The organism is Bacillus sp. RB3, from assembly GCF_030164735.1.
Taxonomy (GTDB): Bacteria; Bacillota; Bacilli; order Bacillales; family Bacillaceae_G; genus Bacillus_A; species Bacillus_A cereus.
In genome coordinates, this window is sequence record NZ_JASNGE010000001.1 from 288,358 (window position 1) to 346,028 (window position 57,671).

The following is a 57,671-nucleotide window of genomic DNA, read 5'->3' on the forward strand; positions in this document are numbered from 1 at the left end:
TAATTAAAGAGAATATGGAGAAAGAGCTTGATATTTGTCAGGGCGCGCCGTTTTACACACTTGGGCCGCTAACGACAGATATTGCACCAGGTTATGACCATATTACATCTGCAATTGGAGCTGCTATGATTGGCTGGTTTGGAACAGCGATGCTTTGTTATGTAACGCCGAAAGAACATTTAGGTTTGCCAAACAAAGATGATGTACGCACGGGTGTTATTACGTACAAAATTGCAGCGCATGCGGCTGATCTTGCGAAAGGACATAAAACGGCTCATCAGCGTGATGATGCACTTTCAAAAGCACGCTTCGAATTCCGTTGGCGCGATCAATTTAATTTATCTTTAGATCCTGAACGTGCGATGGAATATCATGATGAAACGTTGCCTGCAGAAGGGGCAAAGACAGCTCACTTCTGTTCAATGTGTGGACCGAAGTTTTGTAGTATGAGAATTTCACATGATATTCGTGAGTATGCAAAAGAAAATGATTTAGAAACGACAGAAGCAATTGAAAAAGGAATGAAAGAGAAAGCAGAAGAATTTAAAGAAGCTGGTAGTCATTTATATCAATAACATGTTACACCTCTTTACTTGATTGATCACACTGTAGTACCTAACTTTATTATAGAAGAAGCCCCATTTGCTAAGACGGTAGCAAATGGGGCTTCTGTTGTTTATAAGGCGAAGAAGAGATGTACCCAGTAGAATAAGAGGAATAGTGTGACGACTGTTGTGAGCGGGATAACGATAAGGGATACACTTAAATAGTCTTTCCATTTTACTTTAATTTTGTTTTGTTTCAGAATATACATCCAAATGAGTGAAGCTAGCGTACCAATTGGTAGTAATAGTGAACCGATGTCACTACCAATGATGTTTGCAAGATAGATAGTTTTTAATGTGACTGGATCTAGTCCCATTTCTGTTAATGTGATTGTACCAATCATAAGGGCAGGATGGTTATTGAAGACGTTAGAGAGGATGGATACAAGTCCGCCCATTGCAAAGCTAGCATAGAGTAGATGCTGATTCACAACTGGCTCGAGCCATTGTACAAGTGCAGCTGTTAATCCTGCGTTGTGTAGTCCGTAAATAATGACGTACATAGAGAAGGCGAAAATTAAAATGTGCCACGGTGTCTTTTTCAAAATGTCGACAGGATTTGTTCGTAAGTAGTACCATCTCCAAATGAGAAGAACGAGTGAACCAAGTACTGCAACGATTTCAATTGGGATGGATAAGAAGGATGCAACGAATAGAAGACAGCGCATCAGGAAGACGAAACCTAATACTTTTAACATGAATCTTGTCCGTTTTTGTTTCGTATCGACAGAATTATTTCCTTTTAGTGGATGGAAGTTTTTCGTGAAGAAAATTTCTTCAATATCATATGAAGAAACAGGTAATTTTTTCGGAAGTTTTTTCTTCAAAACTGTATACATGAGCCATGACATAAATAATAAGCCTAATGTTGCAGGTACAAACATCATAGCGGTATGCATATAAAGAGTCATATGGACGATGTTTAATGCGATTAAATTTACGATATTACTTACACCAATTGGTGCACTAGATGCCGTAGCGATTAAAGCACCACTTAATAAATAAGGAATTTGTTGATGTGGTTTTAATTGAAGGTTTTTTAGAAGAAGAATTAAAATGGGAGTTGTAATTAAAATACTACCGTCGTTATTAAATAAAAGAGTCATAAGAAAACATAATAATTGAATATACCAGTATAGACGGCGTCCAGAACCTTTCGCTAGATTTGCCAGTTTCGCTGCGGACCAATGGAAGAAGCCGAAGCTTTCTAATATAACTGCCATAACAATAGTTGCTAATATTGTTATGGAAGCACCGCCAATTTTACTTATAATATCCATGATGTCTGGTTTTGATACAAGTCCAGTAATTATGATGATACCAGCTCCGATTGCTGCTGGCCATGCCTCATTTAAGCCGCGAGGTCGCCAAAAGATAACGATCATCGTTAAGAAAAATACAATAATAGTAATCCATATTTCAATGCTCATATTTTGCCTACCTTTCTATTTTCCCTTGAACAGATGTAGCTTGTCTCAAGTTTATATTGGTAGTATATTCAGAAAAAAATAAGAAGAACTAGACGTATAACGAGATGAACCGAATATGTGTTTTTCATGCTAAAGGACAAGTGTCACGAATAGTGAAATAACTATTATGAGAGGAGTCTATAAATTATTGGGCAGTAAGATAGTAAATGAAATTTATATGGGCGATTATTGAGATGTATTGGCGCAAGTTAAAATATATCAGCGATTATTGAGATATATCGGCGCAAGTTAAAATATATCAGCGATTATTGAAATATATCGGCGCAAGTTAAAATATATCAGCGATTTTTAAAATATATCGACTTATCGACAAAACACGACAAAAGGAGTCTATCCCAAAATGCCTTTTGGAACAGACTCCAATGCTATATTATTTTTCCTTCAAAAAAGTACGATCCTTCAAGAATAAGTTCCAGAAGAAAATAAATCCTGGTAATAAAATTGCAATCCCAATTGCGTATAGAATGAGCAGTGCATAGAACGTTTCTTTCGTTGTAAAGCTTGTAAATACAGTTACGTCAGGATAAATAATATACGGTAAATGCGCGACCCCGTAAGCATAGCTTGCAAATGCATATTGAGCGACGACAGCTAAAACGGCAATGCGAGGGTATCCTAGTGTATTGTACTTTTTGTTTGTCCACCAAAGGGACGAGTATCCGATAACGAATAAAACAATAGAAACTGTAAACCACGGGAATTGCTTTATTAATCCTTGCATAACCCAATGTGTTTCTGGATCCATTACAACGAGGGCAATAATTGCCGTAACGAGCGTTGCAGGACCAAGGATGATAGCATTTCTTCTATAAATTCTATACGTATCTTCTGAACTTTGTTCTCTCGAAAAATCAGCAAGAAAGAGAGAGGAGAGAAATAGTTCAGAAGTTAGTCCGAAGAGCATATAACAGTAGATAACTGGGCTAGAAAGAAGTTTTCCATATAGGAGTACTTCCTTTCCTTCAGACATTGTAATATAGGCTCCCTCTGTAACGGGTAAAACGGTAATTAATAGTGCTGGAATTAATAGACCAGTAATACCTGAAATAACCCGAAGAAGGTATTGGTATTTTGGCAAGGAGTAAGCAAATACCATAAATGTACTACGTACTGCAATGAGCACTAAAATTAACATAACTGGTACGAACATTACTGTCGCAAGAGTAAAGGCCGCTTTCGGAAAGAAGCCGAGAAATGCGACAACGACGAAAACGAGAAACGTATTTGTTACTTCCCAAGTTGGTGATAAGTACCGATTCGCAAGTTTAGCAGCGAGCGTCGGATGTTTTGCGTATACCATGCCCCAAAAACCAGCGCCAAAATCAATGGACCCTAGTATACTGTATACGAAAATAAGGGCCCATAAGATGATGATTGCAATACTTTCCTCATACATGAGAATCGCCTCCTTGGTGTTGTAAATCATTCTTTAATGGATGTCTTCTAAAGAATGTCCGTAGAACAATGACTGTTAAAATAGCGAGTCCAATATACAAAATGATGAACAAAACAAATAAAGGACCGACGAAATCAGCGCGTGTAGATGCATCGACGGTACGTTGCATACCATAAATTGTCCATGGTTGACGACCGCTACAACTGAAAATCCATCCGAATTCAATACCGAGCATCATAATTGGTCCGCATGCGGCAGCCCCCCAAAGTAGCCACTTCGGTAGTTCTGTTCCCTTTTTTCGGTACACGAAATACCAATATAAGAGTGCAATTGTTGCAACAGCAAAGGTAAACGCAGCAGTTCCTACCATTAAGTTGAATAGTGTATGTGTATAAAATGGTGGCCATGTTTCTTGTGGGAATTCGTTTAGTCCTTTTACGACAGTGCTAGGGTCTAGTCCCACTAATAAGCTAAGCATGTTTGGAATTTCAAGTGCATAGTTTAGTTCAAGTGTATTAGGATCCACAACTCCGCCAATGGATAGCGGTGCGTGTGATGTCGTTTCAAATAAAGCTTCAGCAGATGCAAGTTTTTCAGGTGAGTGTTTATGTAAGGCAATCGCTGATTCATGTCCTGAAAGCCACATCGTAGCGCCTGTAATAAATGTAACGACAAGCCCTAATAGCAGCCCTTTTTTATGATAAGCAATTTCACGTGTACTTAAATTTTTCTTCAATAATTTAAATCCAGCAATAGAAGCAATGACAGCCGCACCGGTTGCATAAGCCGTAATAACGACATGAAATGCACTTGTGCCAAAACTTGGATTAAAGAAAGCTTTCCACGGATCAACGTTAAAAACAGATCCATCTGGATTCATTGAAAAGCCTGCTGGTGTATTCATCCATGTATTTGCTGATGTAATAAGCACGGCGGATGCCGTGGCACCAAGCATGACGAAAAATAGCGAGATTAATCTCATAAATGGAGGAAGTTTATCAGCTGCATATACGTAAATCGACATGAATAAAGCCTCCAAAAAGAAGGCGAAAATCTCAATTTGGAAGGGAACAGAAATAACTTGCCCAACAATTTTGGCGAAACCAGGCCAAAGAAGTGAGATTTGCACACCAACAATTGTTCCAGTTGGAATTGCTACACCGAGAAGAATAGCAAACGCCTTTGTCCATCTTTTCGCCATAATGGCATAGTCGGAGTCTTTCTTCCAGTGATAGAGTATTTCGCTTATAAAAATCATCAATGAAAGTCCGACGCCAAGTGTTGCAAAAATAATGTGGAATGCTAATGAAGAACCAAAAAATGCTCTTGCTAATGTTACCGTATCCATATGTAAACTCCTCTTCTTTTTTGCCATTATTTTCTGATTGAATTGGAAGATTTATTCAAAAAAACTACCAAAAATATATATGTATTTAAAAAGTGAATATGATAATATAATGTTGTAATATTTTGAATAGAAAGAAATAAATAGTTTCTCATGTTTTGTTTGTTTTTTTTACAGGAATCTTTTATAATCTTTTATGCGAACATAAGTTCTGTTTTTCGAAAAGAAGAAGTTTATGTGAAATGGAGAGGGTGTTTTATGTATCCTGAAGTCATTAAAAAGATGGCATTTTCAAAAGAGCATAGAGATTTATTATTGAAGCTATATAATAAAGAGATTACACGTCGTGAATATGATCGGCTTGTACAATCGCTATATAAACCTTCTAAAGAGGTTTACGAGGGATAGAAATGGGGGAGACAATCTAGTGGATTGTCTTTTTTAAATTTATGTATGTTCTGATAAAATTAAGGTTAGCCTTACTAGGGAGGTGAAAAGATTGCGGAAACGTTTATATATAGGGATTGGAATTATCTTCTTGATCGCTTTAGGTGGAATTGTATTTTGGTCAGCTTTACAAGGAAACCGTACAGAAAATTTTATTTTAAGACATATGGTGAATGACAATGGAACGCTTGCCACGTACCGTTTAGTAGATACTAAGGCAGGTACGGGTGAAGCAAAGGGACGTGAAGCTTTATCAGAATCAGCGGGATTATGGTTACAATATACACTTGATAAAGATGATCAGGCGTTATTTGATGAGCAAGTAAAGGTTATTCAAGATAATTTCGTATATAAGAATCATATCGTTTTATGGAAACTCTCTGAAAAGGGAGAGAGGCAGTCAGCTACAAATGCACTTATAGATGATCTTCGTATTATAGAACAATTATATCGTGCTTATGAAATGTATAAGGAAGAGCGTTATAAAAACCTTGCCGATCAATTAAGTGATGCTGTACTTCGTTATAATAAAAAAGATAATTATTATGTTGATTATTATGATGCAGATGCAGGGAAACAAAATAATTTTGTAACAACATCATACATAAATCCACGTGCATTCTCCTATATGAAGAAGTACGACAAAGTTTCTGCTCAGCAATATCAGGAAGTCGTTCAATTTTTAGCGGACTATCCAAGGCATGGCTGGGCATTCCCGAAAGAGTATAAAGAAGATGGTACATTTACGTACGATAAAGAAGTGAATCTTATTGACCAATCATACGTTGCATATCATCGAAGTTTAGGTGGTCTTTCATCAACTGCTTATTTGGAATTTATAAAGAAGAAATTCCAGGAGGATGGAAAGCTATACGGTCGTTACAATTTAGAAACGGGAAAACAAACTGTGAATTATGAATCGCCAGCCGCATACGGATTAACGATTTTGTACGTACTACAAACAGGTGATAAAAAGTTTGCGAAAGAATTGTATGATCATATGGCCACATTCCGAAATGATAACGTATTTAGTAGATATTATGGTGGATATGTAACAGGTGAAAATAATAATACGCATATTTTTGATAATGTACTACCACTTTTAGCTGAAATGGAATTAAAAAAGAGTGAACAATAAAAGTTGCCACCATATGAGGGTGGCAACTTTTATTTGTTGATATAATTTTACGTCCTAATGTTGGAGAAGTAATCAATCACGAATTCACGGAATTGCTGAGCTGTTTTTGATAAGTAGCGTTTTTTTGACCAACTTAATCCGATGGTTCGCTGACAATTGGGTTCAATAATACGCAACTTGCTTGATGCTAAAGTAGAGTTTTTTAATAAAGTTAAACTTGGAACAAAAGCGATGCCGAGACCTTGCTTAATGAGGTCGCTAATCACGGTCGGTTCATCTACTTCAAAAGCAATATGCGGAGTGAAACCAGCTTCTTTGCAAAATTCATCCGTTAAGTGTCGAAATCCATAGCCAGTGTTCATACTAATAAACGGTTCGTTTTTTACTTCATGCAGGTGGATATTTTTTCGGCCTGATAAACGATGGCCTGAAGGGACGACTAAGAAAATTTCTTCTGTAATAAGTGGTTCCCAAACAATCTCCTCACCTTCAATTGGCACAGAGGAGATACAAAAGTCAATTTCTATATTATCTAGTTGTCGTTTCATAGAAGGAGTGGATGCAAGAAATTGTTGGAATCGAACGTTAGGATGTTCTAGTAAAAAAGAGCCAAGTAGTTCTGGTAATATTCTTGGAATAGAAACGGCCAGTGTAATAGAGCTTTGTTGTAATTCGGCTAAATCTTTAATTTCTCGTTCTCCTTCACTTAATTCATGAAAAATACGTTCTACTCGTTTTAAAAATACTTTTCCGAAAGAATTTAAAGTAATCTGTCGGCCTTGGCGATCAAATAAAGGGACTCCTAAATCCTTTTCGAGTCTAGCAATTGTTTTGCTGAGTGAAGGTTGCGCGATATGCAATTCTTCAGCTGCCTTTGTCATGTGTTCTAGTCGTGCAACTGTCTGAAAGTATTTTAACTGGAGCAGTTCCATTTCGAGTCTCCTTTCTATAGACCAAAAGGAATGAATTAATAATTAAAGATGTATTATACAGTATGTAAAGTGACGTGTATAGTAAATCTGTTAAACCATTCGAAGGGTGTTAAATTAGAAGAGGAGTATGTTTCATGAAGGGAATTAAACTTATATTTAAAGATTGGAAAGCGATGTGGCACCATAAACATGGACGTATCGCTTTAATTTTTTTATTAATCGTTCCGTTAATTTATTCAGGATTCTTTTTAGCTGGATATTGGGATCCGTACGGAAAATTAGATAAATTACCTGTTGCGGTTGTGAATTTAGATAAGGGTGCTGCGATGGATGAAAAAACAATTCATGCAGGAGACGATTTTGTTAAAAATTTAAAAGAGAATAAGGAATTGGCTTTTCATTTCGTATCAGAAAAAAGTGCGGATGAAGGGTTAAAAGAAGATAAATATTATATGGTTGTTACGATTCCGGAAGATTTCTCTAAAAAGGTAAGTACACTTATGGATGAGAAACCAGAGCCAGCAAAGTTGCAGTACAAAGTAAATCCAGGTAAAAACTTTGTAGCGGCTCAAATTGGAACGACAGCTGTTGAAAATATGAAAACAAAAATCTCAAACAGTATTACGAAATCATATACAGAAGGTGTTTTTTCAAAGTTTCAAGATTTGGCACAAGGGTTGAGTGATGCAAGTAATGGTGCTGAGAAGTTACATGAAGGAACGACCGATGCAAAAAATGGAGCGAATCAGCTTGCGAATGGTATTGATCGTTTAAGTGACGGGACATCGAAATTGAAAGAAGGAAGTGACAAGCTTGCGTCTAGCCAATCTGCCTTAACGGGGGGAGCAAATGAGCTGAGTCAAGGAGCGACATCACTTCATAGTGGTATGGAGTTATTAGCACAAGGTGAAAAAACGTTACAATCAGGAGTTAGTGAATTAAGTGCTGGTACAAATGAATGGGTGAGCGGAAGTGAGAAGCTTGCTGAAGGGCAAGTAAAAGCGGATGGGGCGGCCAATAGTGTGAAACAACAATTAGAAGAGTACGTGAAAAATCATCCAGAAGTGCAGCAAGATCCCGCTTTTCAAAAAATTGTTGCTACGTCTAATGGACTAGCTAAAGCAACAAGTACTTTAAATAATAGCCAACAACAATTGACACAAGGTGCGAAGAAGCTAACTGATGGTCAACATAAGATTGAAGAAGGCATGAATACATTCGGATTTAAGTTAAATGAAGCTACTGCTGGAACGAAAAAGATAGCAGATGGTGCATCGAATTTGGCTGATGGATTTATGAAGTGGGGAAATGGATTTACATCCCTGCAAGAAGGTGTAAATCAGCTTGCGAGTGGTGGAACGGAGCTGAATAACGGTGCTAGTAAATTAACAAATGGACTTGTTAAACTTGATGATGGTGCGAAAGAACTTTCTACGAAATTAGGAGAGGGCGCAGAGAAGATAGCGGATGTTCGTAATGATGATGCACGCAATACGATGTTCTCAGAGCCAGTTCAGTTAGTGAAGTCAACAGTTTCTGACGTTCCTAACTACGGTTCAGGCATTGCACCATATTTCTTATCACTTGCATTTTATGTTGGCGGAATTATGGCATCGAATATTTTACCTCTTGGCCGCAGACAAAACATGAAGGTAAGCGGAACGGTACATTTTATTAATAAACTAGGATTGGTATATTTAATTGGACTCATTCAAGCGCTACTCGTAGATGTAGTTGTGCTAGGTGTTATGAAATTAGAAGTCGCAAGTGTGCCACTCTTTGTTTTATCAAGTATTGTTATTTCCTTTACGTTTATGACATTTATTCTTATGCTAGTAACAGTATTTGGTCTTGTTGGAAAGTTCTTAGCGGTAACGCTTCTTGTCCTGCAATTAGCGACGAGCGGAGGTACTTTCCCAGGAGAATTAAACATAGCTGTTCTTAGCAAAATTGGACAGTTTCTCCCAATGTCTCATTCTCTTAGAGGATTACAAGATGTTATTTCTTTAGGAGATTGGTCGCAATTACAAATGCAAATTTTAATATTGTTATGTTATCTCGTTGTTGCCGGTGGAATTGCTTGGATCACGAGTCATATACAGCATAGAGAAACGAATGTAGAACAAGTTTCTTAAAATGAAATAAGCTATCCGATTTTTTCGGATAGCTTATTTTTTATTTGCGTTCCATTACTGCAAAGTAATTATTTTCATTATCAGCAAAGTTGAATGCTCTACCAGTAGGTAAATCTACAACCTGTCCAACTGTGACATTTTTCTCAGAAAGATCTTTATATAGACGGTCTAAGTCATTTGAGAAGAACATAAGTGAAGGCGTATTTAGGTTTAGTTCAGGTTGCATCTTCGCGATTAACGCTTTATCGTGAAGGACGATGCTTGTTCCTGCTTCTTTCGCCGGTGCAATTTCAATCCAGCGGAATCCGTTTCCGTTATTTTCTTCCGCAATGATTTGGAACCCTACTTTTTCTGTCCAAAATTGTACTGTTTCGTCTTGGTTATTTACATATAGCATAATTTGTCCAACTTGATTAATCATAGGTGTCTCTCGCTTTCTTTTTATATGCGTATTATTATATCAAATATATGGCTTGAATAGTTTTTTATGATTTTTTCGTAATACAACCTTCGTCCATTTCATCTTTGTTGTAGGAGAAGGCCCTGTAATCCAAGTATGAAATGGTATTGTGCTACAAATGACCATTGTTGAAATAGAGATAATGGCCGTTAACACAAATAGTAATAGGGCATATAATATAGTATTTTCTTGCAGTGTGAATAAGGAAAGAAGTTTTGTGCATAGTTGCAAGAAGAATAAATGAGCTAAATAAGCACCATACGTGTAATTACCAATGAAACGTAACGTTTTATATAAGAAACCACGACGCTGTACTATCATAATAGATAACACATACAGTATGATAATTTCGCATACGATATATAAAAACATAGATGGTTTTAAATAGGTAGAAACAGTTAAATGAATAGAGTTTGCTCCGTAAAAACTAAACAACTCATAATTGATGAATAAAAATAAGATGAAAAATAATATTGTTATAAGCGGGATATGTTTCATGACGAATAGACGCCAAGTTTTTAGTGCTACAGCGGCAATGCCGCCCATAACGAAATAGAATGAGTAGAATAGAAATGATCGATCTGTATAATGTAAAATTGTTGAACTTGTTAATTTTTCTCCATTAAAAATATAGTGAGAAGAGAACCACATTAATAGAAAATATAGGCAAGCGAAAAAGGTCATATATTTATATATGTCTTTTTTATTTTCTGTTCGTTTTTGAAACCAATAAAAAAGTGTGCATAGTAAAGGGAACAATAAGTGAATTTGGAACATCATAATAACGTACCAAAGATGGGGAGCGGCTGTTCCGAGTAATAAACTTTTTATTCCACTTTGTAACGTAATAAGATTATTTGTTGTTAATAAGTAAAGAATAGACCAAAAGAAATAAGGAATGAGTAAGTGTATCGCTTTTTCGGAAATATATTCTTTATATACTAATTGCTTTGTATAGTGACGAATTAAGTGAAATCCAACGATAAATATGAATGCTGGTGCTGAGAATTTTGCAAGATTAAATAGCATGCCCATAATGAGGGATTGCTCAAGTAAGACATTTCCTTGATTCATTGTATATAATAAAGAACTTTGCAAAACGACAGCGAGAAATGCAATGCTTTGCAAAACTTTAAATTCTGGTGCGCTTTGTGTCATTGTGTCCATCTCCTTTTCCATACATGATTATAGTACGGAGAATGGATAAGAGGTGTGGAATATTTGTGAAGGTTTTAACAAATTTGTGGCGGAATGGATTAACAACAAAGAAAGAGGATGCTCAAAACGAGCATCCTCTTTCTATTTATTAAGCAAATTTGTTTTTGATCCAGTTCTTACCTTCTACAAGGCGAGCTGTCATTACGGCACAAGCGTTATCTGCTGTTACGTTTAACATCGTTGCAGGAGGATCAATGATTGTACTGATTGCTGCGATAATTGGCAATGCTTCTGGCGGGAAGCCATATAAAGAAACGATTAACATTTCACCAATCATACCGCCGCCTGGAATAGCGCCCATTACTGTTCCTACTAATAGAGAAACAACAAGTGCGATTGCTAATGTTTTCGGTCCTTCGAATTCCATGTTGAAAATACCGAATAAGAAAGCAATTTTTAATACGCCGCCTAAAACAGAGCCATCTTTATGAAGAGTAGAACCAAGAAGGACAACTGTTTCACGAACGTCTGAAGAAATACCCATTTTCTTTGTTGCTTCTAAGTTTGCTGGAATACTTGCGGCACTACTACAAGTTGCAAGTGATGTAACTGTAGGAGAGACCATGTTCTTCCAAAATACTTGTACACCTTGTTTGCGACCTGCAAGGTATGCATAGAATGTGAAGAATACAAAGAAATAAATGAGAGAAGCAGGATAGTATACCATTGCTGCTCGGAAGTAAGTTCCAAGAAGTTGTGGTCCGAATTCGCCAACTAATGCTGCGAAGTAAGCAGCAAGTCCGATTGGAGCGTAGTACATAATGAAAGATACAACCTTCATTGAAATCTCTGCACCAGCTTGTAGGAATGTAGCAAATGGCTTTCCTTTTTCGCCAACTGCTGAAGTTGCAATCCCCATTAAGATAGAGAAGAAAATAAGAGCTAACATATTTTCACGAGATAGTAACTTCGAGAAGTCAGATACTGTTAAAATACCGACGATTTGATCTGCAACACTAACAGCTTTGCCGGCTTTGTCAGGTTGTGTTAGTTCTAGTACAACACCTTGTGCTGGCGGGAATACTTTCACGACAATAATCATAAAAATAGCAGCTAAAATACTTGTAAATAAGAAAGTCCCAGCCATACTAGACATAATTTTACCGAAACGTTTTAATCCATCCATATTAGCAATAGACGATGCGATGCTAAAGAACACTAGAGGTACAACAATCGTAAACATTAAGTTTAAGAAAATGTCACCAAGCGGCTTTAAAGCAACTGCATCGGCACCCATGAAATAACCAATGAAACCACCAATTAGGATAGAAGATAACAAAATAAGTGGAAAGCGATATGCCTTCATAAATATATCCTCCTATCAATTAAAAAAATCATACTGAATTATTATAGCGAGTTAGCGTCCTCTTTACTAGGAGAATACGGATAAATGGAATAGCGTGAAAACGAAGAAATTTTTGTTTTTAAGCTCGGCATACAGCAGGAAATCTAGACATATATATTTGTAACCTAGTGGTGGCAAGGGATGCACCATAACTTAGGTAGAGAAAAAGGGGAGGGAAGCGGGATGAATATTTTACTTTGCTGTGCAGCGGGAATGTCTTCCAGTTTGATTGTTACAAAGATGGAGAAAGCAGCAGAGGCAAGAGGGATAGAAGTAACAATCTGGGCAGTATCAGGTTCTGAAGTGAATAGTCATATTGATAAAGCTGATGTCCTTTTACTTGGGCCGCAAGTACGTTATTTATTACCGAAAATGAAAGAACTATGTAAGGATAAAGGGATACCTGTTGATGTCATTCAATCTGTTCATTACGGACTTTGTAATGGAGAAGCTATCTTGCAAGCAGCTTTGTTAATGAAACCATGAGGAGAGTGGGATAGATGATACGGTTTTTAGAGAAGTATGTGATGCCGGTAGCAGGGAAGGTTGCAGAGCAGAGGCATTTACAAGCAATTCGAGATGGAATTATTTTAACGATGCCTTTCTTAATTATTGGATCGTTTTTCCTCATTATTAGTGCACTGCCGATACCGGGATATAACGATTTTATGGCAGGTTTGTTTGGGGAGAATTGGCAGCGAGCTTTAGGGTATCCAGTTAGTGCAACTTTTAATATAATGGCTTTAATAGCTGTTTTTGGAATCGCTTACAGACTTGGAGAGTATTATAAAGTAGATGCTTTAGCATCCGGGGCATTGTCGCTTGTGACGTTTTTACTTGCGACTCCATTTCAAGTTGCATATATTATACCAAGTACAAAAGAAAGTGTACTTGTAGAAGGCGCTATCCCAGCTGCATTAATGGGAAGCCAAGGGTTATTTGTAGCAATGATTATTGCACTTATATCTACTGAACTTTATCGGTTTATTGTACAAAAAAAGATAATTATAAAGATGCCAGAGACAGTTCCACCAGCTGTCACGCGTTCATTTGCAGCACTTGTTCCAGGATTTATTGTTGTAACAGTTATTTGGATTTTACGCTTAATTATAGAAAATACTTCTTTTGGCAGTATCCATAATATTGTAGGACAAATTTTACAGGAACCGCTTAGTGTACTTGGTGCTAGTCTTTGGGGCGCGATAATAGCAGTTATTCTCGTTCATGTTCTTTGGTCTTGTGGAATTCATGGTGCTACTATTGTTGGTGGTGTAATGAGCCCCGTTTGGTTGTCGTTAATGGATCAAAACCGAGTTGCTTTTCAAGCTGGGCAAGATGTACCAAATACGATTACGGCACAGTTTTTTGACTTATGGATTTATATGGGCGGTTCTGGTGCAACGCTTGCTCTAGTTGTCGGAATGTTACTATTTGCACGAAGTCAACAATTAAAAAGTTTAGGGAGATTGTCAATTGCACCTGGTATATTTAATATTAATGAGATGGTAACTTTTGGTATGCCGATTGTGATGAACCCACTTTTACTAATTCCATTTATATTAGTTCCAGTCGTGCTAACAATTGTTTCTTACTTTGCAATGGAATGGGGATGGGTTGCACGTCCGAGTGGGGCCGCTGTACCTTGGACGACACCTATTCTTTTTAGTGGATATTTAGGATCGGGCGGGAAAATTTCAGGTGTTATTTTGCAACTTGTTAACTTTGCGCTAGCATTCTTCATTTATTTACCGTTCTTAAAAATATGGGATAAACAAAAACTGGCGGAAGAAAAGGGGGAGTAAAGAACTACAATGGATACGATAGAGACGAAAGCTTTTCATTTAATCTTGCATGGGGGAAACGCGAGAAGTTGTTCAATGGAAGCAATTGATTGTGCGAAGCGTGGGGAGTTTACAGAAGCTGAAGCTAAATTACAAGAAGCACTAGAGGAATTAAAGGAGGCGCACCGCGTACAAACGGAGCTTATCCAGAAAGAGGCTGGTGGCGAAAAGACCGAAGTTACTCTTTTAATGGTACACGCGCAAGACCATTTAATGAATGCAATTACGGTGAAAGAATTAGCGAGTGAGTTTGTAGAGTTATATAGGAAGATGTCGGTGGATGAATGAACCTTGCTTATGCAAGGTTTTTTTATTTCACTAAATAGTGGGTTAAAATAATGAATTATTTTTCATTGAAAAAGTTTTTTTAGTGTTTTTTCATATTAAACACAACTAGACGACTAAACACTAATCTATTTTCATACAGTTATGTGTTAAAAGCGTGTTGTTTTATAACACACTGTGTATTTTTTGGACGACACACTAATTGAAAGCGTTAACACACAAAGAAAATGCTCGAAAAAGCACTGATTTTAGTGGTTTTAAAAAGTTGGCACGCTAATTGCATTAATAAATAGCGTAAAGAAAAATAAATAAACATAAATTTTTTATACTACACAAGGGGGATTTTCAAATGAATATTTTATTATGTTGTTCAGCAGGGATGTCTACAAGTTTACTAGTTACAAAAATGGAAGCGGCTGCAAAAGCTCGCGGTCTAGAAGGCAAGATTTGGGCTGTATCTGGGGATGCAGTAAAAACGAATATCGATCAAGCAGATGTGTTATTACTAGGACCACAAGTTCGTTACATGCTCTCTTCAATGAAAACGCTTGCTGACGAGAAAAATGTTGGAATCGACGTTATCAATCCAATGCACTACGGCATGATGAATGGAGAAGCAGTTTTAGATCACGCATTAACACTTAAAAAATAATTAGGGGGGAAGCGAAATGCAAAAGTTTATTGCATTTATGGAGAAATATTTAGTTCCAGTCGCAGGTAGAATTGGATCGCAGCGCCACTTAGTTGCAATCCGTGACGGATTTATCGCAGTTATGCCTCTTATTTTAGTTGGATCATTTGCAGTACTTATAAATAACTTACCAATTGATGCTTTCCAAAACTTTATGAAGGGCACATTTGGTGACGCTTGGAAAGATGTCGGTGGCGGTATGTGGACTGGTTCCTTTGCTATACTCGCCCTCATAGTCGCAGTTGGGATAAGTTACAATTTAGCGAAATCTTACGGCGTCGATGCGTTGTCAGCAGCAATCATTACATTCGGTGCATTAATTATTATTTCTCCGACAACGCCAAAAGAAGGCGGTATTGATTTAGCGTGGACAGGGGCACAAGGTCTATTCGTTTCCATTATAGTGGCTCTTCTTGTAACAGAAGTGTTTAGATTCTTTGTTCAAAGGGATATTACAATTAAAATGCCAGATGGTGTTCCACCGGCAGTAATGAAATCATTCGCAGCGTTAGTTCCAGCATTCGTTATTTTGATTGTAACAGCAGGTATTCAATTAGCTGTGAAACTTGCGGGAACAAGCATTCATAAAATGGTATTTGAAACAATTCAATTACCATTACAAGGTTTAGCGGGTACATTACCAAGTGCAATTATTATTGCTCTACTTATTCACGTATTATGGTTCTTCGGATTACATGGTCCAAATATTATTGGGGGGATTATTGACCCAATCTATTTACCAGCATTAGAGAAAAATATGAAATTATTTAATGATGGTATGTCTGCATATGACGTACCGCATATCTTCACAAAACCATTCTTTGATGTATACGTATATATCGGGGGATCGGGTGCAACGTTAGCATTCTTAGTGGCAGTAATGCTTGTAGCGAAAAGTGCGCAGCTTCGCGGTGTAGGCCGTGTATCTATCGGTCCTGGTTTCTTTAATATTAACGAACCAGTTATTTTCGGTACGCCAATTGTATTAAACCCAACGTTAATTATCCCGTTCGTACTTACACCAGTTGTATTAGTTATTACTTCTTATACAGCAATCACTTTAGGATGGGTACCAAAAACAGTTGCGTTAGTTCCATGGACAATGCCACCAATCTTTAGTGGTTATCTTGTATCGGGCGGAAGCATCGCTGGTGCAGCACTACAAGTGGTGAACTTTGCTATTGCGGTAGTAATTTACTATCCATTCGTATTAATGTGTGACCGTACTTATGTACAGGCTGCAAAAGCTGAAACAAAAGGAAGCGACAATTCAGTATCACTTTAAAAAATATTATTCTGGCGAGTTCCTATAGCTCGTCAGAATAATTACCTTTATATCATGTTCAAAAAGATGATACTCATCTACAAGAACACCAAACTATCATTCATAAAATAATAATTTAATAGACATGTTCAAACTGAAGGGGTATTTAAATCGGTTGAACCTTATAGAGAGGGCGGTAATTATGATGACTACAGCAGAACAAATTCCATTCCAATTGATTTTAAATAGTGGTAACGCACGAAGCTTTGCGATGGAGGCACTTCAATTTGCCAAACAGGGGAAAATGGTAGAAGCAGATGAAGCGATGGTAAAGGCGAAAGAAGCGATTAATGAAGCGCATCATTTCCAAACAGAGCTCATACAATCAGAAGCAAGAGGAGAAAAAACAGAGGTTAGTGTTCTTTTAATTCACGCACAAGATCATTTAATGAATTCGATTACAGTGAAAGAATTAGCAGCAGAGTTTATCGATCTTTATAAAAAGCTTGAAGCGAAAGGGGAATAAAGCATGACTGGAATTAAAATTGCTACAATCGGCGGTGGATCTAGTTATACACCAGAGTTAATTGAAGGATTTATTAAGCGTTATGATGAGCTTCCTGTTCGTGAAATTTGGTTAGTAGATATTGAGGCAGGAAAAGAAAAGTTGGAAATAGTTGGTAACTTAGCGAAACGTATGGTGAAAAAATCAGGTTTACCAATCGAGGTACATTTAACACTTGATCGCCGTGAGGCATTAAAAGATGCAGACTTCGTAACAACACAACTTCGCGTTGGTTTATTAGAAGCACGTGCAAAAGATGAAGCAATCCCATTAAAATATGATGTAATCGGTCAGGAAACAAATGGTCCTGGTGGTTTATTTAAAGCGTTGAGAACGATTCCTGTTATTTTAGATATTTGTAAAGATATGGAGGAGCTCTGTCCGAATGCATGGTTAATTAACTTTGCAAATCCAGCTGGTATGGTAACAGAGGCAGTTCTTCGTTATACAAATATTCAAAGAGTAGTTGGTCTATGTAACGTTCCAATCGGAATTCGTATGGGTCTTGCAAGATTACTTGAAGTAGATGCGAGTCGTGTTCACGTTGATTTCGCAGGTTTAAATCATATGGTATACGGACTAGATGTATACTTAGATGGCGTAAGTGTAATGGACCGTGTGTTAGAGCTTGTGACAGATCCAGAAAAACAAATTACGATGGAAAATATCGCAGCGCTTAACTGGGAGCCAGACTTTATTCGAGGACTTCGTGCGATTCCATGTCCATACCATCGTTACTACTACAAAACACGTGAAATGTTAGAAGAAGAAAAAGAAGCTTCTGTTGAAAAAGGTACACGTGCAGAAGTAGTAAAACAATTAGAAAATGATTTATTTGAGTTATATAAAGACCCGAATTTAGATATTAAACCACCACAATTAGAAAAACGTGGCGGAGCTTATTATAGTGATGCAGCATGTAGCTTAATTACGTCTATTTACAATAATAAAGGTGATATCCAGCCTGTTAATACACGAAACAACGGAACAATTGCAAGCTTACCACATGATTCAGCTGTTGAAGTGAACTGTATTATTACGAAAGAAGGCCCAAAACCAATTGCAGTTGGAGATCTTCCAGTACCAGTTCGCGGTTTAGTACAACAAATTAAATCATTCGAGCGCACAACAATTGAAGCTGCTGTTACAGGGGATTATCATAAGGCGCTGCTTGCTATGACAATCAATCCGCTTGTACCATCAGATAAAGTTGCAAAACAAATTTTAGATGAAATGTTGGAAGCACATAAAGAGTATCTTCCACAGTTCTTTAAAAAGGTAGAGAAGTAAAAGCGGCGCTATTTAGCCCGCTTTTTTTATTCTATTAGGAGGTATTATGATGATTAAGTTAATTGTAAATGCAGATGATTTCGGTCTTACAGAAGGTACAAATTACGGCATTATTGATGGTCATATAAATGGACTTGTAAATTCAACGACGATGATGATGAATATGCCAGGAACAGAGCATGCGGTACGCTTAGCGAAAGAGTATAACCTACTCGGAGTAGGCGTACATCTCGTATTAACAGCAGGGGAGCCACTTCTTGGAGACGTACCATCACTTGTAGGTAGCGACGGATCGTTTCATAAACAAAGTGTTGTAAGGGAAGGGAATATAAATCCAGAAGAAGTTGAGAGAGAGTGGACTGCTCAAATTGAGAAATTCCTATCTTACGGATTAACACCAACTCATTTAGATAGTCATCATCATGTACACGGATTACCGATCTTACACGATGTTCTTGAGAGATTAGCAGCTAAATATAATGTTCCAATTCGTCGTTGTGGGGAAGATAGAGCGGTGCATCCATTTTCTGATGTATTTTACAGTGACTTTTATGCGGATGGTGTGACGGAAGATTACTTTATGAAGTTAAAAGAAAGAGTACAAGGTGAACAAACGGTAGAAATTATGGTTCATCCAGCTTATATTGATCCAGAGCTTGTGAAGCGTTCTTCTTACGTAATGGATCGTGTGAAGGAATTGCGTATTTTAACAGAGAGTGAGTTGCCTGAAGGGATAGAACTTGTGAAGTTTTAATAGAAAAACGACGGCTACATCATGCCGTCGTTTTTTATTTACAAAATGGATAGAATATATCCGCCAAAAGCTCCAAGTATAACGATAACCCAAGGCGGTGCTTTCCAAAAAGCTAGTAAGCAAAAAAGAAGCGAAGCGAAAACGAAATCTGAAGCATTTATAATTGTACTCGTCCAAATGGGATCGTAAAAAGCGGCAATTAAAATACCAACAACTGCGGCGTTAACACCAAGTAGTGCGCCTTGTATGAATGATATTTTTCTCACATTGTTCCAAAATGGTAAAACACCAATAACGAGTAAGAAAGCAGGGAGGAAAATCGCAATTGTTGCGATTATTGCCCCAAGCGTCCCGTTTAACACTGCTCCTATATAAGAGGCGAATGTAAATAGTGGTCCTGGTACTGCTTGTGTTAATCCGTATCCAGCTAGGAACTGTTCTTTCGTCATCATTCCGTTTTGTACGAACTCACCTTCAAGAAGGGGCAGCACGACGTGTCCTCCTCCAAATACAAGTGCGCCAGAGCGATAGAAACTGTCAAATAAAGCGATGTAATAAGAGAACGGTCTTAATATTGGTAGCAGTAGTAATAGTCCAAAGAATAAGACGAGGCAAGAAACTGCTATCTTTTTTGAAATAGGTACTCTTATATTTTGAGATTGGCTAATTGGTTGGTTGCGATATAAAAACCAACCGATAAAGCCACATATTATAATAAGGATGACTTGTGTCCAACTACTTGGCCATAATAAGGCGATTGCGGCAGTTACAATCGCAATCGTTGCACGATTTCGATCTGGAGTTAACTTTCGCGCCATTCCCCATATGGCATGAGCGACAATAGCGACTGCTACAAGTTTTAGTCCATGAATCCAGCCAGCACTTCCAAGATCGAACTGATTAAGGAATGAGGCGAAGAAAACCAAAACAAGCACAGACGGTAAAGTGAATCCAATCCATGAAATAATAGCTCCTAATAGACCGCCCCGTAATAATCCAACCCCCATACCGACTTGACTGCTGGCAGGACCGGGAAGGAATTGACATAGTGCTACTAAATCTCCATAGCTTCGTTCATCCATCCATTTTCTTTTTTGCACGTATTCGTGGTGGAAATAGCCGAGATGAGCGACAGGACCGCCGAATGAAGTAAGTCCTAATTTAAATGAGACGAGAAAAATCTCTAATAATGTATGAAAAGTGTATTTGTTAGTTTTCAATGGAACCTCCTATAATGTTTTTCTATGTGCATTATACAAGAGACTTTCAATCTACAGGAACAATCACAATGTAAAGATTTTGTGAATCTTTTCTTTGTAATTAAAATTGAAAAAGTCATAAATGATTATGTCTAAACCATAAAGTAGTAGAAGTAGTGCTGGGAAATTTATATAAGGAGAATGCCTTATGACAACACATTTCTTTGCCAGGTTAACAGGTAAGAGGGAAGTGCCTCCTGTAAATACAGAAGCTTTTGGGGTAGCAGAGTTTATTTTTAGTGATGATTTAACGAAATTGCATTACAGAGTAATACTAAAAAATATAGAAAAGGTTACATCGTGTCAAATTCATTTAGGGAAGTCTACTCAAATTGGTCCTGTTGTTTTATATTTGTATGGTCCACTGGAGCAAGGGATTAGCTTGAACGAGGGAAGTATTACTGGTGTAGTGAATGTGGAGGATTTTGAGGGACCTTTACAAGGGAAATCATTTGTACATTTACTTCAAGAAATTATTCAGGCAAATGTATATGTTAATGTCCATACGAAATCACAAAAAAGAGGAGAAATAAGAGGGCGAGTTAGAAAAGTAAAGAAATAGAGGAAAAGGCTGTCCATATGTTGGAACAGCCTTTTCTCATTATATAAGGTGCTAGTTTTAGCGATTATTGTCGGTAAATCGATATATTTTGAAAATCGCTGATATAATCTGGGTTGCGCCGATATATTTTGAAAATCGCTGATATAATCTGAGTTGCGCCGATATATTTTGAAAATCGCTGATATAATCTGAGTTACGCCGATATATTTTGAAAATCGCTGATATAATCTGAGTTACGCCGATATATTTTGAAAATCGCTGATATAACTCACGTTACGGTCGATATTTTTAAAAACGGCCTCGATTAATTTTTCACAGGCTGATTTTTAATAAAGAAGTCCATAACATAAAATACTTCGTCATCAGGTATTTGTATTTCAAATGTATTTTCAATTGGTTGCAACGCTTTTTTTACTTTCATATACATCCAGTACTCATCTTGTCTTCTTTTCTCTTTATCAGGGTGAGGAAGAAGGCTTTCTCCTTTTTGAAGACGGTCAACCATACAGCTCATATGCAGAATAACACCCATTAAGCTATCAGGAGTTAGCTGTAAGGAAATTAATTCCTGAATTGTATTTAATGCGTAACGAATTGTTTTGATAAGTAATGCTCCATCGTTACGCTGCATTTGTTGTTCAAGAATATCCGCCATTTTTGCATATGTTTCTTCATACGTAATTAATTCTTGAATTGGCTGAATCGCTGTGTAGTTTACGATGTCTTGGAAATGATATGTTAAGCATGGTACTTGCACATCGAAATTCGTGACAATACAAATGATGTTACGCTCTTTTTTTATGTTCTCAATCATTTTCGTTAAATCTTTTTCATGGACGATACTAATTGGTATAATTTCAATTAAGTCTTTATCAAATCGTAAATAGTTCTCTAACATTTTTTGAATAGCTAAAGCACTTCCTTCACCAGTTAAGCAAGCTGTTAAAATAACAGATTTCATTGGAGAGAGAGGTTTTTTCTTTTCTTCTTGTACGTTTAAGTAAAATGGTGTTAAATTTTTTACTGTTTCATACAGCGCATCTAATGAATAACCGAGCTGAGCTTTTCGAGCTGCTTCTAGTGCGTGTGGTGTGCTCGTCATCGAGAGAACACGTACAGGGATTTTAAACTCCGTTTCTAATATGTCACCGATATAAGCAAGTGACCCCATATCGACAAGTAAGAGAAGCCCATTTACATTTTGTAGTGTTTTCATATACACTTTCACACGTTCCAAGAAATCTTTCGGTGATTCGTGTAACGGCATATCAATACCGGTTACTTCCTCAATGCCGAGAAGTTCGTTTGCGACGTTTGCCATTTCAGTTGCGATGCCATTACCGTGTGCTAATATTAATACTTTTACTTCTGTTTGTGAGGCAGGAATTGGATCAACAACGAAGAACATTGTTAAAAAGCCAGCTTCATCAATAGGCATTGTTATTTGTAATTCTTCCTCCAGTAGTTGAATGCATTGCATAGCTACGGAAAAAGCTTCTTTATATTTCGTACGAATTTGATTTAATTGTGGGTGATGTATTTGTTTTCCGCTTTGTAAACGTTGTAGAGTTGTCTGTACATGTAAACTTAAAGCGAGAAATACTTTTTCATCAAACGTCTTAGATAAATGCTTTTCAGCAAGTTCCGCTATTTTTTCACATACGGAAACGATATTACGATCCACAATTTTAAAAACATTTTCATGGCTTGTTTTTTTTGATATTTGGTTAAAATATTGTACGAAAAAGCTTTGAACATCATTTTCTATTAGTAATTCTAATTCTTCCTCTTCAATACCACGTGCTTGAAGTTCTTCGTATTTATAATCAATATAATCGTAAATAGAAGAGCGTTTTTCATCTTCTGTTTTATGATTACTCCAACCTTCCTCACCTGTAAATACAAATGTTTCATTTGGTATTTGGTATAAGTGACGGCTCTTCCTTTCAATGAACAACCCTTCTTTCATATACCAAGGTAAATCTGAACTTGAAACATAGACAGAATCACGTTTCTTTGTGACCAAATCAGAATAGGCTTTCGCACAGGCAATTTGAACATCTGTTTTTAATTGACCAATGTTATTGGGACAATTGTAAAAGACGAAAGCACGCATTGCATTTGGGCTAACGTGAATGTCTTTTCGCAGACGAATTGCTTCATTTGTGAAAAATCGCTGTAGTAAAGCAAAGCGCTCTTTATGTGTACGCTCACGAAGTGGTGGCAGCGTAACAGTCATTGGTATACGTCTTGTAAATGTTTTTAATAAAAATGAATTTGGTTCTTCTGTTGTTGCAGTAATGATTAATACTTGTGCTTTACGTTCGTTCTCTGTTTCTCCAAGGCGGCGGTATACTCCGCGGTCAATAAAGGTGAAAAGCATTTCTTGTCCCTCTGGAGGCAGGCGATGTACTTCATCTAAGAAAAGAATTCCTTCATGTGCTTTTTCAATTAACCCTTTTTGATCACTTGCTCCTGTATAAGCTCCTTTTTTAATCCCAAATAATTGCCCGAGTAGTAACTGTGGATTATTTGCATAATCAGCACAGTTAAATACGATAAATGGTGCATCTTTTGGAAGCTGTTCAACTTCAATTGCATATTCGTGCATTAAAGAAGCAAACATAGACTTTCCGACCCCTGTTTCTCCCAGTAGTAAAGTATGCATACCGTTTGGAGGATAGAGAATAGAAGCTTTCGCTTTTTCAATTGCAATTTTAAGGCTCGTATTTTCAATTGCAAATGTATCTAATGAAGTTATGTCTTTTGAATGCGTTTCCAACGACCTGTTCGTTTCTATGTAAAAACGAACAGGTCGCGTATTTGTTTTTAATAAACGTTTATCTTTTACAAGTTTGTTTAAATCGCTACTTACATTGGCGCGATCTAGTTGCAGAAATGTAGCGAGTTCTGATGCGGTTACACCTTCTGTATAATTGCCTTTTTGTATTGCGTTAAAAATGAGATCTATTCGTTTCATTTCTATTCACCTCGAAACTTCATCACTATTTAAAATTTTACACAAAAATGGGAAGGGTGGGAAGAGAAAAATAAAACAGCTTTAGCACATAGGCACTAAAGCTGTTACAATCTTGTGTCTTTCCAAAAATTTACCTTGAGATGAGAAGAAGGATTATAGGGAAGAAGTTTGTATCCTTGTGACTGTAAATAATCAATTACTTTTGGCAGTATTTGTACGGTTACACTCGAATCATGCATTAAAATGACTTCGACTTGTTCATCACTTTGGTTACGTACTCTTTCGAGTATGGCAGAAGGATTGTCATAGCTTTTCCAGTCGTATGTATCGATCGTCCAATCCCACATTTTATACTGGGCCGATACAAGTGCGTCACGGTAATTCTTTTTTAAGTAAGGCATACTACCATATGGAACGCGAACGAGATGTGTATTTAATTTCGTAACTTGCTGGACAATGCTTTGTGTTTGCTCCATTTCTGCAATTAAAGTGGAAGGGTCACCAGTGTAAAGGCGTTTTACATCATGTGACATGCTGTGGAGCCCGATATAATGTCCTTCTTTAATTAATCGTTGCATCGTTTTTGTGTAATGTGGCACTTTTCCGCCAATAACAAAGAAAGTTGCTTTTCCGTTCTTTTCTTTTAAGATGTTTAAAATTTGTGTAGTATATTTGTTTGGCCCGTCATCAAATGTTAAGTACGCAATTTTTTGTGTAGGAGAAGTTGTTTCAGTATTTGGATGATATTCAGCAGGAATAACAGTTGTTGCTTCAGTATTAGATGATACGTACATAGTAATCGTTAAAAATAAAATAATACATTGAAATACTCGCTTGATCATAACATTCACCCTCAGTTTGACAATCAAGATGTAAAAAAGAAAACTTGATACTTTTCTTATTATGTATATCTTTCTCCAATAGAGGAACTCTCAAACAATCTATATTTTGGAAATATAAAATGAGAATAAAAAATAGCATCCTCTTATAAGAAAGAGGATGCTATTTGAATATTTCATAATTGAAAAGGCTATACTACAATTAGTCTTCGCGTTTTTTCACTTTTTTATAAAAGGAAATGATTGGTTTGTAGCGTTCATGTACAAGCCCGATTATTTCAGCGATGATTTCTGTGAAGAAAATCAAAGCGAAAAGAAGAATAATGGATAACCATAACGTTGCACTAGTGAAAATAATGGCATTTACACTAAAGAAAATACCGAATGCGTATATAATTAGTACCGTTTTGCGATGAGAGAATCCCATTGCAAGTAAGCGGTGATGTAAATGCGATTTATCTGGTGCTGAAATAGGTTTTTTATTTACGATACGACGGATGATTGCAAATATCGTATCAAATATAGGTACACCTAAAATGATAATTGGAACGATAAAACTGAATAACGTTACACTTTTGTATAATCCAAGTAACGATATAACAGAAATACAGTATCCTAAAAATAGTGCTCCTGTATCTCCCATGAAAATTTTTGCTGGATGGAAGTTGTAGAATAAAAATCCAATTGTACTTGCTAATATAATTAATGCAAGTGGCAAGATAATAGCTGTTCCAGTACCCCATGGGCTAGTGAAGGCCATATATGCTAGCGTTGCAAGTACGATAGATGAAATCCCAGCAGATAATCCATCTAAGCCGTCAATTAAGTTGATTGCATTCGTAATACCTACAAGCCAAAATACTGTAATTGGATAAGCAAGCCATCCAAGTTCAGTATCCCCAAGGAATGGGATATATAATACTTGCACTAATAATCCACTTTTTACAATCATAATGGCAACTAACAGTTGTCCACCGAATTTTACTCTCGCAGATAACTCGTACATATCATCTAAAATTCCGATGATTACAATGATAATCGCACCTAGCGTTATCGATAACATTCTTTGTTCATATAAGCCGCCGACAACAAATCCTACAGCTACACCAATAAATATTGCCAACCCGCCAAGACGTGGCATAATCTTTTGGTGCACTTTACGTGCGTTTGGCTTATCTGTCGCTCCTATTTTAAAAGCTAATTTAATAACTAAAGGAGTAACGACGAGTACAGTGATGAAAGATGCCAAAATGGCATAAATCACTTGTGAGTCCATTAATACCCCACCCTTTATAGTCTAACGTAATTTTTTTTTGAAAATATATTTATCTGAAAATTATGATGTTTATTTACAGGCTCATAACATATGGTATCACAAAAAGATTAGAATTCAATCTTTTTTTCTTTTTACGGTTAATGGAAGCGGATAGAATATATGACAATTGTATATAGAATGTTGAATCATATAAGAAGGTTAATCGTACTGGGCTTTGGAATGTAACATTTCCTCTTTTTCTTCAATAGTGAATACTTTTATTTCAGTATTATAAGTGTTGCACGTAGAAATGAGTAAGTTTCGTGTTAAAATGTGGGAATTTATCACGCGTGACCTGGCAGCCTGATTCTCACTGATTAAGTTTTACTTTATAGTGCATTTAATTTTACAAAAACTTTAAAAAAAGTAAGGGAAGTAATTCATATAATGAAGAAGGAAAAGGGTTTTCTCATTTTTAATATGAGAGGGGGAAGCGCAGGGAGAGTTCTATATTTCATATCTTTTCTATTGTAAATTCCTGTGCGAAAAGGAAATGAAAATTACGATAGTAGGTACTGGATATGTTGGATTGATTACAGGAGTAGGATTGGCAAAATTAGGGCATTCAGTTACATGTTTTGATATAGATGATGAAAAAATTGAACGGATAAAACAAGGGGATTTACCTATTTATGAGGCCAGATTACATGAATTAATAAATTATGCATATGAGAATAATGCTTTAACTTTTACATCAAATAAAGAAGAGGCATTTGATGATGTAGAGTTTATATTTATTGCAGTTGGAACACCACCGTTATTAGATGGGACGGCAGATTTAACGTATATTCAGAGTGCTTGTAACGATATTGGATTATATGCGACGAACGATATTATTGTTGTTACGAAAAGTACAGTTCCAGTAGGCACAAATGATGTAATGAAGGGATGGATTGAGGAGAAGTTAAAAGGGAGGCATACAGTACATATCGTATCGAATCCAGAGTTTTTGCGTGAGGGTTCAGGTATTTATGATTTCTTTCATGGAGATCGTATTGTAATTGGAGCGGATAGTAAGGAAGTAGCAAGAAGAGTAGAGAGTTTGTATAGTCAATTATGCTTAGAAACGTATGTTACAGATATTAAAAGTGCGGAGATGATTAAATACGCGTCGAACGCCTTTTTAGCTACAAAGATTAGTTTCATTAATGAAATTTCAAATATATGTGAGAAGGTAGGCGCGAATGTATTGGATGTTGCCAAAGGGATGGGAATGGATAAGAGAATCGGTGCATCTTTTTTAAATGCGGGCATTGGCTACGGAGGGTCGTGTTTTCCGAAAGATACGAAAGCACTGGTACAAATTGCGGGAAATGTTGCTCATGATTTTCGTTTGTTAAAAGCAGTTATTGAAGTAAATAATAAGCAACAGCTGCTATTGATTGAAAAAGCGAAAAAAGTTATGAACATGAATAAAAAGCGGATTGCAGTTCTTGGCGCATCCTTTAAACCGAATACGGATGATATTAGAGAGGCATCATCTCTTATTATAATAGAAGCATTAATTAATATAGGTGCAGATATTGTTCTTTATGACCCAAAAGCAATTCAATATGTAAAGAATATATTTGGAGATGCTATACAATATAGTAGATGTATAGATGAATCGATTAGAGATGCGAGTGCGGTTTTTATCGTAACAGAATGGGGAGATATTCAAACTTATCCGTTAGAAAAGTACGTACAACTTATGAGGGAGCCTATTTTATTTGATGGGAGAAATTGTTATACTGATGAAGATGTTAAGAAACAAAAGATAGATTATTACTCGGTGGGAAGAAAAAGTATTTGTAATAGAAAAGTTTCTGTTATGCGTTAAAAAGGGATGTACTCATGCATATTTTTATATGTCATAATAGAAGCTGTAATTAGTGAAAGAAAAGAGGCAATCACATGACTGAACGTTTAAAAGTAATGACAATTTTCGGGACACGTCCAGAAGCAATTAAAATGGCACCTCTTGTATTAGAGTTGCAAAAACACCCAGAAAAAATTGAATCGATTGTGACTGTAACAGCACAACATCGCCAAATGTTAGATCAAGTATTAAGTATCTTTGGAATTACGCCAGATTTCGATTTAAATATTATGAAAGACCGCCAAACTTTAATTGATGTTACAACGCGTGGTTTAGAAGGTTTGGATAAAGTAATGAAAGAAGCGAAGCCGGATATTGTACTTGTACATGGTGATACAACAACAACATTTATTGCAAGTTTAGCTGCTTTTTATAATCAAATTCCAGTAGGTCATGTTGAGGCGGGCCTTCGTACGTGGGATAAGTATTCTCCATACCCAGAAGAGATGAATCGTCAATTAACAGGTGTAATGGCGGATCTTCATTTCTCACCGACAGCAAAATCAGCAACGAACTTACAGAAGGAAAATAAAGATGAGTCACGTATTTTCATCACAGGAAATACAGCGATTGACGCGCTACAAACGACTGTAAAAGAAACATATAGTCATCCTGTACTAGAGAAACTTGGAAATGATCGTCTTGTACTTATGACAGCTCACCGCCGTGAAAACTTAGGTGAACCGATGCGTAATATGTTCCGTGCAATTAAGCGTCTTGTTGACAAACATGAAGATGTACAAGTTGTGTACCCTGTTCATATGAACCCTGTTGTTCGTGAAATAGCAAATGAAATTTTAGGTGAACATAACCGTATTCATTTAATTGAGCCGCTAGATGTAATTGATTTCCACAATGTTGCAGCTCGTTCATACTTAATGTTAACGGATTCTGGTGGTGTACAAGAAGAAGCTCCATCACTTGGTGTACCAGTTCTTGTTCTTCGTGATACAACAGAGCGCCCTGAAGGTATTGAAGCAGGTACGCTGAAATTAGCAGGAACAGACGAAGAGACAATCTTTGGTCTTGCTGATGAGCTGTTATCAGATAAAGAAGCTCATGATAAGATGGCGAAAGCATCTAACCCTTACGGTGATGGTCGTGCATCAGAGCGTATTGTAGAAGCAATTTTACAGCACTTTAATAAGTAAATAAAAAAGGCCCAATCGCATAGATTGGGCCTTTTTGTTACGGCTGATTGCGCATAATCCACTCTGCATGAGCATTTGTAGAAGGTGGCGGATCAGTTGGTGTTTTATTTTGGTTTGTTGCTTTTTTTGTTTGTTCGTTAGAATTAGAATTTGAATCAGGACTTGAGTTGTTTTTTGTAGTTGGTTTTTTTGCTTTTTCTCCTAATTCTTTTTCAATTTCGTTACGCACCGTTTCTACACTGATTGGATCTGGAAGGAAGTAATAAATACCACCTATCTTTTTGTCTTCGCCTTCAAGCTTTAACGTTTGCATTGTAGAAGGATCAAATCCAGAAAGTTTATTGTAAAGAGCAAGTCCGTCTGAAATAGGAATGTCGGTTTTTATATATTTTCCAACGACAGCTGTTAAATCTTTAATTTTAAATACAGTAGAGGTGGAGTTTAGCTTTTGGGCAACAGCGGCCAGTAATTGTCTTTGTCTAGCAGCTCGACCATAATCGCCATTTGGATCTTGCTTTCGCATACGGACATAAGCAAGTGCTTCTTCACCGTTTAAGTTTTGCTGTCCTTGCTTAAATTGAATTTTTTTGTAGTAATCCACGTCAGAGCGCTCCCAGAAATCGAAGGGTACGTCAACGGTAACACCGCCAACAGCATCAACGATACCTTTAAAGCCTTGGAAATCAATTTTAATATAATGGTCTACAGGAACTTTTAGAAAACCTTCTACAGTTTTGATTGCCATTTCCTCTCCACCGTAAGCATGGGCGGCATTAATTTTGTCTTCTTTTCCCTTTCCGACAATCGGAACGCGGCTATCACGAGGAATGCTCATAAGCGAAATCTTTTTAGTTTTCGGATTGACTGTTGCAAACATTAATGAGTCTGTACGACCATTTTGACCATCTGTCGCATAATCTTCTATACCCATAATGAGAATTGTAAAAGGTTCCTTTGTAATTTCTACATCTTCGTTTCTTAAATCCGATTTTTCACGAGTAAAACCACTATACATCCCCATAAGAGAAGAGTAAGAATTTAACACATAAACTCCTATGCTGCCAAATAAAAATGCGAAAATAAGGAAGAAGAAAAGTTTCCTTCTTCGCTTCTTTTTTATTCTGCTATTTTGGAGATGATAATAACGTTCTTCCATATATAATCTCCTTAGTTCGTTAGTTCATTTGTAGGGAAGTAATTCACTACATTAATCTTTGAAGGTGATAAATGGGTTATTCTTAGATAACATCTTGTTCTAAGTACAACATATCTCCTTCTGTAATTGTACATTTCCCGTTTGTTAATTCAATCATCCAATCTGTAAATGCTTGTTTGCCGTCTTCTTCTACATACGTATCAAATGTGACATTTTCTAGATAATGAATATCTTTAATGGCATATTTTGAATTGCGTAATTCATTTTCCACTTTGCCAAGTAATGTGTAATCAATCTCGGTTTGCATCACACGCATTAGTTTTCGCTGGACAACACCGACATGATTAATGCCTTCGCTTGTACACTTTCCATATGCACGAATTAATCCACCTGCGCCAAGTTTAATGCCACCAAAATAGCGTGTTACGACGACGACGGTATCTTTTAGTCCGCGTTTTTTTAGTACCTCTAACATTGGTACGCCAGCTGTACCACTAGGCTCACCGTCATCATTTGCCTTTTGAATATGATCTTGTTCGCCAATTAAATAAGCGGAACAATTATGTGTTGCATTCCAATGTTGTTTTTTTATTTTTTGTATAAATTCTTGAGCCTCTTCCTCAGTTGTTGCTCGGCTAATATAACAAATAAATCTTGATTTTTGAATGACGATTTCGTGTTCGCCGTAGTCTTTGATTGTAAAATATTGTAATAGCACTTGTGTACGCCCCTATCTATCAAAATGACTAGTACTTTCCATTTTAAAAGCGAGCCTTTTTATATTCAAACATTTTTTCTAAATATGCTGAAGTTTTTGGTGAGTATTTTATCTTTTTGTTGTAATTTGTCGAGATGGTAGGTATAATTTCAACCGGCATTTTCATGTATGGATGCACCATTTGTAGTTTTCGTGTAAAATTAGGAAATAAAACTTTTTATAAGGCAGGTACGAAAATGAAAATAGCTATTGTTACTGATAGTACGGCATATATACCGAAGCAAATTCGTGATGAACTCAATATATATATGATTCCATTAAACGTTGTGTTTGGAACAGAATCTTATCAAGAAGAAGCTGAAATTTCAGCAGATGATTTTTATGTGAAAGTACGTGAACAAGAGGAACTTCCAAAAACTTCTCAACCAGCAATCGGAAAGTTTGTTGAGCTATATGAAGAACTAGCTAAAGATTATGATGCAGTTATTAGTATTCACCTATCAAGTGGAATTAGTGGTACATATCAAACATCAACGACAGCTGGACAGATGGTAGAGGGTATTGATGTATACACGTATGACTCTGAAATTAGTTGTGAAGTACAAGGATTTTATGTGCGTGAAGGTGCAAAGTTAGCAAGTGAAGGAAAGAACCCAAAAGAAATTATCGCTCGTTTTGATGAAATGAAGAAAACGATGGACGCCTATTTTGTAGTTGATGATTTACATCATTTACAACGTGGTGGTCGATTAAATAGCGCGCAAGCTTTCATCGGCAGTCTGTTACAAGTGAAGCCAGTTTTATATTTTAGAGATAAAATCATTATTCCGTTTGAAAAGATTCGTACACGTAAAAAAGCATTAAAACGTATCATTGAAATTTTTGATGAGCAAGCAAGTAAAGGTGTACCTATGGAAGCAGTTATCATTCATGCACAACGTGAAGAAGAAGCGAATGAATGGAAGAAAGAATTAGAAGCAAAATATCCTCACGTCACAATTCGTACAGGTTATTTTGGAGCTGTAATTGGTACGCACTTAGGTGAAGGTGCATTAGGTCTTGGATGGTATACGAAGTAATAAAGATATAAAAAGCTCTCTTTTTAAGAGGGTTTTTTTACGGGTATGTTACGTTTAGTTGACAAGTTAATATTTGGAAATGGTAAAATGTACGTAAAATAAAATAATGAGGAAAGTTTTATAACTTACTTTTTACAAGAAACTATATTATAATGGAAGAGAGGTGAAACATATGGAGCATAATTCTTGTTTATGTCCAAAGTTTGAGTCAGCTTTTACTCTGCTTAGTAAGAAGTGGACTGGCTTAATTATTAAATCTTTGCTTGAAGAGTCGAAACGTTTTAGAGAAATCGCAGATATTATCCCAAATATGAGCGATCGTATGTTGTCAGAGCGTTTAAAGGAATTGGAAAGCGAGGGCATTGTAGTTCGTAATGTCTATCCAGAAGTACCAGTTCGAATCGAGTATGGCTTAACTGACAAGGGAAAAGCGTTAGAAAGTGTTATGGATGAGGTTCAAAATTGGGCTGAGAAATGGATGAAGTAGTATTTCATTTGTATTCGTATATTTAATAAAACGTAAGGAATTCCTTACGTTTTTTCTTTGTTTATAGAAGTGAGAAAAGTATATAAATTTCTACACATACATACAAAAATATACGCATTTTGCGCTAGAGCTACATATAATATTACATTTGTTTTACAAAAACGTAACATTAGCAAAAAAAATCCCGAATTATGGTATAAATTTTATAGGTTATATACGGAAAAAGAAAAAAGAAAGCGGTGTAAAAAATAAAATGAAAAAGCTAAAAATGGCATCTTGTGCATTAGTTGCAGGATTAATGTTTTCTGGGCTAACACCAAATGTATTTGCAGAAGATAAAATTTCTGACGTGAAATCACAAATTAACACACAAAATGACACTTTACATAAACAACAACAAGAACGTGATGAATTACAAAAGCAAATGAATGACTTAAACAAAACAATTCAAGGTTTAGATAAATCTGTTCAAGAGAATGCTGCAAAGCTTGATGAAACAATGAAAAAAGTTGCTGATACTGAGCAATTAATTGAAAAGAAAAATAAAGATATTGCAGAATTACAAACAAAGATTGCAAAACGTGAAGAGTTATTAAGAAAGCGTTTAGTTGCACTTCAAGAACAACCAAATACGAACGTTGTAACAGAAGTTCTTGTAAACTCTAAAAACGTTGCAGATTTAGTTGATCGTTTAACTTCTGTTTCTAAAATTCTTGAGTCTGATGAAGATATCATGAAAACACAACAAGAAGACCAAGCTAGTGTGAAAAAAGATGTTGCAACGGTAAAAGAGAAACAAAAAGAATTAAAAGAAGCACAAGCTCAAATTGAAACTGCTAAGAAAGAACTTGACGCTGAAAAAGAGAAAAAAGCAACAGCGGTAAACGATTTAAGCGGTAAAATGGATACAGTTGTAACTTCAATGACAAGTACGGAAGGTCAATTGAAAGAGCTTGAGAAACAAGCATTACAATTACAACGCATTGCCGAAGAAGAAGCACAAGCAAAAGCTGCACAAGAAGCTGCTGCTCAAAAACAAGCAGAGCAAGCTGCTAAAGCTGCGCAAGCTCAGCCAGCACAAGCATCTGCAGAGCAAGCTGCACCAGCAAACAATGGTGGACAAGCTCAAAAAGAAGAGCCTAAAAAAGAAGAACCTAAAAAGGAAGAGCCTAAAAAAGAGGCACCTAAAGCAGAAAAGAAAACACCAGAGCAAAACCCAGCACCAACTCCACCGGATACTGGCGTAATTGGTAAAGCTAAGCAATATTTAGGTAAGCCATATGTTTGGGGAAGTGCATCTCCATCAAATGGTGGTTTTGACTGTAGTGGATTCATTTCTTACATCTTTGGTGTAGGTCGTCAAGACGTTGCAGGTTACTGGAACTCAGTTTCTAAAGTAGGTAGCCCACAACCAGGAGACTTAGTATTCTTCCAAGGTACTTATAAAGCAGGTCCATCTCACATCGGTATTTACGTTGGTAATGGCCAAATGATCCATGCTAGCGATAAAGGAATTGCGTACGGTGATATTAACAGTTCGTATAACCAAAAACATTTCTTAGGATACGGTCGATTCTAGGATTTATAAAAGAATAAAAAACGTGTATAAAGTCGATAGCTTACTATTTTATAAGTAGGTTATCGGCTTTTTTGAGTTTTTACGAGATGATGAGAAAGGTTTATAGTAGTGCTGGAGGTGATTGTTGATGCTAGCGGGGAAACAGTTGCTATTAGAAGAACTTTCTTCAGATTTACAGAGGGAATTAAACGATTTGAAAAAGAAGGGAGAGATCGTATGTGTACAAGGTGTAAAAAAAAAGAATTCTAAATATATGTGCCAACGCTGCGGAAATGTAGATCGGCGGCTATTTGCGTCGTTTTTATGTAAAAGGTGCAGTAAAGTGTGCGCATATTGCCGGAAGTGTATAACGATGGGGAGGGTAAGTGAATGTGCTGTACTTGTTCGCGGGATTGCTGAAAGAAAGAGAGAAAAGAATTTAAACTTGTTACAGTGGAACGGGACGTTGTCTACTGGCCAGAATTTGGCGGCGCAAGGAGTTATAGAGGCTATTAAGCAAAAAGAATCATTTTTTATTTGGGCTGTATGCGGGGCTGGGAAAACAGAGATGTTGTTTTACGGAATTAACGAAGCGCTTCAAAAGGGAGAAAGAGTTTGTATCGCAACGCCGAGAACGGATGTTGTTCTGGAATTAGCACCGAGATTGCAAGAAGTATTTCCATATATACAGATAGCGGCTTTATATGGAGGGAGTGTGGATAAAGAAAAAGATGCAGTACTAGTCGTTGCGACTACGCATCAATTATTACGTTATTATAGGGCGTTTCATGTCATGGTTGTAGATGAGATAGATGCTTTTCCATATTGTGCAGATCGAATGTTACAGTACGCGGTAAAACAAGCGATGAAAGAAAAAGCGGCGCGTATTTATTTAACTGCGACTCCAGATGAAACGTGGAAGCGAAAACTTAAACAAGGTAAACAAAAAGGTATTATTGTTTCTGGACGATATCATCGTCATCCTTTGCCAGTTCCTTTATTTTGTTGGTGCGGGAATTGGAAAAAAACCCTCATTCATAAAAGAATTCCTCGAGTTTTACTACAGTGGTTACAAACATACTTAAATAAAAAATTCCCTATTTTTTTATTCGTCCCCCATGTGCGATATATAGAAGAAATAAGCTTGTTGTTAAAACCATTAAACAATCGAATTGAAGGTGTACATGCAGAAGATCCAGGGAGAAAAGAAAAAGTAGCGGCTTTCAGAAAGGGAGAAATCCCATTATTAGTTACAACGACAATTTTAGAGCGAGGCGTAACGGTGAAAAATTTGCAAGTTGCAGTTTTAGGGGCGGAAGAAGAAATATTTTCAGAAAGTGCGCTCGTACAAATTGCGGGCCGAGCAGGGCGGAGCTTTGAAGCACCGTATGGAGAGGTCATTTATTTTCACTATGGCAAGACAGAGGCGATGGTGCGCGCGAAAAAACATATTCAAGGTATGAATAAAAATGCGAAAGAACAAGGATTGATCGATTAATGCATTGTTTACTTTGTGATGAGTGTTTTGTAGAAAAGATTAGTTGGTACACTTTTTTTGTAAAGTGTCATAGAAAATATATATGTGATAGATGTGAGCAGAAACTTTCCTATATTATAGAAGAAATTTGCATGGAGTGCGGGCGACCTTTAGAATTTGTTCCTGCCTCATTTCAAGAAGACGGTATTTGTATAGATTGTATAAGGTGGACGAAAGAGGAGAAGTATCGTTCTTTTAAAAACCGTTCGTTATATATGTATGATGATGAGATGAAAGAAATAGTAGCACAGTTTAAGTTTCGGGGGGATGCAGAGTTAGTGCACATTTTTTATCGTCCTTTTCGAAGTTTATTTCAAAAGTATTTTGCCAATGTTTCAACCGTTATCGCTGTTCCGCTTAGTAAGGAAAGGGAAATTGAACGTGGTTTTAATCAAGCTGAGTTATTAGCAACTTGTTTGCCTGTCAAAATTTTTTATCCATCATTAAGAAGAAGGGAAACAGAAAAGCAAAGTAAGAAGACACGTAAAGAAAGGGTGTCAGGAAGCAATCCTTTTTATTTTCAGGGAGAAGAGATGTTTTCTGGGCAACATATTTTACTCGTTGATGACGTGTATACGACAGGGATTACAGTTAGGCAAATCGGAAGTTTGTTATATGAAAGAGGGGCAAGAGAAGTATCTAGTTTGACACTTTGTAGAAGTTAATATGGCAGTGTCGAAAGGGATAATAAAAAGGCGATAAGTCTTCTTTGACTTCATATGTTGTCATTCGTTATAGTCAAAATATGGGGCGAATGCCCTGATTTTTAGAGTGAAGGGAATGGAATGAACATGCAAGGAAGAGTGAAATGGTTCAATGCAGAAAAGGGATTTGGGTTTATTGAGCGTGAAGATGGTGACGATGTATTTGTCCATTTTTCTGCTATTCAACAAGATGGATATAAGTCATTAGAAGAAGGGCAACAAGTAGAGTTTGACATTGTAGATGGAGCACGTGGACCACAAGCAGCTAATGTTGTGAAACTGTAGGGTATATTGTTTTTGGAAGAGAAAGCTGCGTTTGTGGCAACGTTATATATATGTAGTAGAACCTCTTGTTTTTCGCAAGGGGTTTTTGTTATAGGATAAGTTGTCAAAAAGTTGTTTCTTTTCTGTAACGAATTGTCCACAGTTATATTCGTTATTCACGATGTTAATAGGATAAAATAAAGATAGAAACGATGCATCTTTTCATTTCAACAAAAAACGATAAAAAAATCGCAATTCCACTAATTTTTTTAAAAAAGTTAGAAGGAGTTTTTAAGCCAATGTCGAAATTATAATACATAGGCTTGAAAGGAGGAATTCATCTATGAAATTCAACATTCGTGGTGAAAATATTGAAGTAACTCCAGCATTAAAGGAATATGTAGAGAAAAAACTAAGTAAGTTAGAGCGTTATTTTGATACATTCCCAGAGATTAAAGTTAATTTAAAAGTATACTCTGACAAGCAACGTGTCGAGGTAACAATACCATTTACTGATTTATTACTTCGTGCAGAAGAAACTAATAGCGATATGTACGCTGCTATCGATTTAGTAGTTGATAAAATTGAGCGACAAATTCGTAAACATAAAACAAAAGTAAATCGTAAGTTACGTGAGAAAGGTTCTATGAAAACGAACTTTATCCTTCCAGAAGCAGTAGCTGTTTTGGATGAGGTAGAAGAAGATGAATTAGAACTTGTACGTACAAAACGATTCGATTTAAAACCGATGGACGTTGAAGAGGCAATCCTACAAATGGATATGCTAGGACATAATTTCTTCGTCTTCACAAATGCTGATACAAACGAAACTAATGTTGTATATGGCCGTAAAGATGGGAAATACGGTTTAATCGAAACTAAATAATAATTCGAAAGCGCAGCCGAAATGGCTGCGCTTTTTTTGTATTTTTCGCAGCAAGGTTAAAAAAGTTTTATAAGTAGCCGATTTCATTAAGAAGTGATTTTTAGGCGGTATTTCCTCAAAACAGCAGGAGAAAATTCGAAACTTAGAGAGGTGAGTTACTCTTTATTATTTGGAACAGGCATAGGAATGTAGCTACCTTTACAAGTAATTCTTTGCTAGGGATATAGTATTGTTTTTAAAAATTTAACGAAATGTTCGCAAGTGTAAAAGTAATATTAAATATTCTGAAATCCATTGAAGGTGTGTTGAGGTGTTGTTACCATAATATTGTATTATATTGATTTTGTTCCTTCAGTGGAAAAATACAATCAATGTAATGCTACAAATTATCGGAGGTGCTTTTAGTGGGCATTAAGAAAAAAAGTCGTTTTATGTTTGGATCTGTTTTATCGTTAGGTATTTTAGCTAGTACTTTCGCTTTAACCGAATCGGCTAAGGCTAGTACAAGGGATGACCATGTGAATTTTACCTTTAGACTTTGGAGTCCATATGATTATACTAATGCACGTCCTAAAGAGACGCCTACCTCTATGTATATGCGTGTGAAGAGCAGTGAGAAGGGCGGAGGTTCTTTCAATGTTTGGACAGAAGCAGATAAAAATAAAAATGCAGAAGATAGAAAATGGGTAAATGTTTCAGGTAAGCATGAAGGAACAGTGATACCAGGTAGAACATATCTTTTTCAAAATTATGCATATGAAAACCATGGGAAAAATGTGCCTGTGAGATTTGGTGGTTATTCTAGAGAAAATAATGCTTATCCTACTGCTTGGAGTCCTGATAGTGTAAGACCTAGTGGACCTTACATTGAATATTGATTTAGAAATTATAAATTGAAATTATTTATTTTATAGTGCTAGAAAAAGTCGTATAGTTTCAAATCCGGATTATACGACTTTTCCTGCTATTTCATTTTTAAAATAGGAGGAGCTGTAATGAGGTTTATTTCAAAATATATTTTAGTTTGTTTTTTTATATTGAGTATTAGTTTCTTGTCAAAAGAAAGTAGATGAACCTATTGTACATATTGAAGATACTTTAACGGAAAAAGATAATTTGAAAAGTATTGAATTAAAAGGAATTAACAAAAATACTATTTTTGAACAAGTGTTTTTGGAAAGTGAAAATGGTGATGATTTCTTTCAAGGACAAATAGAAAAAAATGATAGTTTAATAGAGGATAAACTTTCAAATAAAAAATTGAAATTAGGAGTTATACCAGAAAATTATTATGTTTTTTTGACGGGTGTTACGAATAAGAAAAAACCAACGTATCTCTTGGGACGGATTGAACAAACTGATGGAGAAGTAATTCAGTGGAAACAAGAAGTTAAGAGTGTAAAAAGAAAAGGCGCAAATGATGTTTATCAGTATGAAGTTGAGTTTCCTAAATTTGAAGGAGAGAGAGCAAATGTTTCTTTTCGTTACATTTGGTTAAATAAAGAAAAGAAATGTTATGGTGTTGCGGATCAATTGTTCATATTAAAAAAGATTTAAATTTAATGGTTTATGGAGGAGCTATAGATGAGTTACTTTTTAGGAAGGATTTTAAAAGGTAGGATGTTTTGGTTGTCTTTATTTATTATGTTAGTAATTGTTATTGCTCAATATATTGCTATGTTTGTGACAACTAAAGGATTTAACGATGCTGGGATTATAAAGGTATCCCCATATTTATCTAATATTTTATATTTTAATAGATTATCGTTTTATAGTGAGTTTTATTTACTTATATTTCCTATGCTTTCCGCAATGGCTGTAGCAGGGATTTATAGAATTGATAAAAATTATGGATTTATTTATCCTGTTATTTCTAAGATGGGAACATGTTATTATTTTAAGCTGCTTTATTTTATTAATTTTATTGTATCTTTTTTTATTATAAGTGTCCCTTTACTATTTAATTTTTATTTATATGTGATGACTTATCCAACAGTTGCTCCGCATCCAATATTAAATTATATGGCTTCTACTGTTTCGCCAACAGCTCAATTTCATATAGTTTATTATAAGTACCCTACTTTATATTTTCTAATGTATGTATTTTTAAATGGTTTATACGGTGCGGTTTTTTCGAGTTTAGCTTTATCAGTTTCGTTTTTTATAAAACGAGTTTATTTTATTTATTTAGTTCCATTTATTTTACATATTTTTTGGCTTGGTATTGGAAAAGGGATTCTCAATCCTAAAGATTATTTAATTAAAGATTTTGGCTTTTTTGAATTACAAATTTTTCTTAGTGTACTGTTATGTATTTGGTTTTGTTCTGTAGTTCTTTATTTACGGGGGAGTAGGAAGCATGTTCTTTTATAATGTTATGAAAGAAACTATAAGGATGAAATATGTTTGGTTAAGTATTCTTTTTGTACTTAATGTTAGTATCATTGGTTGCTTGTTCAATTATTTTGAACCCGGAATTGTAAAAGAGAAAATGAACGAATTGGAAGCTTTGTATAAGGTTATGTCGTTGTATAATTTGTCGACTATATTTATTCCTTTAACAATTGTTTTTTCTGTATATTCTATGTCGAACTTTTTTAGTATTTATGTTGTTTACAGAGTGAATAATGCATTGAAATTAGTTTCTATATATTATTTAAAATTATTCGTTTTTGTTTACTTTTTTGCTGGGAGTATGATTTTACAGTTGTTTTTGATGTCAACTATGATGGCTGTAACTAGTGTTGATGTAAATTATCCATTATTATTTTGCATTCAATTATTTGCGAGTGTTTTTATATGTATGATAAGTGCTTTATTGCAATTATTTTTATCTAGTTTACTTGTAATAATATGTATGATTACTGCTGTTTTATTAGATAGATTTATATTACATGGATTTTTATTTACAAATGCTTTTTATATAAATGTCTTTGAAGATGCTACTGGTTTATTTATACGCTTATTTGGCTGTTTTTTTATCTTTTTTATAAGTGTATGGATTTTATCTAAAAAAAGTTATATTTCTATGAATGATGAGACAGAGGTGGTCTAGTTTACATTATGATCTTATATTATTTGTTAAAAAGAGATTTATATGTAAGGTTTCGAGATTCCATCAAGATAATGGTTTTTTTATTCTTAATTTACGCTATTATTGCAATTGCCTTTTTATACAATCAGCCTCTTAGTAATGGTAAAGAATCTGTATTAGTAGATGTTACCTTTTATCGATTTTTTCATGGAGTAGATTTTGTGGATTTATCTTATTTTTATAAGGAGGGGCGATTTTCTATCCCTTTTTATTGGATATTCTTTCAAATCACTCCTTTGTTGCTTGTATGGAATTTTGCTTTTTCAGATATTCAACAGAATGGTGTTTATTTATTTCCTCGTGTTAAGAAGAAGCATTTCCTGTGGTTAACAAAAATATTATCTTTGTTTTTTTATATAATTATTATTTGGATTGGTATGTATTTTATTTGGTTTAGCGCTTACTATTTGCTTTCTTTAGGCGAGTATAATTTTTTAAATTTATATAGTCAATTTCCTTATAAGATATTAGGTACTATGCTAATTCAAATAATTATAAGCTTTTTATTAGCTTTGATTTTTGAGTTTTTAACTTTTTATATACCGATAACTATTGTTTTTGTACTAATGTTGTTGTACCTATTTTTGTCTGTTTTCTTTCATAGTATTTATTTTTTAGGCTCTTTTGTTATGCCAAATCGTTGGTATTTTGTTGATCACAGTTCAATTCAATTGACTTTAGGTAATAATCAATCTATTCAATATAATGATTTACTTTTAATAGGAGTAGTAATTGTTGTTGTAATGATTTTATTAGGTAGTTTTTGTTTTAAAAAACTAGATGTGATAGGTGAATAATTTATGGACAATTATATTAAATGTGAATGTATGACGAAAAGATTAAAAGGAAATATTGTGTTAGATAATATTAGTTTGTCAGTAAAAAAAGGCGAATTTTTAGTTTTGAAGGGGCATAATGGCTCTGGTAAAACGATGATTTTACGCGCTATATCAGGGTTAATGCGCTTGAATTCTGAAGTTGTTTATATAGATAATGAAATAATTGGAAAACAAAAGCAATTTCCTGATTCTATGGGAATATTGATTGAATATCCAAGTTTTATTCCAGGGTATACTGGTTTTCAGAATTTGAAATTTTTATCATCGATTAACAATAAAATCTCCGATGAGGAGATTTATAATATTATTCAAAGGGTTGGACTTGATAAAACAGATAAGAGAAAGTATAAAAGATACTCTTTAGGTATGAAACAACGTTTAGGGATAGCGCAAGCTTTAATGGAACAACCAAAATTACTGTTATTAGACGAGCCAACTAATGCTTTAGATAGTGATGGGATAAAAGATGTTTTAGATATTTTGAAAGTAGAAAAAGCCAAGGGAATGACTATTGTTGTAGCCAGTCATGATGTGCATGTTCTAGATAATGAAATGGTAGATCGTATTGTACATGTTAATAATGGAAAGTTGGTAGATTAAGAGTGACGAGAAAACATATCTTAATAAGTATTGGATTGTGTCTGTTGCTATGTATATTTGCTAGTTTATTAAGATTTAAAACATTAAATCTTAATAATGAATCTTATAAAGTGGTAAAAGGTGAGTTTTTATCTAATAGAACTTTTGAAGATGGGCAAGGAGTTACGTTTCATGCACTCAATCCTCTTGATCCTACAAAAGTTTATGATCCCTATGAAGACCGTGAAGTAGTGACGTATGTTTTACCTTTAGATATTACAAATACAACAAATCGAGATATTAACTTGCTTAGTAATAAGTCTATTTCCGATACAATGTTTTATTCTAAAATAGGTGAGTTTTATAATTTAATCCCTTATTCAATGGAATTACCTAAAAAATATCAGTTTGATCCTGTAATACCTGCTGGTAAAACAGTACGAGGGTATATAGGGACAAATTATTTTATAGGAGATGACCCTTATAAAAATTATAAAAACTTTTCAAATGAATCAACTAAAGTGAAACTCATTTCTTGTATAAAGGATAAGAAAGGGAAATATCATGAATTAGAAATACCGATAAATTAATAAAATTTATGATTGATACAGCTATATTTTAATGGTGTTTGTAGATCTTGCAACATAACAATATCTTTTAAAGTCGGAGTTTTTTTGTAGGTGTAAGTATCTATGGATGCTGCACCTGCAAAGTTTCCGGCTTTTTGTAATTGTCGATTTAGATTTTATTAAGGAATTTCTGGTAGTCATATTCTTTAAAAGGAAACTGGAAAGAATATGACTTAGATTTAATACGAAATTTGTAACGTGAAATTGAAATAGCGAGACAGAGAAAAGGAACGTAACAAATGAAATAAAAACTTTTTCTGAATATAAGGCCCGACATCTTGCCGATTGTTGTCATAGTTATGAGACAAGTGTTACAATTATCATTAGGTATATACATTTTAGTTTTTTTAATTAGGAGAAAAATTGGCATAACATACATTTGATTTTTATAACGACTGATTGTAATAGAGAAAAAGAAAACAATCGGAAGTTTTATTTTAATAAAAAGAGGAGCGTATTTCCTATGATCGGTATTTTAAAAAAGGTGTTTGATGTAAATCAACGCCAAATTAAACGTATGCAAAAGACAGTTGAGCAAATTGATGCATTAGAGTCATCTATTAAGCCACTAACTGATGAACAATTAAAAGGAAAGACGCTTGAATTTAAAGAACGTCTAACAAAAGGTGAAACAGTAGATGATCTACTACCTGAAGCTTTTGCAGTTGTTCGCGAAGCGGCAACTCGTGTTCTTGGAATGCGTCCATATGGCGTACAGTTAATGGGTGGTATTGCCTTACATGAAGGGAATATTTCTGAGATGAAAACGGGTGAAGGTAAAACGTTAACATCTACATTACCTGTATATTTAAATGCTTTAACAGGAAAAGGTGTTCATGTTGTTACAGTCAATGAATATTTAGCACAACGTGATGCGAGCGAAATGGGACAACTTCATGAGTTCCTTGGCTTAACGGTAGGAATTAACTTAAATAGTATGTCACGCGAAGAGAAACAAGAGGCTTATGCTGCTGATATTACGTATAGCACAAATAATGAGCTTGGATTCGATTACTTACGTGATAACATGGTTTTATATAAAGAGCAGTGCGTTCAACGTCCACTTCACTTTGCTATTATCGATGAAGTCGATTCTATTTTAGTCGATGAAGCACGTACGCCGCTTATTATTTCAGGACAAGCTCAAAAATCAACAGAGCTATACATGTTTGCAAATGCATTTGTTCGTACGTTAGAAAATGAAAAAGATTATTCATTTGATGTGAAAACGAAAAATGTAATGCTAACAGAAGATGGTATTACGAAAGCGGAGAAAGCTTTCCATATTGAAAACTTATTCGATTTAAAACATGTAGCACTTCTTCACCATATTAATCAGGGACTTCGTGCACACGTTGTTATGCACCGTGATACAGATTATGTTGTACAAGAAGGCGAAATCGTAATTGTAGACCAATTCACTGGTCGTCTTATGAAAGGTCGTCGTTATAGCGAAGGATTACATCAAGCGATTGAAGCAAAAGAAGGTGTAGAAATTCAAAATGAAAGCATGACGCTTGCAACAATTACATTCCAGAACTACTTCCGTATGTATGAAAAATTATCTGGTATGACTGGTACAGCGAAAACAGAGGAAGAGGAATTCCGTAACATTTACAATATGAACGTTATTGTAATTCCGACAAACAAACCGATTATTCGTGATGATCGTGCCGATTTAATCTTTAAATCAATGGAAGGTAAGTTCAATGCTGTTGTTGAGGATATTGTAAATCGTCATAAACAAGGGCAACCTGTTCTTGTAGGTACAGTTGCAATTGAAACTTCAGAGCTTATTTCAAAAATGTTAACGCGTAAAGGTGTACGTCATAACATCTTAAATGCGAAAAACCATGCTCGTGAAGCAGATATCATTGCAGAGGCTGGTATGAAAGGTGCTGTAACAATCGCGACGAACATGGCAGGTCGTGGTACAGATATTAAGCTTGGAGACGATGTGAAAAACGTTGGTTTAGCAGTTATCGGTACAGAGCGTCACGAAAGTCGTCGTATTGATAATCAGTTACGTGGTCGTGCTGGTCGTCAAGGGGACCCTGGTGTTACGCAGTTCTACTTATCGATGGAAGATGAATTAATGCGCCGATTTGGTTCAGATAATATGAAAGCAATGATGGACCGCCTTGGTATGGATGATTCTCAGCCGATTGAAAGTAAAATGGTTTCTCGTGCGGTAGAATCTGCACAAAAACGTGTTGAAGGAAATAACTATGATGCACGTAAGCAGTTACTGCAATATGATGATGTACTTCGTCAACAACGTGAAGTTATTTACAAACAGCGTCAAGAGGTAATGGAGTCTGACAACTTACGCGGCATTATTGAAGGTATGATGAAATCTACAGTAGAACGTGCTGTTGCCCTTCATACACAAGAGGAAATTGAAGAAGATTGGAACATTAAAGGTCTTGTTGACTACTTAAATACAAACCTTCTTCAAGACGGAGATGTAAAAGAAGAAGAATTACGTCGCCTTGCTCCTGAGGAAATGAGCGAACCGATTATCGCGAAATTAATAGAGCGATACAATGAAAAGGAAAAGCTTATGCCAGAAGAGCAAATGCGTGAGTTTGAGAAGGTTGTTGTATTCCGCGTTGTAGATACGAAATGGACAGAGCATATTGATGCGATGGATCACCTTCGTGAAGGTATTCATTTACGTGCTTACGGTCAAATCGATCCACTTCGTGAGTACCAAATGGAAGGGTTCGCGATGTTCGAGTCAATGGTTGCTTCTATTGAAGAGGAAATTTCTCGTTACATTATGAAAGCTGAAATTGAACAAAACTTAGAACGTCAAGAAGTTGTTCAAGGTGAAGCTGTTCATCCTTCTAGCGATGGCGAAGAAGCAAAGAAAAAGCCAGTTGTAAAAGGTGACCAAGTGGGCCGCAACGATTTATGTAAATGTGGTAGCGGTAAAAAATATAAAAACTGCTGTGGTATCGTTCAGTAATATAGGACGGTAGCTTTGGCTGTTTTGCAAACTTTTATATCAAAAATGTATAATTAAGAAGGATTAAACTCTCTCCGTAATAAGTGGAGAGAGTTTCCCTTGTTTTCATACGAAAGTAACAGCAATTACATAGAGGTGAAGGAAATGGAATTAGTAGAAATTAGACAGGAATTAGAGAAAATGGCTAAGCGATTAGCGGCTTTTAGGGGGTCTCTTTGACCTCCCTACTAAGGAGAAACAAATTGCAGAATTAGAAGAAAAAATGATGGGCGCAGGATTTTGGGATGACCAACAAGGCGCACAAGCTGTAATTAATGAAGCGAATGCGTTAAAAGATATGGTTGGAAAGTTCCGTCAGTTAGATGAGACGTTTGAAAATTTAGAAATCACGCATGAGCTTTTAAAAGAAGAGTATGATGAAGATTTACATGAGGAATTAGAATCAGAAGTAAAAGGCTTAATTCAAGAAATGAATGAGTATGAGCTTCAGTTACTATTAAGTGATCCTTATGATAAAAATAATGCGATTTTAGAATTACATCCAGGTGCAGGTGGAACTGAGTCACAAGACTGGGGTTCTATGTTATTACGTATGTACACACGCTGGGCTGAAAAACGCGGATTCAAAGTAGAAACGGTTGATTATTTACCAGGTGATGAAGCTGGTATTAAGAGTGTAACTTTATTAATTAAAGGTCATAACGCTTACGGTTACTTAAAAGCAGAGAAAGGTGTACATCGTCTTGTACGTATTTCACCATTCGATTCTTCAGGGCGCCGTCATACATCGTTCGTATCTTGTGAAGTTGTACCAGAGTTCAATGATGAAGTTGAAATCGAAGTACGTACAGAAGATTTAAAAATTGATACGTACCGAGCAAGTGGAGCTGGTGGGCAGCACGTAAATACGACAGATTCAGCAGTTCGTATTACACATACACCGACAAATACGGTTGTAACATGTCAGTCGGAGCGTTCTCAAATTAAAAACCGTGAGCATGCGATGAAAATGTTAAAAGCGAAATTATATCAAAAGAAACTAGAAGAGCAACAAGCAGAATTAGATGAAATTCGCGGAGAGCAAAAAGAAATCGGATGGGGTAGCCAAATCCGTTCTTATGTATTCCACCCGTATTCTCTTGTAAAAGATCATCGTACAAATACGGAGGTTGGTAACGTACAAGCTGTTATGGATGGAGAGATTGATCCATTTATTGATGCTTACTTACGTTCTCGCATCTAATAAGCGAAAAAAAGCCAACGAAATTGTTGGCGCATGCTGAGGACAATAGAGGATATAAAGAATTTGATTTTATTTTTATAGATGAAGTAAAGAGGAAGAGAAGTTGGAAACGACAACTTCTCTTTTTGATGGGATTATATGTAGATTACAATGCTGTATATTGTTTTGTAAAAAGTAGAGAATAGTAAAATAGAGCGGTAATAGGGTAAAGATTTATATAGAACTTTTCTAATTTTCCTTTTAAAAAGGATACTTTATAGAAGTTTTTTAAGTTGTTCACAGAATTGAAACAACTTATGAAAGCTTTATTTTATCAAGGTTCTCACTGTATTTTTGAGGAATATAAAATACACCTTAGTTTTTCTATATAAAGATAATGCTTATAATGAAAATGAGTGTGTTAGGAATAAAAAGAATATCAACAATAGGGAGCGATAGAAGTGAAAAAGAAATTGTTGGCTATTGCGCTAGGGACATCGGTTGTTTTTGCTTTAGGAGCATGCGGAAATAAAGAAGAGAGTAAGTCTTCGAAACAGTCTGCAAGCACAGACAGCGCTGAACAAATTTTCCAAAGAAGTTGTGCGGGATGTCACGCAACAGATTTATCAGGGGCAACTGGACCTGATTTAAGAAAAGTAGGCGGTAAGTACGACGCTGCAGATATCGAAGAGATTATTAAAAAAGGCCGTGGTTCAATGTCACCAGGACTTATTCAAGGTGAAGATGCGAAAAAAGTATCTGAATGGTTAGCTGAACATAAATAAAAAGGTGAAATGGGCGAGTTGATAATATAGTCAGCTCGTTTTCCTTTTTTCTGGTATGTAACATAACTGTAACAAAAATGTATCCAAATTGGAAACCGTTTGATGTTACAATGGGGTTTGTAGAATTTTGCTGAAATATATTACATAGAGTGGTATTGCTTATGAGAAAGCATAAGTAAACTACCTTCAACAAGGATGACTAAATGAAAATGAAGGATGTCTTTTATTTTCAGATGTACAGAAAAGTATTTCGAAAAAAATCATTAAGTATTGGGTGATAAATAATGATAAAAATGACGAATGTTTATAAGGAGTACCCGAATGGTATGAAAGCCATTGCTGGTCTTACAGTTAACATTAAACAAGGTGAATTCGTATACGTAGTTGGACCGAGTGGAGCCGGGAAATCTACATTTATTAAAATGATGTATCGTGAAGAGAAACCATCTACAGGATCTATTAATGTAAATGGACTTACTATCGAAACATTGGCAGAAAGAGACGTTCCGTATTTTCGTCGTCAATTAGGCGTAATTTTCCAAGATTTTAAATTGCTACCTAAATTAACGGTATATGAGAATGTTTCGTTTGCTTTAGAAGTAATTGAAGAAGAACCGGATGCAATTCGTGAGCGTGTAACAGAAGTGTTAGGTCTTGTAGGCCTTGAAGATCGTGCAGACGCACTTCCAAGTGAGCTTTCGGGCGGGGAGCAACAACGTGTGGCTATTGCAAGAGCAATTGTAAATAGACCAAAGGTTGTAATTGCCGATGAGCCAACAGGTAACTTAGATATTGAAACAGCTCTTGATATTATGAATATTTTTACTCGCATTAATGAGCGCGGCACAACAATCGTTATGGCGACGCATAATGCAGATATCGTAAATACAATCCGTCATCGTGTAATCGCGATTGAAGGCGGAAAAATTGTTCGAGATGAGATTGAGGGAGGATACGGATATGAAGGCTAAGACCCTTAGTCGACATTTGCGAGAAGGTGTAAAGAATCTATCACGTAACGGATGGATGACATTTGCTTCTGTTAGTGCAGTAACAGTTACATTATTACTTGTAGGTGTCTTTTTAACAGCGATTATGAATATGAACCATTTTGCGACGAAAGTAGAGCAAGATGTAGAGATTCGTGTACACATTGATCCAGCTGCAAAAGAAGCGGATCAAAAGAAATTAGAAGAAGATATGAGTAAGATTGCAAAAGTAGATTCTATTAAATATTCTTCTAAAGAAGAAGAGTTAAAACGTTTAATTAAAAGCTTAGGTGATAGTGGAAAAACGTTTGAGTTATTTGAACAAGATAACCCACTTAAAAACGTATTCGTTGTAAAAGCAAAAGAACCAACCGATACAGCGACAATCGCGAAGAAGGTTGAAAAAATGCAGTTTGTTAGTAATGTTCAGTACGGAAAAGGACAAGTTGAACGATTATTTGATACTGTAAAAACTGGTCGTAACATTGGGATTGCGTTAATTGCTGGTCTTTTATTCACAGCGATGTTCTTAATCTCTAATACAATTAAAATTACAATTTATGCTCGTAGTACAGAAATTGAAATTATGAAACTTGTTGGTGCAACAAACTGGTTTATTCGTTGGCCATTCTTGCTAGAGGGATTATTCTTAGGAGTATTAGGATCAATTATTCCAATTGGCCTAATTCTAATTACGTATAATTCGTTGCAAGGTGTGTTTAATGAAAAACTTGGCGGAACAATTTTCGAGCTTCTACCATACAGTCCGTTCGTATTCCAATTAGCTGGTTTACTAGTGTTAATCGGTGCTTTAATCGGTATGTGGGGAAGTGTAATGTCAATTCGTCGCTTCTTAAAAGTATAAAAAGTTGCAAACATAATTCGTACAAGCTTATCATATAGTAGAAATAGGTAAAGGCATCACACACTGTGTGATGCCTTTTGCTACACCACCTGTGTGTTTTGGAAAGGGGAATTCCGCATTGAAACGTAGAGTTGCAATTATTGGAATGGTTGTTGCATTTTTAATTGGTGCTGGCGGAATGTTTGCAGGCATGTCTGTATTTGGGGTTAACCCATCAGAAGTAACGCAAACAATTTCGAGTGGGAATGCTAGCACTGCGCAAGGGAATTTGGCAAAAATTAATGAGGCGTATGCACTAATTGATTCACGTTATGTGGAAGACGTGAAAGATGAAAAGTTAGTTGAAGGTGCAATACAAGGTATGTTGTCTACGCTGAAGGACCCTTATTCCACGTATATGGATAAAGAAACAGCCAAACAGTTTAGTGAATCGCTTGATCCCGAATTAGAGGGGATTGGGGCTGAGGTGAACAAGACGGACGGTAAGCTTATTATCGTATCGCCAATTAAAGGTTCACCAGCAGAAAAGATAGGAATTAAACCGAATGACCAAATTTTATCTGTAGATGGAAACAGTGTGAAAGACTTATCACGTGAAGAAGCAGTATTAAAAATTCGTGGTAAAAAGGGAACGACTGTCGCAATTGAAATTAAACGTGCGGGAGTAACTGATCCGATCGTATTTAAAATTAAGCGTGAAAAGATTCCAATCTTTACAGTATTTAGTTCTGTGAAGCAAGAGAGTGGAAAAGATATCGGTTATATGCAAATCACTTCTTTTGCTGAAAATACAGCGAAAGAATTTAAGGATCAGTTAAAAGAGTTAGAGAAGAAAAATATAAAAGGCTTAGTTATTGACGTACGTGGTAATCCTGGTGGCTATTTAAATAGTGTAGAAGATATACTAGGGGAAATTATGACGAATAAAAAGCCGATGCTACAAGTAGAGCAGCGAAATGGTGAGAAGAAGAAATTCTCTACGGAACTGAAAGAGAGAAAACCATATCCAATTTCAGTATTAATTGATAATGGAAGTGCTTCTGCTTCAGAGATTTTAGCGGGTGCGCTAAAAGAAGGAGAAGGATACGATTTAATTGGTGAAAAGACATTTGGTAAAGGTACTGTCCAGCAAGCTGTTCCATTTAAAGACGGCAGCAACATTAAATTAACGATGTTTAAATGGTTAACACCGGATGGGAACTGGATTCATAAAAAAGGAATCGCGCCAACAGTAGAAGTGAAGCAACCAAATTATTATCATGCGACACCAATTCAAATTGAAAAAACACTTTCATACAATTCAAATGATGTACAAGTAAAACATGCTCAAGAAATGCTTAAGAGCTTAGGGTATGTACCAGGTCGTGAAGATGGATACTTTAGTAAAGAGACAGAATCGGCTCTGAAAGCATTCCAAAATGCAAATGAGATGGAAGCGACAGGACAGCTTGATAAAAAGACAGCTGAAGCGATTCAAACTAAAATTATCGAAAAAATTCGTTCTGGAGAAAATGATCTACAATTACAGTCAGCATTAAAATTAATGGCAAAATAAGAAGAAATACAGGCAGTTTGCTGCCTGTATTTTTTTGTGTTAAACAAACGTTTGTTTAGTTATGATAATATAAAAAGAAAGAATGATATAAATGGTGGTGAATGAGTTCATGGAGGCGTGGATTTTTGAAATAATGCGGGCAGTTGGACGTTTTTTCTTACACCCTGCTGTCTATATATTTGTAATAAGTAGTATCTTCGTTGGATACTTACGTATGTTAAGAGAACGAAAAGATTTTTCTTTTAAAGTTTATGATATTTGGTTTGAACTGCGAACCTCTCTATTTGCAGGGATTGGATACGGATTAGTAGTATCTATTGTTACGATTGGGCTTGGACTTGTTGTTTCTAAAGCGAGCTTATGGGCCATTTTAATTTGGACGTTACTATTTGGATTAACGGCTATGTATCGATATTTATCGGCGGCTTATACATTTAGCATTGCGATTGTATGTGTTCTATTATCTTCTAAGCTACCAGTTTCCTTTTTACAGCTTCGAGAAAGTGAAGAGAGTACCATTGTATCCCTTGTTATTTTACTAGGCGTTATGCTTATTGTAGAAGGCTTATTGATTTCTAAAAACGCAGTAGGATATTCGACGCCGAGGATTAGGAAGGGGAAGCGTGGATTAAAGATTGGTTTACACGAATCAAAGCGTTTATGGATCGTTCCTATTTTTATTCTTGTACCGGGTGATGCGGTAACGCAGTTTATTTCATGGTGGCCTGTCGTTTCAATCGGTTCAAATACATATTCTCTATTCCTCGTTCCATTTTTAATTGGATTTATGAGAAAGATTAAAAGTTATGAGCCGACGGAAGCCTTATTATTTACAGGAAGACGTGTTTATGGATTAGCAGGACTTGTGCTCGTTTTAGGAGTCGCAAGTTACTGGTGGCACGTACTTGCAATTATCGCGATGGGAGTCGCAATGCTTGGGCGTTTCACAATCTCGATGCAAGAGAAAATTGCCGATGAAACAAGACCAGCATACTTTGCTGCACGCAATGATGGGCTCGTTGTACTAGATACAATTCCAAATACAATTGGAGCAGAGCTAAAATTACTGCCTGGAGAAATTATTACGAAAGTAAATGGAGTCATTCCAAAAAGCGCCGAGGAATTTTATGATGCGCTTCAAACGAAGACGACAGGAGCATTTTGTAAATTAGAAGTATTAGATACAAATGGTGAGCTTCGTCTTGCACAAACTGCATTATATGCTGGTGGGCATCACGAATTAGGTATTGTATTCGTTGAGCAGGAGCACGAGTGGGATTCGGAAGCGATGTAATAGAAGGAATGGTATCACCTTGTGGTGGTACCTTTTTTGTTTTTGGGGATGGGAGAGTAGTTAGTAAATGAAATTTATATCGGCGATTATCCGAATATATCAGCGCAACTTGAAATATATCGGCGATTTTGCAAATATATCAGCGCAACTCGAAATATATCGGCGATTATTCGAATATATCGACTTTCCAGCAAAAAACGACAACTATCGCAAAGCTTATTTTCAGTTTCATAGACGGATAACTTGAATAATTATTTGATAATGGTTATCATTTAGGGGGTCTTTTTAATTTTGGAAAATGGAGGTAAGATATGCTGCGTAAATTTTTCTCGTACTATAAACCGTATAAAGGTTTATTTATACTCGACTTTTCTTGTGCGGTTGTCGCAGGATTATTAGAACTCGGCTTCCCGCTTATCGTAAATCAATTTATTGATAAGTTATTGCCAAGGCAAAACTGGACGCTTATTTTATGGGCCTGTTTCGGTTTACTCGCAGTTTATATGTTAAATGCAGGCTTACAATATGTCGTTACATATTGGGGACATATGCTTGGTGTTAACATTGAAACAGATATGAGGCAGAAATTATTTGATCATATTCAAAAGCTATCATTCAGATTTTTTGATAATAATAAAACAGGTCATTTAATTTCCCGCCTTACAAACGATTTAATGGAAATTGGGGAAATTGCTCATCATGGACCAGAAGATTTATTTATCGCCGTAATGACTTTAGTTGGGGCATTCTCATTTATGATGATGATCAACTGGAAGTTAGCGTTATTAACGTTCTTCGTCATTCCATTCCTATTATGGTTAGCGCTTTACTTCAATAAAAAAATGACAGGTACATTTAGACGTTTATTCTCAGACGTTGCTGATTTTAATGCATGCATTGAGAACAATGTTGGGGGAATTCGTGTTGTACAAGCATTCGGAAATGAAAAGTTTGAGAAAGAGCAATTTGCTGTTAACAACGCTCGTTTCCGTACAACAAAATTAATGGCGTATAAAATTATGGCGTTAAATTCGTCGATTAGTTATATGCTCATGCGTCTCGTAACGCTCTTCGTCTTAATATGCGGTACATGGTTTGTTCTGCAAGGAGAATTAACGTACGGTGGATTTATCGGATTCGTTCTATTAACGAATATTTTCTTCCGCCCAATTGAAAAAATTAACGCAGTAATCGAAAGCTATCCGAAAGGAATCGCCGGTTTTAAAAGATATGTAGAGCTTCTTGAAACAGAGCCTGACATTGTAGACTCTAAAGATGCAATGGAAGTGAAGCATGTACACGGTGATATTCAATATAACAACATTACGTTTGGATATGAAAACAAAGAACCGATTTTAAATGACATTAGTTTGAAAATACATGCAGGTGAAACGGTTGCGTTCGTTGGACCATCAGGAGCTGGGAAAACGACGTTATGTAGCCTATTACCACGTTTTTATGAGCAATCATCTGGATCGATTCAAATTGATGGAATTGATACGAAAGATATGACATTATCTTCACTTCGTAAGCAAATTGGAATTGTGCAGCAAGACGTGTTCTTATTCTCAGGAACAATTCGTGAAAATATCGCTTACGGAAATTTAAAAGCATCAGAAGCTGAAATTTGGCAGGCAGTAAAACGTGCGCAATTAGAAGATTTAATTTACTCACAGCCGGACGGTTTAGATACTGTTATCGGTGAGCGCGGCGTGAAACTTTCAGGTGGACAAAAGCAGCGTCTAGCTATTGCTCGTATGTTCTTGAAAAACCCGCCAATTTTAATATTGGATGAAGCAACTTCTGCACTAGATACAGAGACGGAACTTGCGATTCAAAAATCGCTTGCTGAACTATCTGTTGGTCGTACAACATTAGTTATCGCTCACAGACTTGCAACGATTAAAAATGCAGATCGCATCGTCGTTGTAAATAAAGATGGCATTGCAGAACAAGGTTCACATAATGAATTAATTGAGCAAGGCGGAGGATACAGTAGGTTATACGAAGCTCAGTTTAGTTCGTAAATATAATTTGTACTGAATTAGTGCACCATAAGTAGGTAAAAATCTCATATGGGAGGCTATAAAGTATGATTGTAACAACAACGTCTACAATTCAAGGAAAAGAAATTATTGAGTATATCGATATCGTCAATGGAGAAGCGATTATGGGTGCGAATATCGTTCGTGACCTTTTCGCTTCTGTTCGTGACGTTGTCGGTGGTCGTGCTGGCGCTTATGAAAGTAAATTAAAAGAAGCACGCGACATCGCAATGGAAGAGATGAAAACTTTCGCAAGACAAAAAAATGCAAATGCAATTGTTGGTATCGACGTGGATTACGAAGTAGTTCGCGAAGGTATGTTAATGGTTGCGGTGAGCGGGACTGCTGTCCGCATATAAAGTAAAAAGCCGTGCTGATGCACGGCTTTTTACTTTGTATGTCGAAGTTTCAATATTTCTTGGGAAATGTGGAAGGCCCCGTCGATATATAGGGAAGACATTAGAGCGCTTCTTTACATTTTTGAATTTGAGTTAATAATTTTGCGTATTCTTGTTCGAGAGATGTGATGTCATCGTGATGATTTGGAATGGAAATCCGGCCGATGACTTCTGTTAATTTTGTTTGTAATCGTAACAATTCTTGCTCAGTAACGTTTACAGAAGCTCCGGTGGTTCTTTTTGTGTATTGCTCGTAATTACCGTGGAAGATTCTTGGTTCACTCTCATCTACTTGTAGAATATGGTCTGCAACAGAGCGAATAAAGGCACGGTCATGGCTAATGAAAAGTATTGTGCCAGGATATTCTTGTAACATGGTTTCTAATTCTTCTTGCGTTGCTAAGTCTAAATAGTTTGTCGGTTCATCTAGCAGAAGCATATTATAGTTTCCTAAAAATACTTTTGCGAGTGCAACCTTCATTCGTTCACCCCCGCTTAGAACGTGCACAGGTTTATGAACATCCTCACGGCGGAATAGAAGTCGTGCAAGTATTGTGCGAACGAATGCTTCTGTATAGTTTGTTTCTTCTAGAACATTTTCTAAAATGGTTTTATCTGTTTTTAAAATAGATAATGTTTGTTCGAAGTATCCAATTTTACAACTTTTCGATAGCTGCATGCCACGCTCGTTTGTGAGAAGCATGTTGAACAAAGTGGTTTTGCCGCTTCCATTTGCCCCTAAAACGGCAAGCTTTGCACCAGGGGCAATAGTTCCATTCATATTTTTAAATAGTGTGCGGTCGCCTATTTTCTTTGTTGCTTTATTGAATTGTACTGCCACCTTACTATGAATGGGAGTATGGTATTGCACGTCAAATTGAGCTTGAGAAAGATCCTTTGGCTTTTCCTTCTTTTCTAGTTTTTCGAGACGTGTCTCTAATGCCTTCGCTGCTTTGCTAACCTGTTCTTGGCCATGAGCCCCACTTAACCTATAAAGTCTAGATTCAGATGAACTGAACCGCGTTGGGATTTTTGTCATGTTAGAAGCACGTTGCTTTCTTTGTAGAATGGACTGTTCTAAACGATTTTTTTCTTGTACATATTGCTCATATTCTGCTTGTTTTTGTATTCGTTCACGTTCTTTTTGTTTTCGATAGTTTGAATAATTCCCTTTGTACTCTTGAATAGTACCGTCTTCAATTTCAATAATTTTGGTACATATATTATCTAGAAATTCACGATCATGCGATATTAAAACAAGTGCTCCTTTATAAGATGAAAGTGCCTTTTCTAATTGCTCTGTACCGACCATATCTAAGTGGCTTGTTGGTTCATCAGCGAATAAAATGCCTGCATTTTGTTCGAGAGCATGGGCGATCTTTAGCCGCATTCGTTCACCGCCGCTCATTGTGTCGGTAACGTTTGAAATACTCCATTTTCCTTTTGCAAGAGAAGAAGCAGTTTCCGGTAGTTCTTCGCTAAGCTGAGGAATGATGCTGATAGAACTATGATGAGTTACTATGCCTCTGTCAGCTTCTATTTCTTTACTTAATATTTGTAATAACGTAGATTTACCAGCTCCGTTGACTCCGACAATTCCTATGCGATCCTGTGCTTGAATTTCCAGTGATGGTAATGTAAATAGTGTGCGATTACCAAAGCTCTTTTCAATATTACTTGCGAATAAAATAGTCATAAAAAAACCTCCCTAGTTTCACTAGAGAGGATAAACGTCGCCCTTGTATGTAAAAAATCGTACATAAATAAACGATTTTTTACATGATCGTTTCGAAAGAAAGTATCGACAAATGGACAGACTAATCCCCTGCTAGTTTTCATCATTTTTGTTCACTATTTGTGATGGATGAAATAAATAAGAGAATTAGAACTTCATTGGTCAAAGTACCTTCCTTTCATAATATTACTTTTATTGTATGCGCATACAATAGGGTTTGTCAAACTTATTTCTGTTCGCTATTTTTGAATTTATCATTATACAATTGTGCTTTTGCCAGCGCCTCAGCATCGTTTTTAATTTCATCCAGTCCATTCGCATTCCCAATAACATAACCTTCAAATGAAGAGCCAACAAAATCAAAAATATATTGGAATTGAGCAATAAGCGGTAATGCTTTTAGCTTTGGGTTGTCCCCGCCAACTATGACAACATACATTTTTTTGCCTTTCATTTTTTCTTTGAAATGAAGAGATGTATCGCGCAAGCTTTGTGACCAGCGATCAACAAAATTTTTCATATGTCCACTCATTCCATACCAATATAATGGTGTAGCAAAGATAATCGTGTCGTGCTCTAGCATGCGTTTGGTTAACTGCTTATAGTCATCATTTACGGGTTGGAATCCTTCTGCATCATGACGTTGGTCTGTAATAGGATAGACGGTATGATCACGCAAATAAATTTGTTCTGTTTCAATGTCCTCTATCATCATATGTGTTAAAGCTTCTGTATTTCCGTTTTGTCTTGAACTGCCATGTATAACAAACATGTAATCATCCCTTTTCTTTTGCATGTTTTAGGAGTGAAACGTGTTTTTGCAAATTCGTTTGGATGTTGGAAAGCAATGAGATTTGCTTTGTTACTTCATTGAGTTTATCTTCATAAAGCGTAAGGATACTGCTGCACGGATTGTCGTACAGGTGCGGTTCAATTTCAAGGCAGCGCAGCATCCTTGCCGTCTCTTCTAAATTTAAGCCAATTTGTAAGTACATTTGAATAAGCTCCACTTTTTCGATGGCACTTTCATCAAAATCACGGTAACCATTTGCGAGGCGTTTCGAAGGGAGTAACCCCTTTTCTTCATAATGTCTTAGAGATCTTTCGCTAATGCCAG

At 36.0% G+C, this 57,671-nt stretch carries 53 protein-coding genes and 2 pseudogenes (2 of these 55 only partly in view); 38 read left to right on the forward strand and 17 right to left on the reverse strand.

The window, feature by feature from the left end; genetic code table 11:
• Nucleotides 1-575: the end of a phosphomethylpyrimidine synthase ThiC gene (thiC, locus tag QO049_RS01355; RefSeq protein WP_000814479.1), read on the forward strand. Its footprint begins 1,186 nt before the window's first position; 575 of the gene's 1,761 nt are visible here — the last part of the coding sequence; its start codon lies off the left edge, out of view; the stop codon is at nucleotides 573-575.
• 101 nt (nucleotides 576-676) lie between these two features.
• On the opposite strand, the gene QO049_RS01360 is transcribed toward thiC, so the two are convergent.
• The 3 genes from QO049_RS01360 to cydA all read right to left on the reverse strand — a co-directional run bounded on the left by QO049_RS01360 (nucleotide 677) and on the right by cydA (nucleotide 4,839).
• Complete coding sequence (locus QO049_RS01360; RefSeq protein ID WP_000021120.1) at nucleotides 677-2,035, reverse strand: arsenic transporter; 1,359 nt, start codon at nucleotides 2,033-2,035, stop codon at nucleotides 677-679.
• 430 nt (nucleotides 2,036-2,465) lie between these two features.
• The gene (locus QO049_RS01365) at nucleotides 2,466-3,491 is read right to left on the reverse strand and encodes a cytochrome d ubiquinol oxidase subunit II (RefSeq protein WP_000272788.1); all 1,026 of its coding nucleotides are present in this window, start codon (nucleotides 3,489-3,491) and stop codon (nucleotides 2,466-2,468) included.
• Entirely contained in the window at nucleotides 3,484-4,839 is a 1,356-nt protein-coding gene (gene cydA, locus QO049_RS01370; protein WP_000381987.1) for a cytochrome ubiquinol oxidase subunit I, read from the reverse strand. The genes QO049_RS01365 and cydA overlap by 8 nt, the downstream gene beginning before the upstream one ends.
• A 255-nt stretch (nucleotides 4,840-5,094) precedes the next feature.
• Between cydA and QO049_RS01375 the strand changes: the two genes are divergently transcribed.
• Nucleotides 5,095-5,244 (forward strand): hypothetical protein, encoded by a 150-nt coding sequence (locus QO049_RS01375; protein ID WP_000283181.1) that lies wholly within the window; start codon nucleotides 5,095-5,097, stop codon nucleotides 5,242-5,244.
• A 91-nt stretch (nucleotides 5,245-5,335) separates the two neighbouring features.
• A complete protein-coding gene (locus QO049_RS01380; RefSeq protein ID WP_001231654.1) occupies nucleotides 5,336-6,421 on the forward strand; it encodes a hypothetical protein in 1,086 nt (361 codons plus the stop codon).
• A 47-nt stretch (nucleotides 6,422-6,468) separates the two neighbouring features.
• On the opposite strand, the gene QO049_RS01385 is transcribed toward QO049_RS01380, so the two are convergent.
• Nucleotides 6,469-7,353, reverse strand: a complete 885-nt coding sequence (locus QO049_RS01385; RefSeq protein WP_000421928.1) for a LysR family transcriptional regulator — start codon at nucleotides 7,351-7,353, stop codon at nucleotides 6,469-6,471.
• A 134-nt stretch (nucleotides 7,354-7,487) separates the two neighbouring features.
• Here QO049_RS01385 and QO049_RS01390 point away from each other — a divergent pair, with 134 nt between their 5' ends.
• Nucleotides 7,488-9,488: a YhgE/Pip domain-containing protein gene (locus tag QO049_RS01390; RefSeq protein WP_000676213.1), complete on the forward strand. Its 2,001-nt coding sequence runs from the start codon at nucleotides 7,488-7,490 to the stop codon at nucleotides 9,486-9,488.
• 40 nt (nucleotides 9,489-9,528) lie between these two features.
• Here QO049_RS01390 and QO049_RS01395 read toward each other — a convergent pair whose 3' ends face one another.
• The 3 genes from QO049_RS01395 to QO049_RS01405 all read right to left on the reverse strand — a co-directional run bounded on the left by QO049_RS01395 (nucleotide 9,529) and on the right by QO049_RS01405 (nucleotide 12,472).
• A complete protein-coding gene (locus tag QO049_RS01395; RefSeq protein WP_000610162.1) occupies nucleotides 9,529-9,909 on the reverse strand; it encodes a VOC family protein in 381 nt (126 codons plus the stop codon).
• A gap of 39 nt (nucleotides 9,910-9,948) precedes the next feature.
• Complete coding sequence (locus tag QO049_RS01400) at nucleotides 9,949-11,106, reverse strand: acyltransferase (protein WP_000194320.1); 1,158 nt, start codon at nucleotides 11,104-11,106, stop codon at nucleotides 9,949-9,951.
• 148 nt (nucleotides 11,107-11,254) lie between these two features.
• Nucleotides 11,255-12,472 carry a dicarboxylate/amino acid:cation symporter gene (locus QO049_RS01405; RefSeq protein WP_000649376.1) on the reverse strand — a complete coding sequence of 406 codons (1,218 nt, stop codon included), beginning with the start codon at nucleotides 12,470-12,472 and terminating at the stop codon, nucleotides 11,255-11,257.
• 222 nt (nucleotides 12,473-12,694) lie between these two features.
• On the opposite strand from QO049_RS01405, the gene QO049_RS01410 reads away from it, so the two are divergent.
• The 8 genes from QO049_RS01410 to chbG all read left to right on the forward strand — a co-directional run bounded on the left by QO049_RS01410 (nucleotide 12,695) and on the right by chbG (nucleotide 19,201).
• Complete coding sequence (locus QO049_RS01410) at nucleotides 12,695-12,997, forward strand: PTS sugar transporter subunit IIB (RefSeq protein ID WP_001023554.1); 303 nt, start codon at nucleotides 12,695-12,697, stop codon at nucleotides 12,995-12,997.
• Between the two features lie 14 nt (nucleotides 12,998-13,011).
• The gene (gene celB / locus QO049_RS01415) at nucleotides 13,012-14,313 is read left to right on the forward strand and encodes a PTS cellobiose transporter subunit IIC (RefSeq protein ID WP_000617782.1); all 1,302 of its coding nucleotides are present in this window, start codon (nucleotides 13,012-13,014) and stop codon (nucleotides 14,311-14,313) included.
• A gap of 9 nt (nucleotides 14,314-14,322) precedes the next feature.
• Nucleotides 14,323-14,640: a PTS sugar transporter subunit IIA gene (locus tag QO049_RS01420; protein ID WP_000379645.1), complete on the forward strand. Its 318-nt coding sequence runs from the start codon at nucleotides 14,323-14,325 to the stop codon at nucleotides 14,638-14,640.
• 346 nt (nucleotides 14,641-14,986) lie between these two features.
• Complete coding sequence (locus tag QO049_RS01425; RefSeq protein ID WP_001023567.1) at nucleotides 14,987-15,289, forward strand: PTS sugar transporter subunit IIB; 303 nt, start codon at nucleotides 14,987-14,989, stop codon at nucleotides 15,287-15,289.
• A gap of 16 nt (nucleotides 15,290-15,305) precedes the next feature.
• A complete protein-coding gene (gene celB / locus QO049_RS01430) occupies nucleotides 15,306-16,613 on the forward strand; it encodes a PTS cellobiose transporter subunit IIC (protein ID WP_001168848.1) in 1,308 nt (435 codons plus the stop codon).
• A gap of 181 nt (nucleotides 16,614-16,794) precedes the next feature.
• Nucleotides 16,795-17,118, forward strand: coding sequence for a PTS lactose/cellobiose transporter subunit IIA (locus tag QO049_RS01435; protein WP_284489099.1), 324 nt, complete (start codon nucleotides 16,795-16,797; stop codon nucleotides 17,116-17,118).
• Nucleotides 17,119-17,121: 3 nt separating this feature from the next.
• Nucleotides 17,122-18,447 (forward strand): 6-phospho-beta-glucosidase, encoded by a 1,326-nt coding sequence (gene celF / locus QO049_RS01440; RefSeq protein WP_000145762.1) that lies wholly within the window; start codon nucleotides 17,122-17,124, stop codon nucleotides 18,445-18,447.
• A gap of 49 nt (nucleotides 18,448-18,496) precedes the next feature.
• Nucleotides 18,497-19,201, forward strand: coding sequence for a chitin disaccharide deacetylase (gene chbG / locus QO049_RS01445; protein ID WP_000593487.1), 705 nt, complete (start codon nucleotides 18,497-18,499; stop codon nucleotides 19,199-19,201).
• A gap of 38 nt (nucleotides 19,202-19,239) precedes the next feature.
• Here chbG and QO049_RS01450 read toward each other — a convergent pair whose 3' ends face one another.
• The gene (locus QO049_RS01450) at nucleotides 19,240-20,421 is read right to left on the reverse strand and encodes a chromate transporter (protein ID WP_000856213.1); all 1,182 of its coding nucleotides are present in this window, start codon (nucleotides 20,419-20,421) and stop codon (nucleotides 19,240-19,242) included.
• Between the two features lie 187 nt (nucleotides 20,422-20,608).
• Between QO049_RS01450 and exsM the strand changes: the two genes are divergently transcribed.
• A complete protein-coding gene (gene exsM / locus QO049_RS01455; protein ID WP_000207046.1) occupies nucleotides 20,609-21,022 on the forward strand; it encodes an exosporium regulatory protein ExsM in 414 nt (137 codons plus the stop codon).
• Nucleotides 21,023-21,326: 304 nt separating this feature from the next.
• Here exsM and QO049_RS01460 read toward each other — a convergent pair whose 3' ends face one another.
• The 3 genes from QO049_RS01460 to QO049_RS01470 form a co-directional block, all read right to left on the reverse strand.
• On the reverse strand, nucleotides 21,327-24,002 hold the full coding sequence (locus QO049_RS01460) for a sigma-54-dependent transcriptional regulator (protein ID WP_098005517.1): 2,676 nt from the start codon (nucleotides 24,000-24,002) through the stop codon (nucleotides 21,327-21,329).
• Nucleotides 24,003-24,106: 104 nt separating this feature from the next.
• Complete coding sequence (locus QO049_RS01465; RefSeq protein ID WP_000597152.1) at nucleotides 24,107-24,844, reverse strand: polysaccharide deacetylase family protein; 738 nt, start codon at nucleotides 24,842-24,844, stop codon at nucleotides 24,107-24,109.
• Nucleotides 24,845-25,043: 199 nt separating this feature from the next.
• Entirely contained in the window at nucleotides 25,044-26,117 is a 1,074-nt protein-coding gene (locus tag QO049_RS01470) for a glycosyltransferase family 4 protein (protein WP_000378319.1), read from the reverse strand.
• A gap of 532 nt (nucleotides 26,118-26,649) precedes the next feature.
• Between QO049_RS01470 and QO049_RS01475 the strand changes: the two genes are divergently transcribed.
• Nucleotides 26,650-27,975: a UDP-glucose dehydrogenase family protein gene (locus tag QO049_RS01475; protein ID WP_000704920.1), complete on the forward strand. Its 1,326-nt coding sequence runs from the start codon at nucleotides 26,650-26,652 to the stop codon at nucleotides 27,973-27,975.
• 74 nt (nucleotides 27,976-28,049) lie between these two features.
• Entirely contained in the window at nucleotides 28,050-29,165 is a 1,116-nt protein-coding gene (gene wecB / locus QO049_RS01480) for a non-hydrolyzing UDP-N-acetylglucosamine 2-epimerase (protein WP_000140145.1), read from the forward strand.
• Nucleotides 29,166-29,202: 37 nt separating this feature from the next.
• Here wecB and QO049_RS01485 read toward each other — a convergent pair whose 3' ends face one another.
• Together QO049_RS01485 and QO049_RS01490 are read right to left on the reverse strand one after the other, a co-directional pair.
• Nucleotides 29,203-30,321: an LCP family protein gene (locus QO049_RS01485; RefSeq protein WP_000392785.1), complete on the reverse strand. Its 1,119-nt coding sequence runs from the start codon at nucleotides 30,319-30,321 to the stop codon at nucleotides 29,203-29,205.
• Nucleotides 30,322-30,403: 82 nt separating this feature from the next.
• Nucleotides 30,404-31,039: a YigZ family protein gene (locus QO049_RS01490; protein WP_000926665.1), complete on the reverse strand. Its 636-nt coding sequence runs from the start codon at nucleotides 31,037-31,039 to the stop codon at nucleotides 30,404-30,406.
• Between the two features lie 236 nt (nucleotides 31,040-31,275).
• Here QO049_RS01490 and QO049_RS01495 point away from each other — a divergent pair, with 236 nt between their 5' ends.
• The 14 genes and pseudogenes from QO049_RS01495 (at nucleotide 31,276) to QO049_RS01560 (ending at nucleotide 42,656) form a co-directional block, all read left to right on the forward strand.
• Nucleotides 31,276-32,118 (forward strand): DegV family protein, encoded by an 843-nt coding sequence (locus QO049_RS01495; protein WP_000684725.1) that lies wholly within the window; start codon nucleotides 31,276-31,278, stop codon nucleotides 32,116-32,118.
• Nucleotides 32,119-32,290: 172 nt separating this feature from the next.
• Entirely contained in the window at nucleotides 32,291-32,605 is a 315-nt protein-coding gene (locus tag QO049_RS01500) for a winged helix-turn-helix transcriptional regulator (protein WP_000400857.1), read from the forward strand.
• A 148-nt stretch (nucleotides 32,606-32,753) separates the two neighbouring features.
• Nucleotides 32,754-34,184: a C40 family peptidase gene (locus QO049_RS01505; protein ID WP_141538448.1), complete on the forward strand. Its 1,431-nt coding sequence runs from the start codon at nucleotides 32,754-32,756 to the stop codon at nucleotides 34,182-34,184.
• A 127-nt stretch (nucleotides 34,185-34,311) separates the two neighbouring features.
• A complete protein-coding gene (gene comFA, locus QO049_RS01510) occupies nucleotides 34,312-35,661 on the forward strand; it encodes an ATP-dependent helicase ComFA (RefSeq protein WP_284489100.1) in 1,350 nt (449 codons plus the stop codon).
• Nucleotides 35,661-36,365, forward strand: a complete 705-nt coding sequence (locus QO049_RS01515) for a ComF family protein (RefSeq protein ID WP_246961605.1) — start codon at nucleotides 35,661-35,663, stop codon at nucleotides 36,363-36,365. The genes comFA and QO049_RS01515 overlap by 1 nt, the downstream gene beginning before the upstream one ends.
• Before the next feature lie 126 nt (nucleotides 36,366-36,491).
• On the forward strand, nucleotides 36,492-36,689 hold the full coding sequence (gene cspC / locus QO049_RS01520) for a cold shock protein CspC (protein ID WP_001990088.1): 198 nt from the start codon (nucleotides 36,492-36,494) through the stop codon (nucleotides 36,687-36,689).
• Between the two features lie 322 nt (nucleotides 36,690-37,011).
• Nucleotides 37,012-37,554 (forward strand): ribosome hibernation-promoting factor, HPF/YfiA family, encoded by a 543-nt coding sequence (hpf, locus tag QO049_RS01525; RefSeq protein WP_000671186.1) that lies wholly within the window; start codon nucleotides 37,012-37,014, stop codon nucleotides 37,552-37,554.
• A 404-nt stretch (nucleotides 37,555-37,958) separates the two neighbouring features.
• On the forward strand, nucleotides 37,959-38,432 hold the full coding sequence (locus QO049_RS01530) for a hypothetical protein (protein ID WP_098581101.1): 474 nt from the start codon (nucleotides 37,959-37,961) through the stop codon (nucleotides 38,430-38,432).
• Between the two features lie 117 nt (nucleotides 38,433-38,549).
• A pseudogene (locus QO049_RS01535) lies at nucleotides 38,550-39,111 on the forward strand (hypothetical protein).
• Nucleotides 39,112-39,138: 27 nt separating this feature from the next.
• A complete protein-coding gene (locus QO049_RS01540; RefSeq protein WP_000120044.1) occupies nucleotides 39,139-39,927 on the forward strand; it encodes a hypothetical protein in 789 nt (262 codons plus the stop codon).
• On the forward strand, nucleotides 39,914-40,609 hold the full coding sequence (locus QO049_RS01545) for a hypothetical protein (protein ID WP_284489101.1): 696 nt from the start codon (nucleotides 39,914-39,916) through the stop codon (nucleotides 40,607-40,609). Before QO049_RS01540 ends, QO049_RS01545 begins: the two co-directional genes overlap by 14 nt.
• Before the next feature lie 71 nt (nucleotides 40,610-40,680).
• Nucleotides 40,681-41,445, forward strand: a complete 765-nt coding sequence (locus QO049_RS01550) for a hypothetical protein (protein WP_284489112.1) — start codon at nucleotides 40,681-40,683, stop codon at nucleotides 41,443-41,445.
• A 3-nt stretch (nucleotides 41,446-41,448) separates the two neighbouring features.
• On the forward strand, nucleotides 41,449-42,087 hold the full coding sequence (locus tag QO049_RS01555; RefSeq protein ID WP_284489102.1) for an ATP-binding cassette domain-containing protein: 639 nt from the start codon (nucleotides 41,449-41,451) through the stop codon (nucleotides 42,085-42,087).
• A gap of 41 nt (nucleotides 42,088-42,128) precedes the next feature.
• Nucleotides 42,129-42,656, forward strand: a complete 528-nt coding sequence (locus tag QO049_RS01560) for a hypothetical protein (RefSeq protein WP_284489113.1) — start codon at nucleotides 42,129-42,131, stop codon at nucleotides 42,654-42,656.
• Here QO049_RS01560 and QO049_RS30885 read toward each other — a convergent pair.
• Nucleotides 42,653-42,802, reverse strand: a pseudogene (locus QO049_RS30885) (tyrosine-type recombinase/integrase); the annotation flags it as partial. The gene QO049_RS01560 and the pseudogene QO049_RS30885 sit on opposite strands and share 4 nt — an antisense overlap.
• Before the next feature lie 356 nt (nucleotides 42,803-43,158).
• Here QO049_RS30885 and secA point away from each other — a divergent pair.
• From secA to QO049_RS01605, 9 genes are all read left to right on the forward strand, one after another.
• A complete protein-coding gene (gene secA / locus QO049_RS01565; protein WP_000579388.1) occupies nucleotides 43,159-45,666 on the forward strand; it encodes a preprotein translocase subunit SecA in 2,508 nt (835 codons plus the stop codon).
• Nucleotides 45,667-45,810: 144 nt separating this feature from the next.
• A protein-coding gene (prfB, locus tag QO049_RS01570; RefSeq protein WP_096001716.1) for a peptide chain release factor 2 occupies nucleotides 45,811-46,909 on the forward strand; the annotation gives its coding sequence in 2 pieces (ribosomal slippage) (nucleotides 45,811-45,882 and nucleotides 45,884-46,909; 1,098 coding nt in all).
• A gap of 440 nt (nucleotides 46,910-47,349) precedes the next feature.
• Complete coding sequence (gene cccB / locus QO049_RS01575; RefSeq protein WP_000727971.1) at nucleotides 47,350-47,673, forward strand: cytochrome c551; 324 nt, start codon at nucleotides 47,350-47,352, stop codon at nucleotides 47,671-47,673.
• A gap of 284 nt (nucleotides 47,674-47,957) precedes the next feature.
• On the forward strand, nucleotides 47,958-48,644 hold the full coding sequence (gene ftsE / locus QO049_RS01580) for a cell division ATP-binding protein FtsE (protein WP_000594321.1): 687 nt from the start codon (nucleotides 47,958-47,960) through the stop codon (nucleotides 48,642-48,644).
• Nucleotides 48,634-49,527 (forward strand): permease-like cell division protein FtsX, encoded by an 894-nt coding sequence (ftsX, locus tag QO049_RS01585; RefSeq protein WP_000645027.1) that lies wholly within the window; start codon nucleotides 48,634-48,636, stop codon nucleotides 49,525-49,527. The genes ftsE and ftsX overlap by 11 nt, the downstream gene beginning before the upstream one ends.
• Nucleotides 49,528-49,645: 118 nt before the next feature.
• Entirely contained in the window at nucleotides 49,646-51,082 is a 1,437-nt protein-coding gene (locus tag QO049_RS01590; RefSeq protein WP_000830313.1) for a S41 family peptidase, read from the forward strand.
• A 109-nt stretch (nucleotides 51,083-51,191) separates the two neighbouring features.
• On the forward strand, nucleotides 51,192-52,376 hold the full coding sequence (locus QO049_RS01595) for a PDZ domain-containing protein (protein WP_246961603.1): 1,185 nt from the start codon (nucleotides 51,192-51,194) through the stop codon (nucleotides 52,374-52,376).
• Between the two features lie 311 nt (nucleotides 52,377-52,687).
• On the forward strand, nucleotides 52,688-54,403 hold the full coding sequence (locus QO049_RS01600; RefSeq protein ID WP_246961601.1) for an ABC transporter ATP-binding protein: 1,716 nt from the start codon (nucleotides 52,688-52,690) through the stop codon (nucleotides 54,401-54,403).
• 65 nt (nucleotides 54,404-54,468) lie between these two features.
• On the forward strand, nucleotides 54,469-54,780 hold the full coding sequence (locus tag QO049_RS01605) for a heavy metal-binding domain-containing protein (protein ID WP_000637523.1): 312 nt from the start codon (nucleotides 54,469-54,471) through the stop codon (nucleotides 54,778-54,780).
• Between the two features lie 100 nt (nucleotides 54,781-54,880).
• Here the strand turns inward: QO049_RS01605 and abc-f are convergent, their stop codons facing one another.
• The 3 genes from abc-f to QO049_RS01620 form a co-directional block, all read right to left on the reverse strand.
• The gene (gene abc-f, locus QO049_RS01610; RefSeq protein ID WP_246961599.1) at nucleotides 54,881-56,515 is read right to left on the reverse strand and encodes a ribosomal protection-like ABC-F family protein; all 1,635 of its coding nucleotides are present in this window, start codon (nucleotides 56,513-56,515) and stop codon (nucleotides 54,881-54,883) included.
• Nucleotides 56,516-56,780: 265 nt separating this feature from the next.
• Nucleotides 56,781-57,326, reverse strand: coding sequence for a flavodoxin family protein (locus QO049_RS01615; protein ID WP_246961597.1), 546 nt, complete (start codon nucleotides 57,324-57,326; stop codon nucleotides 56,781-56,783).
• A 4-nt stretch (nucleotides 57,327-57,330) separates the two neighbouring features.
• A protein-coding gene (locus tag QO049_RS01620; protein WP_001219181.1) for a MerR family transcriptional regulator crosses the window boundary here: on the reverse strand, nucleotides 57,331-57,671 show its 3' portion. It continues 28 nt past the right edge of the window; the window shows 341 of its 369 coding nt (coding positions 29-369); its start codon lies off the right edge, out of view — the gene reads right to left on this strand; it ends in the stop codon at nucleotides 57,331-57,333.

What these genes read in the sequence shown, in the direction of transcription:
- QO049_RS01360 (WP_000021120.1), bottom strand. Translation starts at nt 2,035, where the DNA reads ATGAGCATTGAAATATGGATTACTATTATTGTATTTTTCTTAACGATG.
- QO049_RS01365 (WP_000272788.1), bottom strand. Translation starts at nt 3,491, where the DNA reads ATGTATGAGGAAAGTATTGCAATCATCATCTTATGGGCCCTTATTTTC.
- cydA (WP_000381987.1), bottom strand. Translation starts at nt 4,839, where the DNA reads ATGGATACGGTAACATTAGCAAGAGCATTTTTTGGTTCTTCATTAGCA.
- QO049_RS01375 (WP_000283181.1), top strand. Translation starts at nt 5,095, where the DNA reads ATGTATCCTGAAGTCATTAAAAAGATGGCATTTTCAAAAGAGCATAGA.
- QO049_RS01385 (WP_000421928.1), bottom strand. Translation starts at nt 7,353, where the DNA reads ATGGAACTGCTCCAGTTAAAATACTTTCAGACAGTTGCACGACTAGAA.
- QO049_RS01390 (WP_000676213.1), top strand. Translation starts at nt 7,488, where the DNA reads ATGAAGGGAATTAAACTTATATTTAAAGATTGGAAAGCGATGTGGCAC.
- QO049_RS01395 (WP_000610162.1), bottom strand. Translation starts at nt 9,909, where the DNA reads ATGATTAATCAAGTTGGACAAATTATGCTATATGTAAATAACCAAGAC.
- QO049_RS01400 (WP_000194320.1), bottom strand. Translation starts at nt 11,106, where the DNA reads ATGACACAAAGCGCACCAGAATTTAAAGTTTTGCAAAGCATTGCATTT.
- QO049_RS01405 (WP_000649376.1), bottom strand. Translation starts at nt 12,472, where the DNA reads ATGAAGGCATATCGCTTTCCACTTATTTTGTTATCTTCTATCCTAATT.
- QO049_RS01410 (WP_001023554.1), top strand. Translation starts at nt 12,695, where the DNA reads ATGAATATTTTACTTTGCTGTGCAGCGGGAATGTCTTCCAGTTTGATT.
- celB (WP_000617782.1), top strand. Translation starts at nt 13,012, where the DNA reads ATGATACGGTTTTTAGAGAAGTATGTGATGCCGGTAGCAGGGAAGGTT.
- QO049_RS01420 (WP_000379645.1), top strand. Translation starts at nt 14,323, where the DNA reads ATGGATACGATAGAGACGAAAGCTTTTCATTTAATCTTGCATGGGGGA.
- QO049_RS01425 (WP_001023567.1), top strand. Translation starts at nt 14,987, where the DNA reads ATGAATATTTTATTATGTTGTTCAGCAGGGATGTCTACAAGTTTACTA.
- celB (WP_001168848.1), top strand. Translation starts at nt 15,306, where the DNA reads ATGCAAAAGTTTATTGCATTTATGGAGAAATATTTAGTTCCAGTCGCA.
- QO049_RS01435 (WP_284489099.1), top strand. Translation starts at nt 16,795, where the DNA reads ATGATGACTACAGCAGAACAAATTCCATTCCAATTGATTTTAAATAGT.
- celF (WP_000145762.1), top strand. Translation starts at nt 17,122, where the DNA reads ATGACTGGAATTAAAATTGCTACAATCGGCGGTGGATCTAGTTATACA.
- chbG (WP_000593487.1), top strand. Translation starts at nt 18,497, where the DNA reads ATGATTAAGTTAATTGTAAATGCAGATGATTTCGGTCTTACAGAAGGT.
- exsM (WP_000207046.1), top strand. Translation starts at nt 20,609, where the DNA reads ATGACAACACATTTCTTTGCCAGGTTAACAGGTAAGAGGGAAGTGCCT.
- QO049_RS01460 (WP_098005517.1), bottom strand. Translation starts at nt 24,002, where the DNA reads ATGAAACGAATAGATCTCATTTTTAACGCAATACAAAAAGGCAATTAT.
- QO049_RS01465 (WP_000597152.1), bottom strand. Translation starts at nt 24,844, where the DNA reads ATGATCAAGCGAGTATTTCAATGTATTATTTTATTTTTAACGATTACT.
- QO049_RS01470 (WP_000378319.1), bottom strand. Translation starts at nt 26,117, where the DNA reads ATGGACTCACAAGTGATTTATGCCATTTTGGCATCTTTCATCACTGTA.
- QO049_RS01475 (WP_000704920.1), top strand. Translation starts at nt 26,650, where the DNA reads ATGAAAATTACGATAGTAGGTACTGGATATGTTGGATTGATTACAGGA.
- wecB (WP_000140145.1), top strand. Translation starts at nt 28,050, where the DNA reads ATGACTGAACGTTTAAAAGTAATGACAATTTTCGGGACACGTCCAGAA.
- QO049_RS01485 (WP_000392785.1), bottom strand. Translation starts at nt 30,321, where the DNA reads ATGGAAGAACGTTATTATCATCTCCAAAATAGCAGAATAAAAAAGAAG.
- QO049_RS01495 (WP_000684725.1), top strand. Translation starts at nt 31,276, where the DNA reads ATGAAAATAGCTATTGTTACTGATAGTACGGCATATATACCGAAGCAA.
- QO049_RS01500 (WP_000400857.1), top strand. Translation starts at nt 32,291, where the DNA reads ATGGAGCATAATTCTTGTTTATGTCCAAAGTTTGAGTCAGCTTTTACT.
- comFA (WP_284489100.1), top strand. Translation starts at nt 34,312, where the DNA reads ATGCTAGCGGGGAAACAGTTGCTATTAGAAGAACTTTCTTCAGATTTA.
- QO049_RS01515 (WP_246961605.1), top strand. Translation starts at nt 35,661, where the DNA reads ATGCATTGTTTACTTTGTGATGAGTGTTTTGTAGAAAAGATTAGTTGG.
- cspC (WP_001990088.1), top strand. Translation starts at nt 36,492, where the DNA reads ATGCAAGGAAGAGTGAAATGGTTCAATGCAGAAAAGGGATTTGGGTTT.
- hpf (WP_000671186.1), top strand. Translation starts at nt 37,012, where the DNA reads ATGAAATTCAACATTCGTGGTGAAAATATTGAAGTAACTCCAGCATTA.
- QO049_RS01540 (WP_000120044.1), top strand. Translation starts at nt 39,139, where the DNA reads ATGAGTTACTTTTTAGGAAGGATTTTAAAAGGTAGGATGTTTTGGTTG.
- QO049_RS01545 (WP_284489101.1), top strand. Translation starts at nt 39,914, where the DNA reads ATGTTCTTTTATAATGTTATGAAAGAAACTATAAGGATGAAATATGTT.
- QO049_RS01550 (WP_284489112.1), top strand. Translation starts at nt 40,681, where the DNA reads ATGGTTTTTTTATTCTTAATTTACGCTATTATTGCAATTGCCTTTTTA.
- QO049_RS01555 (WP_284489102.1), top strand. Translation starts at nt 41,449, where the DNA reads ATGGACAATTATATTAAATGTGAATGTATGACGAAAAGATTAAAAGGA.
- secA (WP_000579388.1), top strand. Translation starts at nt 43,159, where the DNA reads ATGATCGGTATTTTAAAAAAGGTGTTTGATGTAAATCAACGCCAAATT.
- ftsE (WP_000594321.1), top strand. Translation starts at nt 47,958, where the DNA reads ATGATAAAAATGACGAATGTTTATAAGGAGTACCCGAATGGTATGAAA.
- ftsX (WP_000645027.1), top strand. Translation starts at nt 48,634, where the DNA reads ATGAAGGCTAAGACCCTTAGTCGACATTTGCGAGAAGGTGTAAAGAAT.
- QO049_RS01595 (WP_246961603.1), top strand. Translation starts at nt 51,192, where the DNA reads ATGGAGGCGTGGATTTTTGAAATAATGCGGGCAGTTGGACGTTTTTTC.
- QO049_RS01600 (WP_246961601.1), top strand. Translation starts at nt 52,688, where the DNA reads ATGCTGCGTAAATTTTTCTCGTACTATAAACCGTATAAAGGTTTATTT.
- QO049_RS01605 (WP_000637523.1), top strand. Translation starts at nt 54,469, where the DNA reads ATGATTGTAACAACAACGTCTACAATTCAAGGAAAAGAAATTATTGAG.
- abc-f (WP_246961599.1), bottom strand. Translation starts at nt 56,515, where the DNA reads ATGACTATTTTATTCGCAAGTAATATTGAAAAGAGCTTTGGTAATCGC.
- QO049_RS01615 (WP_246961597.1), bottom strand. Translation starts at nt 57,326, where the DNA reads ATGTTTGTTATACATGGCAGTTCAAGACAAAACGGAAATACAGAAGCT.